At 45.7% G+C, this 40,482-nt stretch carries 35 protein-coding genes and 1 tRNA gene; 26 read left to right on the top strand and 10 right to left on the bottom strand.

All coding sequences use genetic code 11. From position 1 onward, the window contains the following. Nucleotides 1-267: 267 nt before the first annotated feature. From HMPREF1492_RS00175 to HMPREF1492_RS00165, 3 genes are read right to left on the bottom strand one after another with little or no spacing between them, the layout of a single operon-like run. Complete coding sequence (locus HMPREF1492_RS00175) at nucleotides 268-1,638, bottom strand: sensor histidine kinase (protein WP_035434764.1); 1,371 nt, start codon at nucleotides 1,636-1,638, stop codon at nucleotides 268-270. Beyond that, nucleotides 1,619-2,323 carry a response regulator transcription factor gene (locus HMPREF1492_RS00170; protein WP_035434763.1) on the bottom strand — a complete coding sequence of 235 codons (705 nt, stop codon included), beginning with the start codon at nucleotides 2,321-2,323 and terminating at the stop codon, nucleotides 1,619-1,621. The genes HMPREF1492_RS00175 and HMPREF1492_RS00170 overlap by 20 nt, the downstream gene beginning before the upstream one ends. 53 nt (nucleotides 2,324-2,376) lie before the next feature. Next, a complete protein-coding gene (locus HMPREF1492_RS00165) occupies nucleotides 2,377-2,919 on the bottom strand; it encodes a DUF4342 domain-containing protein (protein ID WP_035434755.1) in 543 nt (180 codons plus the stop codon). A gap of 322 nt (nucleotides 2,920-3,241) precedes the next feature. Here HMPREF1492_RS00165 and HMPREF1492_RS00160 point away from each other — a divergent pair, with 322 nt between their 5' ends. Together HMPREF1492_RS00160 and HMPREF1492_RS00155 are read left to right on the top strand one after the other, a co-directional pair. Beyond that, nucleotides 3,242-5,041: an ABC transporter ATP-binding protein gene (locus HMPREF1492_RS00160; RefSeq protein ID WP_035434771.1), complete on the top strand. Its 1,800-nt coding sequence runs from the start codon at nucleotides 3,242-3,244 to the stop codon at nucleotides 5,039-5,041. A 14-nt stretch (nucleotides 5,042-5,055) separates the two neighbouring features. Continuing rightward, on the top strand, nucleotides 5,056-6,789 hold the full coding sequence (locus HMPREF1492_RS00155; RefSeq protein WP_035434754.1) for an ABC transporter ATP-binding protein: 1,734 nt from the start codon (nucleotides 5,056-5,058) through the stop codon (nucleotides 6,787-6,789). Between the two features lie 90 nt (nucleotides 6,790-6,879). Here HMPREF1492_RS00155 and pyk read toward each other — a convergent pair whose 3' ends face one another. Both pyk and HMPREF1492_RS00145 read right to left on the bottom strand, forming a co-directional pair. Continuing rightward, complete coding sequence (gene pyk, locus HMPREF1492_RS00150) at nucleotides 6,880-8,322, bottom strand: pyruvate kinase (protein ID WP_035432415.1); 1,443 nt, start codon at nucleotides 8,320-8,322, stop codon at nucleotides 6,880-6,882. A gap of 79 nt (nucleotides 8,323-8,401) precedes the next feature. After that, nucleotides 8,402-9,406: a 2-hydroxyacid dehydrogenase gene (locus HMPREF1492_RS00145; RefSeq protein ID WP_035432414.1), complete on the bottom strand. Its 1,005-nt coding sequence runs from the start codon at nucleotides 9,404-9,406 to the stop codon at nucleotides 8,402-8,404. A 276-nt stretch (nucleotides 9,407-9,682) separates the two neighbouring features. Between HMPREF1492_RS00145 and HMPREF1492_RS00140 the strand changes: the two genes are divergently transcribed. The 17 genes from HMPREF1492_RS00140 (at nucleotide 9,683) to HMPREF1492_RS00065 (ending at nucleotide 26,553) form a co-directional block, all read left to right on the top strand. Further along, nucleotides 9,683-12,367: a cation-translocating P-type ATPase gene (locus HMPREF1492_RS00140; protein ID WP_035434752.1), complete on the top strand. Its 2,685-nt coding sequence runs from the start codon at nucleotides 9,683-9,685 to the stop codon at nucleotides 12,365-12,367. Nucleotides 12,368-12,382: 15 nt separating this feature from the next. After that, a complete protein-coding gene (gene rsgA, locus HMPREF1492_RS00135) occupies nucleotides 12,383-13,567 on the top strand; it encodes a ribosome small subunit-dependent GTPase A (protein WP_035434751.1) in 1,185 nt (394 codons plus the stop codon). 404 nt (nucleotides 13,568-13,971) lie between these two features. Continuing rightward, nucleotides 13,972-14,799, top strand: coding sequence for a Flp pilus assembly protein CpaB (cpaB, locus tag HMPREF1492_RS00130; RefSeq protein ID WP_051479302.1), 828 nt, complete (start codon nucleotides 13,972-13,974; stop codon nucleotides 14,797-14,799). Then, nucleotides 14,799-16,097: a CpaE/TadZ family protein gene (locus HMPREF1492_RS00125; protein ID WP_035434750.1), complete on the top strand. Its 1,299-nt coding sequence runs from the start codon at nucleotides 14,799-14,801 to the stop codon at nucleotides 16,095-16,097. Before cpaB ends, HMPREF1492_RS00125 begins: the two co-directional genes overlap by 1 nt. Then, nucleotides 16,097-17,449 (top strand): TadA family conjugal transfer-associated ATPase, encoded by a 1,353-nt coding sequence (locus HMPREF1492_RS00120; RefSeq protein WP_035434749.1) that lies wholly within the window; start codon nucleotides 16,097-16,099, stop codon nucleotides 17,447-17,449. The genes HMPREF1492_RS00125 and HMPREF1492_RS00120 overlap by 1 nt, the downstream gene beginning before the upstream one ends. Beyond that, nucleotides 17,404-18,339 carry a type II secretion system F family protein gene (locus HMPREF1492_RS00115; protein ID WP_232215500.1) on the top strand — a complete coding sequence of 312 codons (936 nt, stop codon included), beginning with the start codon at nucleotides 17,404-17,406 and terminating at the stop codon, nucleotides 18,337-18,339. Before HMPREF1492_RS00120 ends, HMPREF1492_RS00115 begins: the two co-directional genes overlap by 46 nt. Then, on the top strand, nucleotides 18,339-18,950 hold the full coding sequence (locus HMPREF1492_RS00110; RefSeq protein WP_051479301.1) for a type II secretion system F family protein: 612 nt from the start codon (nucleotides 18,339-18,341) through the stop codon (nucleotides 18,948-18,950). The genes HMPREF1492_RS00115 and HMPREF1492_RS00110 overlap by 1 nt, the downstream gene beginning before the upstream one ends. A 15-nt stretch (nucleotides 18,951-18,965) precedes the next feature. After that, nucleotides 18,966-19,154, top strand: a complete 189-nt coding sequence (locus HMPREF1492_RS00105; protein WP_035434748.1) for a Flp family type IVb pilin — start codon at nucleotides 18,966-18,968, stop codon at nucleotides 19,152-19,154. Then, nucleotides 19,151-19,615: a hypothetical protein gene (locus HMPREF1492_RS00100; protein ID WP_035427884.1), complete on the top strand. Its 465-nt coding sequence runs from the start codon at nucleotides 19,151-19,153 to the stop codon at nucleotides 19,613-19,615. Before HMPREF1492_RS00105 ends, HMPREF1492_RS00100 begins: the two co-directional genes overlap by 4 nt. A 180-nt stretch (nucleotides 19,616-19,795) precedes the next feature. Then, nucleotides 19,796-20,266: a TadE/TadG family type IV pilus assembly protein gene (locus tag HMPREF1492_RS00095; RefSeq protein ID WP_035432409.1), complete on the top strand. Its 471-nt coding sequence runs from the start codon at nucleotides 19,796-19,798 to the stop codon at nucleotides 20,264-20,266. Continuing rightward, entirely contained in the window at nucleotides 20,235-22,292 is a 2,058-nt protein-coding gene (locus tag HMPREF1492_RS00090) for a hypothetical protein (RefSeq protein ID WP_035434747.1), read from the top strand. The genes HMPREF1492_RS00095 and HMPREF1492_RS00090 overlap by 32 nt, the downstream gene beginning before the upstream one ends. Next, on the top strand, nucleotides 22,289-22,747 hold the full coding sequence (locus tag HMPREF1492_RS00085; protein WP_051479300.1) for a hypothetical protein: 459 nt from the start codon (nucleotides 22,289-22,291) through the stop codon (nucleotides 22,745-22,747). The genes HMPREF1492_RS00090 and HMPREF1492_RS00085 overlap by 4 nt, the downstream gene beginning before the upstream one ends. 357 nt (nucleotides 22,748-23,104) lie before the next feature. Beyond that, nucleotides 23,105-23,395, top strand: a complete 291-nt coding sequence (locus HMPREF1492_RS00080; RefSeq protein WP_286127905.1) for a YgiT-type zinc finger protein — start codon at nucleotides 23,105-23,107, stop codon at nucleotides 23,393-23,395. 54 nt (nucleotides 23,396-23,449) lie between these two features. Beyond that, on the top strand, nucleotides 23,450-25,432 hold the full coding sequence (locus HMPREF1492_RS00075) for a DUF2207 domain-containing protein (protein ID WP_035434744.1): 1,983 nt from the start codon (nucleotides 23,450-23,452) through the stop codon (nucleotides 25,430-25,432). Between the two features lie 141 nt (nucleotides 25,433-25,573). Beyond that, the gene (locus HMPREF1492_RS00070; protein WP_035427876.1) at nucleotides 25,574-25,801 is read left to right on the top strand and encodes a helix-turn-helix domain-containing protein; all 228 of its coding nucleotides are present in this window, start codon (nucleotides 25,574-25,576) and stop codon (nucleotides 25,799-25,801) included. A 217-nt stretch (nucleotides 25,802-26,018) separates the two neighbouring features. After that, entirely contained in the window at nucleotides 26,019-26,174 is a 156-nt protein-coding gene (locus HMPREF1492_RS07465) for a hypothetical protein (RefSeq protein WP_156924060.1), read from the top strand. A gap of 49 nt (nucleotides 26,175-26,223) precedes the next feature. Further along, nucleotides 26,224-26,553, top strand: coding sequence for a hypothetical protein (locus HMPREF1492_RS00065; protein WP_035434742.1), 330 nt, complete (start codon nucleotides 26,224-26,226; stop codon nucleotides 26,551-26,553). Nucleotides 26,554-26,758: 205 nt separating this feature from the next. Here HMPREF1492_RS00065 and HMPREF1492_RS00060 read toward each other — a convergent pair. Then, nucleotides 26,759-26,834 (bottom strand) — tRNA-Phe (locus HMPREF1492_RS00060). A gap of 61 nt (nucleotides 26,835-26,895) precedes the next feature. Further along, complete coding sequence (locus HMPREF1492_RS00055; RefSeq protein WP_035434740.1) at nucleotides 26,896-27,165, bottom strand: RDAC family protein; 270 nt, start codon at nucleotides 27,163-27,165, stop codon at nucleotides 26,896-26,898. 129 nt (nucleotides 27,166-27,294) lie between these two features. Here HMPREF1492_RS00055 and HMPREF1492_RS00050 point away from each other — a divergent pair, with 129 nt between their 5' ends. From HMPREF1492_RS00050 to HMPREF1492_RS00030, 5 genes are all read left to right on the top strand, one after another. Continuing rightward, on the top strand, nucleotides 27,295-29,118 hold the full coding sequence (locus HMPREF1492_RS00050) for a subtype A tannase (protein ID WP_035434737.1): 1,824 nt from the start codon (nucleotides 27,295-27,297) through the stop codon (nucleotides 29,116-29,118). A gap of 15 nt (nucleotides 29,119-29,133) precedes the next feature. Further along, nucleotides 29,134-29,838: a peptidylprolyl isomerase gene (locus HMPREF1492_RS00045; RefSeq protein ID WP_035434735.1), complete on the top strand. Its 705-nt coding sequence runs from the start codon at nucleotides 29,134-29,136 to the stop codon at nucleotides 29,836-29,838. A gap of 121 nt (nucleotides 29,839-29,959) precedes the next feature. Beyond that, on the top strand, nucleotides 29,960-30,460 hold the full coding sequence (locus tag HMPREF1492_RS00040) for a hypothetical protein (protein ID WP_035434733.1): 501 nt from the start codon (nucleotides 29,960-29,962) through the stop codon (nucleotides 30,458-30,460). Nucleotides 30,461-30,497: 37 nt separating this feature from the next. After that, nucleotides 30,498-30,785 (top strand): ACT domain-containing protein, encoded by a 288-nt coding sequence (locus HMPREF1492_RS00035; RefSeq protein WP_035434730.1) that lies wholly within the window; start codon nucleotides 30,498-30,500, stop codon nucleotides 30,783-30,785. A 12-nt stretch (nucleotides 30,786-30,797) separates the two neighbouring features. Continuing rightward, nucleotides 30,798-31,700, top strand: coding sequence for an HAD family hydrolase (locus HMPREF1492_RS00030; protein ID WP_051479299.1), 903 nt, complete (start codon nucleotides 30,798-30,800; stop codon nucleotides 31,698-31,700). Between the two features lie 136 nt (nucleotides 31,701-31,836). On the opposite strand, the gene HMPREF1492_RS00025 is transcribed toward HMPREF1492_RS00030, so the two are convergent. Both HMPREF1492_RS00025 and rlmKL read right to left on the bottom strand, forming a co-directional pair. Further along, complete coding sequence (locus HMPREF1492_RS00025; protein ID WP_035434728.1) at nucleotides 31,837-34,119, bottom strand: KUP/HAK/KT family potassium transporter; 2,283 nt, start codon at nucleotides 34,117-34,119, stop codon at nucleotides 31,837-31,839. Nucleotides 34,120-34,235: 116 nt separating this feature from the next. Continuing rightward, nucleotides 34,236-36,524: a bifunctional 23S rRNA (guanine(2069)-N(7))-methyltransferase RlmK/23S rRNA (guanine(2445)-N(2))-methyltransferase RlmL gene (gene rlmKL / locus HMPREF1492_RS00020; RefSeq protein WP_035434725.1), complete on the bottom strand. Its 2,289-nt coding sequence runs from the start codon at nucleotides 36,522-36,524 to the stop codon at nucleotides 34,236-34,238. Between the two features lie 311 nt (nucleotides 36,525-36,835). Here rlmKL and HMPREF1492_RS00015 point away from each other — a divergent pair, with 311 nt between their 5' ends. After that, the gene (locus HMPREF1492_RS00015) at nucleotides 36,836-38,557 is read left to right on the top strand and encodes a phospho-sugar mutase (RefSeq protein WP_035434723.1); all 1,722 of its coding nucleotides are present in this window, start codon (nucleotides 36,836-36,838) and stop codon (nucleotides 38,555-38,557) included. Nucleotides 38,558-38,647: 90 nt separating this feature from the next. On the opposite strand, the gene HMPREF1492_RS00010 is transcribed toward HMPREF1492_RS00015, so the two are convergent. Next, on the bottom strand, nucleotides 38,648-39,697 hold the full coding sequence (locus tag HMPREF1492_RS00010; protein WP_035434722.1) for a papain-like cysteine protease family protein: 1,050 nt from the start codon (nucleotides 39,695-39,697) through the stop codon (nucleotides 38,648-38,650). A 222-nt stretch (nucleotides 39,698-39,919) separates the two neighbouring features. Between HMPREF1492_RS00010 and HMPREF1492_RS00005 the strand changes: the two genes are divergently transcribed. Further along, nucleotides 39,920-40,360: an arginine repressor gene (locus HMPREF1492_RS00005; RefSeq protein WP_084054933.1), complete on the top strand. Its 441-nt coding sequence runs from the start codon at nucleotides 39,920-39,922 to the stop codon at nucleotides 40,358-40,360. Nucleotides 40,361-40,482 lie beyond the last annotated feature (122 nt).

Raw genomic sequence — 40,482 nt, 5'->3', positions numbered from 1 at the left:
TAGATGAAGTTTATGCATAGAGATGCATATCAGGCAGTGCGACCGCCTAGCTGCCTAGCTATCTTGATTAGGAACATGTCGATTCTTCGGCAAAACCTACCAAAGCTGCGCTATTTTGTGCGCCAGGCCTAAAAGCCGACGCTAACACGCTGCAGAATCATAATTACCCGTATATGAACTACCTCCCATTTCTTATGTCCAAGAAATGGGAGGTAGTTCACGACTGGCGAGAAGGACCTTTTACTTGTAGACGCTCTTTTGAGTTCACTATGACATCTCTCGAGGTAAAACGATGGTAAAACGTGTGCCTACACCTTCGCGTGAAAGTACCTCAATAGAGCCGTCATGATTATCGACAATCCATTTAGCAATGGATAAGCCAAGTCCAGAACCCTCGTTGCTTTCAATACGAGCGTTGTCGGCTCTCCAGAATCTCTCAAAAATATGAGCGGCTGCTGTCTCGGACATGCCCATACCTTCATCTTCGATTGAAACTTGAACGGTTTTCTCGTCATACGCGACATTAAAAGAAATGGTGGTCTGAGCAGCAGAATATCGAGCAGCATTTTGCACGATGATACGGATAGACTGCTTAATCATTGCGGTATCAGCAAGCACCTGATAGCAATCGTCTGTTTGTGTACTCTGATCAAATTTCAGCACATACTGATGATCTGGATCAATCATCTCCGACTCTTCACAGACCTCAGAAGTTATCCGTGCAAGATTGAGCTTAGTCTTTGTGAGGGTATTTCTTCCTGCGTCTCCGCGTGCTAAGAAGAGGAGCTGCTCAACAAGGTCATGCATGTGTTCGCTCTCGGATTTGAGTGCAGCGATAGACTCATCTAGTACAGCCTCGTCCGTCTTACCCCAGCGATCCAGCATGTCAGTATAACCTCGGATAACAGCTATAGGCGTTCGAAGCTCGTGGCTGGCATCGTTGACAAAGCGCATCTGTTGCAATTTTGCTTCTTGCATACGTTGAAGCAATTTATTCAAGGCAATCTCAATACTTGCCAGGTCTTGGTCACCTGTTTGAATCTTTGGAGCGTTGATATTGGCTTCTTCAATTGCCTGTTCAAGACTCCTTATTTTCTCGCTTTTGACCAAGATGTCATTTGTTGTAGCTTCGGTAGAAAGAACATCACTATTTACCAGTTGGTCGGCTTTAAGTGCAAGTGTATTGAGGGGCTGAAGAGCTCTTCTGACACGGCGCATATCACCGAAGAATGACAACAGATCAATGATTTCCCAGATAAGAATTGCAATATACATGGGCCAGAAACGAGCTAAGTCTACGCCTAAATCAAATATTTTGGCGCCAAAAGTAGGGCCATGAACAATGTATTTTAGGCTTGAGAGTCCGTGTAAGAAAGTGAATCCAGTAAGAGAAATAGAGTGAGACTCAGTAGGGAAAAATCCTAGGTAAAAAGTACCTTGTGGAACATGCTGGTTATACGTATAAATAAAAATCAGAGCAATATTTACCAGTAAAAAGAGATTAAAGCCGACGTAATTCATCATCTTACGCCACCAAAATCCCCAGGTAATTACTCCAGCTGTCGACGAATCAGAGGGAGTAAAGAAAGGCTTTTTATGCTCTTGTATGGTGGACTGGTTATGCTTCTCTGATGACATATCCGACTCCACGAACAGTAGTAATTAGCTTGATGTTATAGCGGTCGTCAATTTTTGCACGTAGATGGGCAATATGTACATCCACGTTATTAGTTTCTCCGGCAAACTCATAACCCAAGGCTTCAGAAGCAATACGCTCACGGCTCATAACAACACCAGCGTGTTCCATGAGCGTACGGAGGACTTCAAATTCCTTAGTAGTAAGTTCGATTGAATCGTTCTTGACACAGACTTCTCTACGATCAACATCAAGCGAGACATCTTTAATTGTAAAGGTGCTTGTAGCAGCTGTTTGAGGAATTGTCGGGGAGTTTAAACTGTCTGTCTCATGATGCTTAAGGGCCACTCGAATGCGGGCGAGAAGCTCCTCTATCGCAAAAGGTTTGGTGAGGTAGTCGTCTGCCCCCGCATCCAGACCAGCCACTTTATCCATAACCGAATCACGAGCGGTAAGCATGATAGTTGGCGTGTTTTTCTCGCGACGAATCCTTCTAAGAACTTCTAGACCGTTCAGCTGGGGGAGAAGTACATCAAGCAAGATAAGGTCGTAGTCATTTGACAGTGCTTTTTCAGCTCCGGTTCTTCCGTCAAGAGCTTTGTCTACTTCATAGCCCTCATGTTTAAGCTCGAGTTCTATAAAGCGCGCAATTTTTTCTTCATCTTCAACGATAAGAACCTTAATCATTTTCTCGCCTAAATATCGAAGTTTTCTATTTTAGGTTTGGAACCAATTGCATTTTATTTTTTGTCGATAACATCTTTTTTGATGGAACCCGCTGCATCTGCAGCCTTATCCATTGCCTCATTTACATCAACAACAATAGGATAAGCTCCCTGGATGTGATAGCGCATTTCAAAGAACAGACCAATGATGAGCAGCCAGAATGTAGCACCCCAGAGGAATAGACCAACAATCGGAATAATTACTGGCATGGCCATGAATTGCTCGCCACGACGAGTAACAATAAATTTTGCTTCTACACTCTTATGGAAGAGTTCCTTGCACTTTTCCCAAAGAGAAGACATATTCTCTGAGAAATCAGACTTCTTGCTTGATTCTTGGTAGGCAATTTGAGCTGCTTCCATTTCTGGAGAAACGTCTGACTGTGCAGCTGGCTCAGTAGTATAGTTTGCAGTCTGCTTAGTGGACTTGCCCTGCTTCTCGAGCCAAATAATTGCATCAAGAACATTATCATCACAAGCGTCAAGTGCTGCCTTTGCGTCCTCGTAGCTTACGCCGCACTTCTCGCGAATTACCTCAACCTTTTCTAGCTTTTCCATGATCAGCTTCCTTTCGAGATGTTAAAGACGCCTCTCGTCTTCGTGATACATGGTCTCTTATAAAGATTAACCAATTATTGAGGTTAGATTAAGCTTTCATAAGTATTTTAATGGGATTGTTTACACGCCTCAATTACAGGCAGCGCGCTTACCACTTACCGATTACTTATAAAACTAGCTTGTTTTAGCTATTCAGCAGTGTGAAACTATTAAATAGTTATATATAGCTAACTTATGGCAGTTGAAGACTTGCTTTCTCTGTCAAAGCCAGCCTGAATAACAGACACTACATTGTGAGTTTGTGGCAGGAGGCGGTGTGGGTATGGCAAATCGTCAGAACCAAAGTGTTCAAGCTACTGAGCCCAACCAAAATACAAAACAGGATCCTCAGCAATCTGAAGTAAATCCTGTTGCAGTATTGCTCGAGTGGTCAGACAGAAAAAGTATGTACGCGCTTTCTGTCATCCTTGCTATTATTGGCGTTTTGGGAGGAATGGTTCCCTACGTTGCCGCAGGCAACATGGTGGTTGGTATCTTTAATGGAATTCAAGAATGGCCGTTTTACCTGTATTGGGGACTTATAGCAGGTCTCAGCTACTTGATAAAGATTATCTTCCACCACCTTTCAACTATCGTTTCTCATAAGGCAACGTTTGCAACAATTGCAAACATGCGCACCCGAGTGGCAAAGAAGCTAACAACTATCCCCATGGGATATGTGCTTGATACTCCTTCGGGCTCTCTCAAACGCCTGTTAGTCGAGAAGATCGATAGTATTGAAACCACCCTTGCCCATGCAGTTCCTGAACTTACTTCAAACCTTACAGCTGCTTTTGCGGTTTTTGTGTACCTCGTTGTTTTAGACTGGCGTCTTGCTCTTGCTGCATTGCTGACCATAATTGTGGGACTTGCTTGTTTATCAGGCATGATGAAGGACTATGAGTATTGGTATCAGAATACTATCGTAACTGGTAAAGAGATGAATAATGCCTCTGTTGAGTACGTTTCAGGAATTGAGGTAATTAAGGCTTTTGGACAGTCCGCAAGTTCTTATGATAAGTTCTCAAAGGCTGTTTATGCCTCTGCCCATGCTTTTATTGATTGGATGAGTCACTGCCAAATCTGGCAGGATGCCATGCTGTCAATTGCTCCTGCAACGTTAGTAACGGTATTACCCCTTGGATGCTTGTTTGTGCTTCAGGGAACTCTTTCTCCTTCTACTTTTGTTATGTGTGCCGTGCTTTCTTTAGGTATTTTTCAGCCGCTCTTTGAAGCGATGAGCTTTATGGATTCCCTTGCACAGGTAGGTTCTGTTGTCAAAGAAATCTCTGAGGTATTGAACTACCCAGATCAGGTTAGAGCCGAGGTCCCTTGTACGCTTGAGGGCACTGAAATTAAACTGAGTGATGTTCGTTTCTCGTACGGAAGCAATGAAGTAATCCATGGGATTACTTTAGATATTGAGCCAGGACAAGTTACGGCACTTGTTGGACCAAGTGGATCAGGTAAGTCTACTGTTGCACGGCTTATCGCAGGTTTCTGGGATCCAAATGGAGGGTCTGTTTCTATTGGAGGACAAGATATTCGCTCCTGCGCTCCATCTCAACTCGCGGACCTTGTAGCTTACGTTGATCAAGATAGTTACCTTTTTGATGAGACCATTATGGAAAACATCAGGATGGGCAAAAAAGACGCTACTGATGAAGAGGTAATTGCTTGCGCAAAAGCTTCTGGCTGCCATAACTTTATCCAATCGCTTCCTCATGGCTATCAAACGGTTGTAGGAGGCTCGGGAGGTCACCTTTCTGGTGGCGAGCGTCAGCGCGTGGCAATTGCTCGAGCTATGCTCAAAAATGCGCCTATTATCATGCTCGACGAAGCAACAGCCTACGCGGATCCAGAATCAGAAGCAGAGGTTGAATCTGCAGTTGCAAAGCTGGTGGCTGGTAAAACGCTGGTGGTTATCGCGCACCGCCTTTCTACTGTACAAAATGCCGACAAAATTGTTGTTGTTAATGATGGCTCCATTGAAGCTGAGGGTACTCACGAGCAGCTTATGGAGACATGTCCGCTCTATGCAACCATGTATCGCGCTCATATTGGCGCACTTGATGAGGCTTAAGGAGGGGAGTAGCAATGTTATCTGTCTTAAAAATGTACTTTCAGTTTGGAAGTTCTTATCGCCAGAAACTCCATAAGGGCCTGTTCTTTACCGTTCTTGGCTGTCTCTTTGAAGGCGTACAAATAACGGCGCTTTGGATTGTTTTTACTGCTCTTACTACGGATACACTCTCAACTCAGACGATATTTTCTGCGCTGGGAGTTATGCTTCTAAGCATTATAGGAGCGTTCATTTGCGCTCATTTTAAGAGTGAGAATTTCTGTGATGCTAATTTTAGTATGGCTGGTACCAAGCGCGCGGAAATAGGAGACACACTGCGCCGCCTTCCTATGGGTTATTTTAACGAGAATAGCCTGGGAGAAGTAACAGCTGTTATGACCAATCAACTGGATGTAATGCAAAGTCTTGGTGGCCTACTGTATATGATGGTTGTTGGAGGATTAGCTTTAACCGCAATTATTGTTGCGTTCTTGTTTGTGTTTTGTTGGCAACTAGGACTTATAACTGCGGCTACATTTGTTCTTTTCTGCATTACTATGGAGCTGCTCCAGGCCTACGTGCGCAATGTATCAGATAAGTATGTAGCTGCTAATACCACCTTAATCAGCGCTGTTCTTGAATATGTCCGCGGCATCAGTGTAGTAAGGGCGTTTTCTCTTATTGATGATGCTGAAGGAAAATATGCCAAGGCAGTTGGCGATTGTCGCGTTCAAGCGCTTAACCTCGAGCTTAAGGCTCTTCATTTCTCAGTTTTGCAAATGGTCATCTCCAAGGCTACCAGTATTATCATGTGTCTGGTATCAGTTGGTTTATGGCTCTCTGGAACACTTGATACAGCTGCGTGTTTAACCGTAGTAGTGATGTCATTTATGTTGTTTAGTCGTCTAGAATCTGCTGGTCGTTTCTCAACTATTCTGCGCAATCTTGAAATTGCAATGGAGCAAACAAACGCTATTCTCGCCACCCCCGCAATGGAGGAGGGAGAAGGTCTTGAGAAAACAGCATCCTGCGATATTGAGCTTTCTCATGTTTCGTTTGGCTACGATGACCGGCAAATTCTTGAGGATGTTAGTCTTTCTATTCCCGCAGGAACCTCTTGTGCCATTGTGGGCCCAAGTGGTTCGGGCAAAACAACGCTTGTCCGCCTTATTGAGCGTTTTTGGGATGTAAATGCAGGTCAAGTGACACTTGGTGGACGCGATGTGCGCGACTACAAAGTTGATGCACTCCTGCAAAATTTCTCTACCGTTTTTCAGGGAGTATTCCTTTTTGATGACACCATTGAGAACAACATCAAGTTTGGTAATCCAAGTGCAACTCATGAGCAAGTAGTTGACGCAGCTAAGCGTGCTTGTTGTGAGGAGTTTATTGAGGCATTACCTAATGGCTACGAGACACGTTTAGGTGAAGGCGGTTCAATGCTTTCTGGTGGTGAGCGCCAGCGTCTTTCTATTGCGCGCGCTATCTTAAAAGATGCACCAATCGTGGTACTTGATGAGGCAACAGCTAATGTTGATCCAGAAAACGAGCTTGAACTTCAGCGTGCAATCGCAGAACTCACCAAGTCTAAGACCGTTATTATGATTGCCCATCGCCTCAAGACAGTGCGTAATGCAAATCAGATACTTGTCCTGGATAAGGGCCGTATTGTGCAAAGAGGCACTCACGAGTCACTGATGGCAGAAGGCGGCATCTACGCTGATTTTGTTAACATGCGCGAGAAAACCGTCGGCTGGAAGATTGCCTAACTGCTGGCAAGACGCTAAAAATATCCCACGTAAAAAATATGCACCCAAGCTTGTGCTTGGGTGCATATAACGTTAAAGCTGAAATGCGGTTTACTGAACCTGGCAAATCATAGCAACATTAGTTGAAGTGGTGTAGTCACCAAGACGTGGGCTGGTATGAGGATCGCCAGCAGTCAGAACAACAATGTCACCGGTCTCAACAACACCAACTTCCTTTGCAATGTTCAAAGCGTTGTACATGGTGTTAGAAAGCGTGCCCTGCTCAGAGGTCTTGAATGCATAGACGCCCCAATAGAAGCAAGTGCGACGAACTGCCTCATCGGATGGAGACATTGCATACAGAGGACGCTTTGGACGGAAGTTAGAAACAAGGCGAGCGGTACGGCCGGAGTGTGTTGGGCAGATGATGCACTTTGCGTCAACACGGATTGCCATATCAACTGCAGCAAAGCCAGTAGCGCCATTGACATTCTTAAGGCCCTCACGCTGGTGATAAACATCCTTGACTGGCAGGTACTTCTCGGTCTCCTTGCAGATGGAAGCCATAGTCTTTACTGCCTCAACAGGGTACTTACCAGCTGCGGACTCACCAGAAAGCATGACGCAGTCAGTGCCGTCGTAGATTGCGTTAGCAACGTCGGTAACCTCTGCACGGGTTGGGCGAGGGTTACGAATCATAGAATCAAGCATCTGAGTTGCGGTGATGACAGGCTTGTAGGCATCGTTGCACTTCTTGATGACAGTCTTCTGGATGTGAGGAACCTCAGCTGCAGGAACCTCAACACCAAGGTCACCACGGGCAACCATGATGCCGTTAGAAGCTGCAAGAATCTCGTCAAAGTTCTTTACGCCAAGAGCAGACTCAATCTTAGGGAAAATCTGTACGTTAGGAGTGCCCATCTCACGGCAGATGTTACGAATCTCCTCAACTGCAGCGCCATCACGGATGAAGGAAGCAGCAATTGCGTCAATACCAAGCTCGCAACCAAACATGATGTCTGCGCGGTCCTGCTCAGTAACGGAAGGAAGGCCAATGTTGACGTTAGGAACGTTTACGCCCTTCTTCTCGCCAAGCTCACCGCCGTTGATGATTTTGCAGTGCATGTCGGTGCCCTCAACGTGATCAACCTCAAGACCAATGAGGCCGTCATCAATAAGGATGATGGAGCCCTTCTTGACCTCTTTTGGAAGATTCTTGTAGTCAAGCGAGAAGCGCTGAGCGTTACCAATGACATCATCATCGGTGGTTACAATGACGGACTCACCAGTAGTAAGGGTGACCTTCTTGCCATCCTCGAGAAGACCGGTGCGAACCTCAGGACCCTTTGTATCAAGCATGATAGCAATAGGAATACCAAGCTCATCAGAGATAGAACGAACGCGACCAATCATAGTGCGGTGATACTCATGGCTACCGTGCGAGAAGTTAAAACGTGCGACGTTCATGCCAGCAAGAATGAGCTCACGAAGGACCTCATCACTTTCTGTAGCAGGACCCATAGTACAAACAATCTTGGTCTTTTTGCGAGCCATATCTCTCCTTTTCATAGGAATTGAAATCACATTCAGATATCAATAGTAACCGTTTTTGAAGCGATTGTTTCTCTGGCGCTTAGCAAACCACACTTTTATCAACGTAGTCAGTGCCTTCAGCAAAAGCAGTTGCATTATCAAGCGTAACTTGTGCAATCTGAGAGAGCGCTTCATGTGTAAAGAATGCCTGGTGACTGGTCATAACTACGTTAGGGAAGGAGCAAAGCGTAGAAGTAACTGAGTCGAAGACCTCAGCACCGCGATCCTTATAGACGTTTGGATTTTCTTCTTCATAAACGTCAAGGCCGCAAGCACCAATTTTGCCAGAAAGAATGCCGCGAATAAGAGCCTTGGTGTCAATAAGTCCACCGCGACCAGTATTAACGAGGATGACACCATCTTTCATCTTTCCGATGGTCTTATCGTTAATCATGTGATAGCTCTCATCATTCAAGAAAGCGTGGAGTGAAATAAAGTCCGAACGCTCCCAGAGCTCATCGTAGCTGACATACTCATCAACAACGTGCTCGTCATTGACAAGGCTCATATTTGGATAGAGGTCTGCGCCAAGGACGTGCATGCCAAAGCCTTTGCAGATACGGCAAAGTGCTGCGCCAATACGACCAGTTCCAACAATGCCGGCAGTTTTACCGTGAAGTGTATCGCCAACAAGGCCAACAAGCGAGAAGTTATTCTCGCGAATTCTGATGTAGCCACGGTGAATACGACGGTTAGCAGCAAGCGCAAGACCCATTGCGTGCTCTGCAATTGCCTCAGGGGAGTAAGCAGGTACGCGCGTAACCGTAATACCAAGGTCTTTAGCAGCGTTAACATCGACAGCATCAAAGCCAGCGCAGCGCATAAGTAGAAGCTTAACGTCAAAGCCGGCAAGAATCTCAAGAGTCAGAATTGAAGCATCTGCATTAACAAAAGCACAGACAGCATCATAACCCTTAGCAAAGCCTGCGGTCATAGGCGTAAGGTTTGACTCAATGTAGTCGATTGAAACATCTGGATACTTTGGAAGCTCAAGGTTGAAAGAATCCTTGTCATAACTTTGAGCACCATAAAACAGGATTTTCATAACTGCCTCCTTGCCAAAACTAACGTTTGGCTTATGTTGTTATGTACTGCGCTTATTGTACCCCTTGAATAACAATTATTTGGCACATAACAGGAGTTTTAAGAAATATTTATAAGGTTTGAAAAAAAGAAGAATACGGTAAAATGATAGAGCATTGTAAGGTCCTATGATAGGACGTTGTAAGGTCCTGACACGGCAACCTTGGTGAGCCCTTGCCCCTCTCCTGGGGAATTATGATCGGGCATCAATCTGTCAGGTAGAAACCCAGGAGGAACTTTGAAAGAGTATCTTTCAAGTGCGTCTGATGTTATCAGTGCGCAAAAAACTGATGTTGAAGCTGGATTGTCTGATGTAGAAGCAGCTTCACGTCTTGAGGCTTATGGCCTCAATAAGCTTAAAGAAGCTCCAAAAGAATCAATTATTAAAAGATTCTTTGCGCAGATGGCTGATCCTATGGTCATCATGCTTCTTGTTGCTGCTGCTATTTCTGCTGCTGAAGGTATTTATACCGGAGAAGGCGGAGTTGCAGACGTCGTAATTATTCTGTTTGTTGTTGTTATTAATTCTGTTCTTGGTGTTGTCCAGGAGGGCAAAGCCGAGGAAGCCCTTGCTGCTCTGCAAGAGATGAGCGCAGCTCAGAGCAAGGTTATCAGGGACGGCCGCCTTGAGACGATTGCCTCAACTGAGCTTGTTGTGGGCGATATCATCCTGCTTGAGGCGGGTGACTCTGTCCCAGCTGATTGCCGCATTCTTGAGAGCGCCTCCATGAAGGTGGAGGAGTCTGCGCTCACGGGCGAATCAGTTCCTGTCGAGAAACACGCTGAGACCCTCAGTCTTGCTGAAGACACCGATGACATTCCTTTGGGTGACCGAAAGAATATGTGCTACTCCGGATCTATTGTGGTCTATGGACGCGGTCGTGCAGTTGTTGTTGCAACAGGCATGGACACCGAGATGGGCAAGATTGCAGATGCAATTTCTCAGGCAGAAGAGGGACAGACTCCACTTCAGATTGCGCTTGATAAGCTTTCACATACACTTACCATTCTTGTTGTTGTCATCTCACTGCTTGTTTTTGCAACAGGTTTTATTAAGCACGGTGCCGAGATGCTTGGCAACTTTGACCTTATCCTAAGCACGTTTATGGTTGCAGTTTCTCTTGCAGTAGCTGCAATTCCAGAGGGTCTTGTTGCTGTTGTTACCATCGTTCTTTCTATGGGCGTTACCAGAATGAGCGAGCGCCACGCTATTGTCCGTCGTCTTACTGCAGTTGAGACCCTTGGTTGTACTCAGGTTATCTGCTCTGATAAGACCGGTACTCTGACCCAGAACAAGATGACTGTTGTCCGTCATGAGACAGAAAATCTTGATGCACATGTACGTACCATGGCACTGTGCTGTGACGCTACCTGGGACGATGCGGAGCAGGTTGCAAAGGGTGAGCCAACCGAAGCTGCTCTTGTTGCAGACGCTGCAAAACTTGGATACACCACAAGTGACCTTGCTTCTTCTCGTCCTCGCATTGGCGAGGCGCCCTTTGACTCTGTTCGTAAGATGATGTCTGTTGTGGTGCGTACTCGCTCTGGCAAAGTTGTACAGCACACCAAAGGTGCGCCTGATGAGGTGCTTGCTCGCTGCACCAAGATTATGACAAGTGATGGCATTATTGACCTCACCGATGAGGCCCGCTCTGAGATTTTGGCTCAGAACAAGTCCATGGCTGACCAGGCTCTTCGCGTTATGGCATCTGCTCGTCGTGACTGGGGAACAGAAGCTCCTCAGAGCTATGACCCAGCTAACCTTGAGCATGACATGGTCTTTGTTGGACTCTCTGGCATGATTGACCCAGTTCGTCCTGAGGTTAAGGGTGCTGTTGCAGAGGCTCATGAAGCTGGTATGCGCACCGTTATGATTACAGGTGACCACATTAATACAGCCGTTGCTATTGCGGTTGAGCTGGGCATTATTACCGATCGCTCTCAGGCAATCACCGGCGCACAGCTTGATAAGATTTCTGATGAAGAGTTTGAGCAGCGCATTGAGACAATTGGCGTTTACGCACGTGTTCAGCCTGAGCACAAGGTTCGCATTGTTGATACCTGGCGCAAGAAGGGCATGGTTACGGCCATGACGGGTGACGGCGTTAACGATGCTCCTTCCATTAAACGCGCCGATATTGGTATTGGTATGGGTATTACTGGTACCGATGTCACTAAGGGCGTTGCAGATATGGTTTTGGCAGACGATAACTTTGCCACCATCATTAGTGCATGCGAAGAGGGAAGACGCATCTACGACAACATTCGTAAGTGCATCCAGTTCCTCTTGAGCTCCAACCTTGCAGAGGTTATTTCCGTCTTTATTGCATCCCTGGTTGGCTTTACCATTCTTCAGCCTACCCACCTTCTGTGGATTAACCTGATCACCGACTCTCTGCCAGCTCTTGCTATGGCTACCGAGAAGGCTGAACCAGGCATTATGAAGCGTAAGCCTCGTAATCCTAAGGACGGAATTTTTGCGGGTGGCGTTGGCTTTGACTGCCTTGTTCAGGGCTCTATCATTGCTCTTCTCACTCTTGCCAGCTATTTTATTGGTCACTACTTTGAGTATGGAACCTTTGATATCTCACAGGTTATTACTAACCCAGAGGCTGGCGTTGAGGGTATGACCATGGCATTCTTGACGCTTTCTATGGTTGAGATGTTCCACTCCTTCAACATGCGTTCTCTGCGTGGTTCCATCTTCAAGCTAACCAGCCAAAACATTTGGCTGTGGGGTTCCTTTGTTATGTCTTTGATTCTTACCTTTGTGGTAATTGAGACACCACTTTCTCAGGCATTTGGCTTTGCTGAGATTGGTTTTGAAGAGTACGCCATGGCAATGCTTTTAGCTGCATCTATCATTCCTCTGATGGAGCTTTATAAGGCTGTTATGCGTTCTGTTCAAAAGAACAAGGCATAAGGTAGAGGAGTACTCTTGTCCGCTAAGCGTACAAAAAGTTCCAAAAAACTAGGAGCCGGCAGGACTCAAGGGTCTCTGCCGGCCCTTTCTTCATTGCTGGACGTTCCAGCGTTTGAGCAGCTGACTCCATCGTCGGATCAGACGCAAGCTTATACAGACGTCGTATCTGAGCTTGAAGCTCAAGGGGTTTCTCGCCAGACGATAACCATGGCCTGCGTGGTCCGCTTGGATAGGGGATTTCCTGCGGTTGTGTCAGAGCAGGGAGTGTTTCGCGCCGAGTTTGCTGCGCGCGTGACCAAGGGCCAGAACTCCACGGTAGCCGTTGGTGACTGGGTATGTGCTCGCATTCCGGACTCGCACGATATGGGCATCATCGAGGCCATTCTGCCACGAGAGACCGATATTGCTCGCTGGAAGGGCGGAGCTCGTGGCCAAAAGCAGACCTTGGCCGCAAACGTTGACCTGGTGCTTGTGGTACAGGCCTTAGACGGCGAAGCTGTCTCGGTTGATCGCATTGTGCGCTCGGCGGTTATCTCTAAAGACTGCGGTGCAGCCTGTGCTGTGGTGCTTACTAAGTCAGATGTAGCGGGTCCGGAGCTTTTGGCTCAAGAGATTTCTTCTATCACCGCAGCTCTTGGCTCTACGGTGAAGATTGTTGCAACAGCTTCAAAGCTTGAGGGCGAGAAAACCGATGCACTTGCAGATCTTGCTCAGACTGCCCAAAAGTTTGGGGCTGCGTGGGGAATTGATGCTGTTCGTAGCCTTGTTCCTTACGGCTCCGTGGCCATTGTGCTTGGCGAATCAGGGGCTGGTAAATCAACGCTTCTGAATGCGCTTTTGGGACATGAGGCACTTGAAACGGGAGAAGTCCGCGAATCTGATAAGGCTGGCCGTCATACAACAGTTGCTCGTCGCATGGTAGCGCTTCCTGATGCTGGCGTTATTGTGGATGAACCTGGCCTCAGAAGTCTGCCTATTGTGGGTCATGAGAGGGGATTGCAGAAGATATTCCCGCATATCTCTGAAGCTGCTCAGACGTGTAAGTTTAGGGATTGCACCCATACGCATGAGCCTGGATGTAGTGTTCAGGATGCTCTGCACGAGGGCAAGATTACAGAGCCGCAGTTAAAAGCATATTTGTCTTTGGCAAAAGAAATGCGAGAAAGTCAGCAATCGCTCGACCCTGATGTTGTGCTTTAAGCTTTAACGGCGTAAATCCTCAAAACACCCTGGCTTGTCTAGGGTGTTTTTCGCTAAACTAGCAGGAAATATGCTATATTGAGACCAACGGGGTTGGTCCTGCCTAGCTAATTAGGGGGGTCAATCCTCGTTTTATATGTCAGGGAGACCACTTAGAAAATCATTTAGTAAAACTGTCAAAAATGTAGCGGCTATGACGTTCTAAAAATTTTTATATATCAAGTTAGATAAAAATTTAAATTACCTATTTTTTATGTCACCGCAGCAGCCAGCGAACTTATTACTTTGCGTCAGATTCTCGTCAGCTACCTGACATATTTGTGCAGGTAAATCTTTTGTTTTTGCTCTTTCTTTCTCAACTCGAGCGCACAATCGATATATCGCAAATGGAGGGAGGACAAACAGTGACTAAGAAAACAAGAATTTTAATTTCTGTGTTAAGCGCACTTTTGGCCAGTTTTTGTTTCTTTGCATACGTGCAAAGTGTTCGCGCTGAAGCGGAGAAGTCACGAGCAGAGGCAATACAAAAATACGGCGGTGAGCTTACTTCAATTTTGGTGGCCACTAAACAAATAGAACCCGGAGAAACCCTTTCATCTTCTAACACTCAGTTAAAAAGCTGGATTTCTGATCTGATTCCGGAGGGTGCAATTACTAATCCGGAAAGTGTGATGGGTCGAACGGTTTCATCTGTTATTGGAGTTGGCATGCCTGTTGTTTCTCTTCACTTACGATCTGTTGCCTCTCAGATATCTATTCCAGAAAATCTTGTTGGTCTTACTATTTCCCATGGCGAGAAGTACGGACTTGCTGAGAGGCTCAGCGCTGGTACAAAGCTTGCAGCGTATGAGGTCACCGATTCTCTCATTACCTGCATTGCTTCGGACATTGCGGTCTTGTCAGATGACACCGAAGGCACTCTTTACACTTCTTCTTCCGTAACGCTTGGATTGACTCCTGAACAGGTTCCTGCTGTGCTTTCTGCATACGCTCGAGGAACACTTCGATTTACTCTTCCTGGGTCAAAGATTAACGCTCAGGATTTAGTAAATAGCAACTCCTTCGTTGAGCAAGAAGACTCAAAGGATCTTTCTGACAAGTCAGATCAAGCAAGCTCATCGCCTGCAAGTGAAGGCGTGCAGCCAGAGAACAGTGCTGCTTCAACAGCCGACCAAAACAGCGACAGTGCATCACAAGCAGATTCGTCTACTAGCCCAGGAGGTGAAGCGTGATGTTAGAAAAGTGGATCTCATATGTAGGTCTTGATGCACGCGTTGAGATTGGCGCCATTCTTACTTACTTGGGAATTAGCAATAGGTGTGAATTTGCCGATTCAGCAGCATCTCTTAGATCAATTGTCGCCTGTTCAACTCCTCAAGATTATTCGGTCTTAATTGGTAACACAGGCTCCGATGTTTCAGATATAAATCTAGCGGCTGCAATTGTTAAAGACGGAAATGCTCGCTGTGTGGTGTTGGTAAGGTCAGGTGCATCTGGATCACTTCGTTCAAGAGCAGCTAAAGCAGGAGTTGACTTAGTTATTGACCCTATGGAATTAGGGGATCTGGTAAAGGTTGGAAGAGGATATCAATCGTATGGGGCTGACAGGCTTTCTCAGCCTTTACCAGAAGCTTCAGATTATGTTGCCAGTATCCAAGAGTTAAATACCTATCTACAATCCCTCATTCCTCTTGATAAGACTTTAAAAGCTCCAATCCTTACGTTCACTTCAGGAAGAGGAGGAGTGGGAAAGACCACGCTTGTTTCTTCAATGGCACTGCTTGCTTCTTCTTGGGGTTTAAAAGTTGCATTAATTGATCTTGACCTGTCTTATGGAAATGCGTTTGAAAAGCTTGGAATTAGGCAGCCAAAAGACTTCTCTGACCTTATCGCTGATGTTCCTTCAGAAAAGGAGAACCTTCTAGAAAAGGCAACTTGTATCAATAAAAATTTGTATCTTTATGGCCCTTGTGTAAAACCTGAAATGGCAGAGTTGTTATTTCCTTGTGTAAGTAATTTTCTTCAAGCTGTTTCTGGTTTGGTTGATTTGGTACTTGTGGATACTACTACCGCTTCAACAGATTGCTACGCTCAAGCGGCCCAATGTGCAGATAGGCTGGTAATTGTCTCCGAGAACCCTCTTACGTGCATTAATTCTTTAGCAAAAGTAAGTGGACTTGCAGTGCGTCTTGGAGTGGCAAGAACTCGCATTATCCGACTTGAAAACAAAGCAAATCCAAAGGTTAAACAGGACTTTTCTGTTGGAAAGGCAGAAATTGGTCTTGAAGCAGCAAAGATGTTTAGGATTTTTGAAGGCGGACCAGGGTTTCAGGAGCTTATTCAGCAAGGAAAGCTTTCTGTGTTGTTACAAGAGGAAACTTCATTTGCGCAGTCGGTTTCTTTTGTACTTGCACATTTCCTTAACGAGCTGGGCATTCTTCCACAGCTGCGAGAGGCTCAGATTGCCCTGCAAGTAGCTCCTGAGAAAAAGCCATTTAGCTTATTCAATAGGAGGAAGGAGGTGGGTTAATGCTTGTCTTTGAACGCGTTGCTAAGCAAATTGAGGCGCAAGATGAGAATGACTCACTACTCCAAAAAGAAGTATTTCAGAAGGCTAGAAAGAAGTTAAAAGAAAAACTTGTTTCTCGATTAGGGCTTTCCACGGTTTCTTCTCTTATAACAGGCAGTGATATCGATCGCGTAAGAGACGAACTAAGAGTTACTTGTGAGGCAATTGTTAATGAAGAGAAGGACGAGCTCTTTAGTTCAGTTGACTATGAGGAAACAATTGAACAGGTCATAAATGAGGTGTGCGGTCTTGGTCCAATTCAGCCATTACTGAATGATAAAGATGTTACTGAAATTATGATTAACGGCTGCAACAATTTGTTTTACGAGAAAAACGGCGAGCTATTTGAATCAAAAACAGTCTTTGACTCTGAAGAGCAGATTTTGATTGTTATGGATCGCATTTTGTCTCCATTAGGAAGAAGGCTGGATAGGGTAAGTCCTATTGTTGACGCTCGACTTGAGAATGGGGACCGTGTTAATGCAGTTGCAAGTCCTGTTGCAGTGAATGGTACTTCAGTAACTATTCGAAGATTCACTGGAAAAATTACTTCTTTGGACCGGCTAGTGGAAATGAAATCGCTGCCTCAATGGCTTGCAAGATTTTTGTCTTGGGCTGTGAAGTGCAGACAGGGAATCGCGGTTGTTGGAGGAACAGGATCCGGTAAGACTACGCTTTTAAATGCACTTTCATGTGAAATTTCAAAGTCAGAAAGAATTGTCACTATTGAGGATTCAGCGGAGCTTAAGTTCGATTCGCATCCAAATGTTGTCAGGCTAGAGGCTCGGCCCGCCTCAATAGAAGGAACAGGAGAAATAACCATTAGATCATTGGTGAGAAACGCGCTCCGAATGAGGCCAGATCGCATTGTAGTAGGAGAGGTAAGAGGGGAGGAGTGCATTGATATGCTGCAGGCTATGAATACAGGTCACGACGGTTCTTTAACTACATTGCATGCCGGAACCGCTCAAGAGGCAATATTGCGCCTAGTGTTGATGGCTCGTTTTGGAATGGACTTACCTGCAGAAATCATAGAAAAGCAGATTGCCACTGCACTTGATCTGATAGTTATGTCTCAAAGATTTCCTGATGGAAAACGATATGTGACCAGCGTTTCAGAAATCTCCTTGTCTTCGTCAGGATCAATTGAAGTGCAAGAGGTGGTGTCGTTTGACGCGCAGAAAAGAAGTTGGCTTTTTGTAAAAGTTCCTTCTTTTATCAATCGTGCAATACAAGAAGGAATACTCAATAAAAAGGAGGTTACTTCATGGATGTCTTTACTTCCTCAATCACAGGAGGTGTTTTTGGAGTAATTATTTATTTTCTTGTATGCAACGGTGAGGAAAAAACTGTTTCTCAAATAAATGCACGAGTAACAGGTTATGTAGTTCAGTTTTTTCAATTTGCACGCAATAGCACTTTTGTCCAGCGCTTGCTCAAATGGGAACCTTTTTCTTATACATCAATGCAGCTACGTAATCGTTTTCTTTACAAATATGGGATTACCTTAGTCACTGATGCTTTCGTACTGTTTTTTATTAGTGGCATAGCTGGATCCATCTTGCTTGGTGTTCTATTTGAGTCTGCAATAGGTACGCTTTGCGGTGTTTTCTCGTTATTTCTCGTTCCTTATTTTCTATATGAACATGCCAAGCATCAATCTGCTTTAGAAATCGCCCATATGATGCCTTCGATTTTTAGAACAATCGCCGTTGCTCTTGGATCAGGTCTCACACTTTCACAATCTATTGAATATGTCAGTAAACACACAGAAGGTGTCGTATCAGAAAATTTTTATATTGCTGACATGCAAATCAAGTGCGGTTTTCCTATCGAAGAAGCTATTGAGGACTTGGCAGAAAGGTTGGATGCTCCAGGTGTTAATTTGCTGGCTAGCGCCTTAGTAATTTCACATAGAACAGGGTCTCCGCTTAAGAGTCTTTTACAGAAAACTGCCGAGTTAGTTGAATTACAAGAGAAGAATCAAAGGCTCATAGCAACAAAGACTGCTCAAGTTAGATTATCTGCTCGAATTGTATGTCTTCTCCCAGTTGTTTTATTGATTGTCTTGTCGCTTCTATCGCCGGACTTTCAAAAGGGTTTATTTACGCCATCGGGCGTTATATGCACATCAATTGCAATGGTCATGGATTGCGTTGCTCTTTTGATTATTCGAAGCATTATGAAAGGAGTAATGAAGTGATGGATTTACTATGCTCCGTATTATTTGCAACATGCATAGGTATTCTCGCCCTAGTTGTTCCCGTCAATTTGAATCATTTTGATGTCCATAGCTATTATCAGCAAATTATAAGAGGCATAAAAAGTCACAAGAGAATGAGCCTCCGGGCAAAGTCTGAGTTTACAAGAAAATCATGCCTACGTGAGATGCCAGAAATGATTGACATTTTGATTCTTGGGCTGTCATCAGGGCTATCTTTTGATTCAGCGCTTGATCTGTATTGTTTGCGAGAATCTGGAGAATTATCGAGAGAGCTTTCAAATGCTCATATGACTTGGAAGCTTGGTGCTACTACTCGCGAAGAAGCACTCAATCAGATGGCGGCAAAAGTAGGAGTTCCATCGCTTAAAAGCTTTGCGACTGTTGTGAATGAAGCGCTTACTTTTGGAACTCCTCTTGCAGAAATATTAGATAGACAAGCTTCAGTTCTTCGCGATGAGCAGCGTTCGCTGTTAGAAACGGAAATTGAAAAGATCCCAATTAAAATGCTCATCCCTCTAGGAACGCTGATTGTTCCAGCAATGTTACTTGCAATTTTAGGTCCCTTGCTTGGGCCTGCATTTTCTTCTTAGGAGAAAGGAAAGACGATGATGTATTTATATCAATTTTTTAGGTATCTTCGAGACTTAAAAGAGGATGAATCCGGACAGGGAACTACAGAGTATGCAATTTTAGTTGGCGTACTTGTAGTTATTGCGATTGTCGCAATCATTGCTTTTAAAGGTAAAATTTCTGAGCTTTGGGAAGCAATTACATCGGGAATTAATTCTCTATGAGCAGAAAGAGCACTGCTGCTTATTCTGTGTTCATTATTGTCACTGTATGTTTACTATTTGCTGCACTTCTCGTATTACCAAGAAAACAGGACCATTCATCAAATACGAGCTCAGACTATGTGCAGACTCATGAAAATAGAGACGACAAAAAAGCCAATGAACAGCCAATCTCATATGCAGCAGCAGAAGATTTGTTTAAACAGAATTCCGTGCAAAGAGATAGTAAAGAAACTATTCAAAACGAAGCCCAGAGTATTTTAGAGGGCTATCAGCAAAGAGCTGATTGTGTGCTTGTTTATTCCGGATATTTAGACATAGCCGGCAATGTATGGGGCTGTTTAGTTAATGGTGGAAATTGGTCAGAACTTGTGACTGTTTCTGATCAAGGAGAGATAAGGAGGGTCTCAACATGTCACATATCCACTCAAGATGCGAAGAATCTATTAGAGCAATCAAACTAGGTGTTAAGAATACACAAGGACAAGCAACGCTTGAATATGCTCTAGTTTTATTTTCGTGCTTAATTGTCATTACGTCTCTTGGTGTGATATATCACTTTGTGCAAAATGGAGCAGTTGTTCAACTGGCTACTCAAGCTGCTTCACATACTATGCATGACTCTCTTTTAGATTTAGCCAAAGATGTTCTCTCGTTTTAAACAGAATGCTGGTCAAGCGTCAGTAGAAGCTGCGCTGTTATTTCCCGTTATTCTGATGATTATTGCATTGCTTGTAGAACCTGTTTGCATTCTCTATACAAAGACAGTTATGGATGGAGCCTGTGCAGAAGGATTAAGAGTAGCAACAACGTCTTCTGACACTGAGTTAATAGAGTCCTATATCAAACGCAGACTTAAGGCTATACCAGAGATACCTCTATTTCATAAGGGTGGAGATGAGGACTGGAATATCTCTATTGATAAAAAAGAAAACGATGTCTTGATTGAAATTACGGGTCATGTGGCAGCGATGCCGCCAATAGGCTGGTGTTTATTCCTTGCAGGTCAGACGGATAACCAAGGGATTGTCTTGCATTCAAGTTTATCTGCTAGTACGTATCCAGATTGGATTGAGGGTTCTTATGCGGATTGGATTGCCTTTTGGAAAGGATAAACATAAGAAAATAAAGCTTGGACTTTCCATGTTTATAGACGATAAAGGCGGTATTACGTCAATCGCTTTTGCAAGTGCGATTTTAGTATGTCTAGCGCTTGTATTCGCACTGGTATCGGTCGCTTGGGTTTCATCGAGAGCATACAAAACTCAGTCAATAGCAGATGCGGCTTCTATGGCAGGAGAAAATGTCGTAGCTAAATACACAACTATTGCGCAGGTAATTGATGCAAGCATTTTGAGTCTTGGGTTATCAGGATTGTTATGTGTTGGAGCCGGATTGGTTGCTTCATGTGTTCCAGGTTTAGCTTCAGCGGGTTCTAAATTGTGTGATGCAGGTTTTAAGACACTTGAAGCGCGTAAAAAATTTGCTACTTCAGCTTGTGAAGGCTTAGAGGAAACTGAAAAAATGCTTCCAGTTTTTGCAGCAATGGCGGCGAGCTCTTGTATACAAAAGAACTCTACTGATGCGGGTAACTTCGTGGGATCAGCTCTTTTATTTCCCGCTCAGTCACAATCTGATTTTGGACATTTAAATAGCGACGTTTCGTCAGATGAATTAAAAGAACAGAGCGAGCTATTACAGCAGATAGCAAAAGAAATTGAAGAGTTACAAAGTAAAGCAGAGACATCTAAAAAGAGGGCGTGGGAGGCAGACTGCGGTGGAGGTCCGTATTCTATGCGTGAAAGAGCAGAGCATCTCGCTGGTCTTTCTGGGGATATAAATCCATCTATCCCGTCGCCAACTTCTTGGACGTTCGGTATCGCTTTAAAGCGAGCTAGAGCATATTACAGAGCTCGATATGATCAAGAAATTGTCAATGGAAGCACTGCAGAAGAATTACGTGATTCTGCTATACGAAAAGCGTTTTACAACTTTGCGTTTACGGAACTTTCTAAAGGATTTTATAAAGAAACAGCTGATGGTGAGGTCGATATGAATTTACCTCGATTGCCACATAACTTAGAGGAGACAAAGAAAACAGACCTGTATCTAAAGCCTATTTGGCCTTGCACCTATGAAAATGGCGAGAAAACCATTCATGCTCATAGGTCTTGTCCAGGAGCAACAGGAGAAAACGCGGGATTTGCATCGCTACAAGATTTAGATTCTGGAGCGGTTCATGAGTGTCAACATTGTCATTTTACGAGCAGCGATGTGGGAAGAGTGGCTTCTGCTTCGACAAATATTGATAACGGGTTTGAGTATTACTGGAAAATCGTAGTCGAAGAGTCTGAAGTTTATGAATCATCACGTCAGCAAATAAAAGATTTGCGAAAAAAGTTGTCTGAAGCTGCAGATAAATCAACTGGAATATTTCAAAAAGCACTTGATGCCCTAAAGGTTGCTAGGCCCAGATTATGTCCTCCAGGAGCTTGGGGATGTATTTCATTTGTGAGAAGAGGAGGTTCATCTCCAGAATTTCAAGGAAGTTTAGGAACACTTGAGCAGTCAGTTTTTCTCCCAGAAGGATATGCAATATCCGGAGCAACGCTTGCTCCAGACAGCTCTTCTACAAACAACGTTCTTTCAAGCTTTTTTGATCAGGTTGAAAGGAGGGGAGGGTTTATTGGACAGACCATAGATAAGGTAATGAGCTTGTGGGGATCTCTTTTAATCTCATATGGGGATGGTGTAACTTCTTGGTCTTCTAAGCTGTCGGAATTTCTTGATAACGTTGACGGAATAACAGGTGGAAGTGTCGGCTCCAAATTACAGAGTGCTTTGAAACAAATAGTTATTGACGCTGGATTAGAGCCAAGTGATTTAAGACAAATGAAGCCTGTTCTTGTTAATACAGAAAGTGTTTTGAAACAAGCTGGCTTTGAGAAAGAATCAACGATTCGTGAACTAGTTCAGAAAATACCTAATACATCAGATCCAATTGCTTTAGCTCGTTCACTTGGTGCGTTTTCTCTCCAGTATTTGCCTGACAAAATCACAATTGCAAAGCTGACCATTCCTGTCATTGATATTGAGATTCCTTTAGAAATTGATGTTAAGAAAGTTTTTGGTGGCATATGAGAAAAATGAAATTTCTTTGTTGCCAAAAAGGGCAAATGTTTGTTGAGACTGCATTGGTACTTCCGGTTGTATTAGTGGTTGCTCTAATTGCAATCAATTTATTTAAGTTTGCAGATATGTGCTCAAAGTTTGATCGTGTTGCGGCAGATCAAATCATTGCTCATGGAATTTCTTCCAGTCATTCCACGGATGGAGGAACGCTAGAAAACTTAACTCAGAAAATAAAAACTGCTCTTAAATGTGATGACAATTGCGACATTGTCGTCTCCATGGAGGGAGAAAAGGAGGGGATTGGGAATATGGTCTCTGTTTTTCCTAAATATCAAGCAACTCTAAAGTACAGACCTTGGCCACATACTGTGCGTCTCCCCTTAGTGTCATTAGAGTCTCCTCTGTACCTCACCCATACAACTTCAATTGTTGTTAGTCCCTATAAGTCGGGAGTTGTGATTTGAAAATGAATGTACAGGTTTCGATAGAAGAAGTCCCTAATTCAGAGCAAATTTTTGAATTGTTACAAGGAGGCTTCGAAAAGTTCGTCGGTCTTTTGGGTACCGAGATAACAGCTCCTCCAGTCTTACTTCTAAGGTGCTCTTCAGTTCATACTTTTGGAATGACGTATCCGATTGATATCGCATTTGCAGACGATCACGGAGAAATTTTAAAAATTCGGAGACGAGTACATCCTAAACAAATTCATAGCTGCGCGGGTGCTTATTGCACATTTGAAAGACCATCAGTTGATGATTTCCCATGGTTTGAGGTTGGTCAGAAAGTGCTCATTCAAGAAATAAGTACTGAAGAAAGCAACGTTGAAAGAAGGAGTCGCTATGGCTATAGAAAACTACTCCGTAAAAATTTGCCCCAGATGCGGAGAAAAGCTGTTTCAGGACATGAGAATTTGTTACGGGTGCCTTCTAGACTTCAGCGGTCCAAGCTCACTTGTATGCAATCTCGAAGTATCAAGAAATAAAAGAATTGCCAACCTTCCCTTTATAGAAACTGATGAGTATTTGCTTTCTGAGGAAGTAGGAGAGGAGTGGGATAAAGGCCTGCCACCTGCTTTGTTTGAACTGGATAACTCATATTCACCAGCAGATTAAACAGTACGTGGTATCCTTTAAGAAGAGTTGCGAAAGTAACATAAAGGAGTTTCCATGTATAAAGTCTCGCTTCGCTCTTCTAAAAAGAGCCAGTTTGTAAAGATTGCGCTTTGCATAATGCTTTTGGCTGTTGCGTTTTTAATTACGCCTGCAAGAGCATTTGCGCGCGACCTTTCAATAGATACGGTAAATATTGATGCGACGGTTCAAAAAGACGGAACGTTGCATGTCGTAGAAACTCGTACGTTCTATTTCAATGGTAGTTTTCATGGTGTCTATTGGAATCTTCCAGTTGGAAAGAATAAATACAATGGACAGAACGTTGAAGTAAACATTACTTCAGTTAAGGTTCAGGATAGGCAAGGAACTCGTCAGATTTATAGTAAAGACTCTAGTGGAAATAATTCCAGCTCAGATGAGTATTATGTTCCAACTCAATCAAACAACATGTTGAACTTAAAGATTTATTCAGCGCATGATGATGAGTCAGCACATATCACTATCGAGTATGACATTACTAATGTTGTAACAAACTGGTCGGATACCGCGGAGTTGTACTGGAAGTTTGTATCTGATGGCTGGGATTCTGAGTCTCGAAATGTCACTGCTACTATTCATCTTCCTGTCCCATCAGGACAGTCTATAGTTGCCGGAGATACTGTTCGCGCCTGGGGACATGGTCCACTAGATGCAAATGTTGAAATTACCAACAATGCAGTTGTCTACAAAGTTCCTGGTGTAGGAACTGATGAATTTGCGGAAGCTCGTATTACATTCCCAAGCGATTGGGTTTCTGGGCTAGCTCCTATTCAGCAGAATAAACTGAGCAGCATCTTGTCTGAGGAACAAGCGTGGGCGGATGAAGCAAATCACAAGCGTGATGTTGCAAAAACTCAGGTAGCTCTTATTCTTTATGCGCCATTAGTACTTGCAGCTATCACCGTTGTAGCAGCAATCTTGCTGCGTATTCAATACAAAAAGGTAATGGCTCCTCAGTTTAATGACCTTTACTACAGAGATGTTCCATCTAATGATCACCCGGCAGTTCTTTCTATGCTTTACAACGGTGAGCTGATTAAGGGAGACGCTCTGACAGCAACCCTTATGCACCTTTCGGATTCAAAGTACATTAGCTTGAATAAGACGGTTAGTACAAACTTCCTTGGTATGGAGAAGTCTGATTACTGTCTTACAAAGGTTCAAGACCTTTCAGAAAGCCAGCAGCCTTTCTACCCTGGCAGTTCACTGTCAAATAAGATTGATATCATGGCAATGAGGTTAATCTTTGATAAGGCCGGAGAATCTGGAGCGGTAAACACCACTGTTACTATGAAGCAAATTGGCAAATATGCTTCATCACATCCAGAAGATTTTAATAAGGCATATGAGTCTTGGGAGAGCCCCATCAAGCTTAGCTATGCTGCTAAGTATGGAACAAATAAGATTCCATTCCACGGTAAGGGAATTCTTGGTGCTCTGATTGCTGTTGATGTTCTTGTTGCAGCTGCTGCATTCTTCATGGGTGTTATGGCTGATGTTTCATTTGCCAATCTACTACTACATCTGTTCATTCTTGTCATTGCCGGTCTTGTTGCACTTGTAAACATTGGCTCGTTTGATTTGATGAACAGAGAGGGTGTTGAGACGCTTGCTAAGACTCGTGCGCTAAGAAAGTGGCTTACTGAGTTCACCAATCTACATGAAGCAATCCCTACTGACGTCATTCTTTGGAATAGGCTTCTGGTTATGGCAGTTGCGCTTGGTGTTGCGGATAAGGTTATCGAGCAGCTGAAAGTTGCAATGCCAGAGATGCTCAAAGATCCTCAGTTTATGCCTGTTTATAGCTGGTATTACTATGGAAATGGCATGCGAACCAATGCAATTGAGAGCGTAACCAAGAGTGTTACAGCTGCTCATTCTGTCTCCACGGCAGCGCTCGCTTCTTCTAATTCAAGTTCTGGCGGCGGTTTTGGTGGCGGCTTCTCCGGAGGCGGCGGTGGCGGCTTCGGCGGCGGAGGCGGCGGTGGTGGCTTCTAATGCCATAAGCGCTTCAATAAACATCACAAGAAGCTACGTTTAAAGGTTTTAATTCTCCCCGTGAACTTGTCGGGGAGAATTTCTTTTTTAAGAAAATATGCGATTTTGGCATATTTGAGTTGATAGTTTTACGCTGCATTTATGGAGCAGATATCTAACAGATTAGTGGGCCAGTGTCTTCGCGATTTGCGAAAGAAGCAACGTCTTACTCAAGAGGCGGTTGCTGAGCACCTTGCTGGAGATCAAGCATTCATATCAAAGGTTGAATCAGGCGAGCGTGGCGTTAAACTCGGAGAAGTTTTTTCTTTTGCCGAAGCCTTAGGTATAGAAGCTTCCGAACTTATCGAAGCGTTGCGTACGTATCGATAGCTTTAGTTCATGTTTAACATAAGAGACCTTGTGTAGGATGTGCTTCTTAAAAGAGGCACATCTTTTAAGAACTGCCTCCCATTTCTTGGACATAAGAAATGGGAGGCAGTTCAATCCCTAATGATTGGGAATATAAACCAAGGATGTGACATAGAGGTAGATTTGATAGATGGCAATAACATTCATTTACTAGACAACGATATTAAGGGAGCCAACTATGAAAAAACTAGAGTATTCTAAGCCCACATTTGAGTACATCAATAGGATTGAATCGAGCAATTCTAGAGATGTTCAAGCTGATGTTGTCTATGACGTGAATTATGCGATTGGTCAAAATATTCTGTTGGCTGTAACCGCAATTGCAGGTTTTTAGGTTATCGTAATTCCAGGAGTGAATCCAAACTTTGAAGGGTTGAATATACATGGGTGCTAATATTTACAGAAGCATAGCGATAGGTATTATTAGCCTTTGCTTTTTGTACATTGGCTATGTGCTGATAAAAACTAAAAATCCCTTCCTAGTACATAGGTATAATATTATTTTGATTCCCTTAAAATACAGGAAAGAGTTTACAAAAAGAGCAGGTATTGGTATATGTATTATGGCAGCGGTAACGCTTATCTATTCCGTGTTGATTATGCTGTTTTCTGATTCCTTTTTGTTGCAGATTATCACACTCTCATTCGCGTTTATTGGCGCATTATATATAGTTGGAAGTATGGTTTATTTTATTATGCATGGACAGCAATAGGCTTTTATCAATAGAAGTTGGGTTGCAATGGTAATACTCACGCTTGAATTCTCATTGCTAGTGCAACACTTTTATCGTTTTTATACAGAAGTAACCGTTTATATATCCACTAGCACAAACGCTCACTCGTAAGACACTCGTAAGACACAAGCCTCAGATAACAAAAAAGGTTGACACCAAGATGGTATCAACCTGAGCGTTAAAATGGTGGCGGGGAAGGGAATCGAACCCCTGACACGGGGATTTTCAGTCCCCTGCTCTACCAACTGAGCTACCCAGCCATTGGTGCTTCGAAAAGCTTATTTACTATAACAGACTGAAGCGCTTCGTCAAGCGGGCAATTTATACAATCCAGAAATTTTTTCCGCCAGTGAGGTCAAATTCAACGGTCATACCCTTTATTGCAAAAAATGCCTCAATTTGCTCCTTTGTTTTCTCGAGCTCTTGACCGTCGATTTTCTCGCGCTCATCGGTTTTCTCGCCAGAGGGGAGTTCTATCCAGAGGGTTTGCTTACCACATGTGTCACGCAGGTGGATTTTGCTTAAAAGGCCCTGCTGAGCAAGCCTTTCATTGAGATGAATGAGGTCAAAGAAGTTGACAACTTTTGGCATGCTAACTCGTTTCTCTAAACGCTTGCTCTTAAGCATACACGTTTGCAAATTGGTACAATAGATTGTCTAGCTTGAATTAGGTCAGCGGTCGTTGCTGCCTCCACTGAATAAACTATTCGAGGGGAAATTATGGCCTTTACGAGAAAAGAATTCTTGTCCCTTTCTGCTTTGGGAGCTGCAGGTACTTTGGCTGCATGTACTCCACAGGCAAGGACGTCTGAGGATACGAATCAGCCTGCATCTAACGTGGACCTTGAAGAGTTCAAGTCACTTAAGCTGGACATGACCCAGTGGAGTTATGACGAGGATAACGACTGCTACTATCAGCTGGGCATTCAGTACTGCACTAAGCCTGCAAGCAAGTCGGTGAATACCCTCTCGGTCTTTGTACCTGGAAAGTATCTCTCGGGAAAGAAGAATGGCTCTACGTACGAGTGCGAAGTGAGCGAGAAGGCCGTTGTAGGCAGCTTCACCGCACGTACCGCGCCAATTGTCATGCCTATTAACACGGCAACGCTCGCCCCTCAGAGCGCCCCTACAAGTTACTCATACGAAGGCCTTGCACCGTACCTTGAGGCTGGCTTTGTGTACGTATACGCAGGTTTCCGCGGCAGAAGCGCCGGCTACGATTCAACCACAGGCTCGGACGAGCTTTACGCAGGCGGATCTCCTTGGCCAGCAGTAGACTTCAAGGCAGCTATCAGGTATTTGCGCTACAACAACGAGCTGCTCCCATGCAATACATCAAAGATTTTTGTGTTTGGCTTTGCAGCTGGCGGCGGCCTTAGTGCGGTGCTGGGAACCTCAGGCGATTCTCCGCTCTATACGCCATATCTTAAGGCTGTTGGCGCTGCTACGCATAGCGAGAAGGGCGAGCAGCTGTCAGACTCTATTTACGGCAGCGCTTCATGGTGTCCTGCAACTTCATACGACCTCGCAGACGCAGCGTATGAGTGGTCGGCCGGTCAGTATGCAGATGCAACAGATTCTCGTGCTGAGGGTGTATGGACCCAACCTCTCTCGCAAGATCTTGCTGGTGCATATGCCTCATTTGTCAACAACATGGATCTTCTCGACAGCAATGACAGTAAGGTCAGTCTTGATGAGACTAACTCTGGCGTCTATACCGCTGGATCATATGCAGACCTTCTTATCAACGAGCTCAAGACCTCTGCAAATAACTTTGTCAGAGACAACGCGTTCCCATATACCTCTACGCCTCAGCGACTGGAAGAGCCTACGTTCCCAGGTGATCCAAATCTCGCGACGGTTCGTGGTACAGATAATGCAGCTCCTGCTACTCAGCAGGTTCAATCTACTATCTACGATACTGCTGAGCACTATTTTGGCTCTCTGAACTCAGAATCTATTTGGGTTGTATATAACCTTCGTCGTCAGAGCGTTGAGCTTGAGAACTTGAGGGGTTTCTCGCGAGCCTTAAGAGGCGCGTCGCTTCCAGTTGGAGCTTTTGATGCTCCTGATAGAAGCACCCGCGCTAATCAGCTTTTTGGTGTTGGAGAGCAAAGTACACTGCATTTTGATGAGCAGACTGCTGACCTCATTAAAAAGAACCTTGATACGTACATGAAGCTTGCCGATTGGAAGTCCAGCTACGCTAATGATTGGACCTCTGATCTGAATAAGGCTGATACGCTGGAGAATGACATTCCAACTCGTGTTGATATGTTCAATCCACTGTACTTTACCAGCGCATCTTACAAAGGCTATCAGACAGCATCGGTTGCTCCTTATTGGCGTATTAATGAGGGCGCTCAGAATACTGATACTTCAATTTGCACCTCGTTCAATTTGGGCCTGTCTCTAAAGCATTTCTCGGGCGTGAGCAGTGTTGATTACACGCTTGTTTGGGATAAGGGCCACGTTCTTGCCGAGAGAACAGGCAATGCAACTGCCAACTTGGTTTCTTGGATTGTTTCGTGTGCGTCTGCTTAAAGAGGAGGGCATAGCGTGTTTCAAACAAAGAATCGCCGACTGTATGGTGTTATAGTCATCGTTGTGCTTGCGGTAGGAGCAATATTCTTCTCTCTTATGAGGGGTGCTGATAAGTCTCAGTCACAAGCAAGCTCGCAATCCCAACAGACGCAACAGACGCAGTCTCAGAGCTCACAAAACAAGGGCTACATTGATTCTGTAGCAGCGGATGACCCATATGCAAAGGGCATTCACCATGTTCGTATTGTGGTGAAGGATTACGGCACTATCGAGGCAACTCTTAACGCAAACGTTGCTCCTATTACGGTTTCCAATTTTGCTCATCTTGCCGAGTCAGGCTTCTATAATGGCCTTACGTTCCATCGCATTATTGATGGCTTCATGATTCAAGGTGGAGATCCTAAGGGCAATGGCTCGGGTGGATCCGAGAATAAAATCAAGGGCGAGTTCACCAAAAACGGTGTCGAGAATAACATCTCGCATACACGTGGAACTATTTCCATGGCACGCGCCCAAGATCCAAACTCTGCAAGCTCACAGTTCTTTATCATGCAGGCAGACAACTCAACTCTGAATGGAAATTACGCTGCATTTGGCACGGTAACAAGTGGAATGGACGTTGTCGATGCAATTTGTAAAGGCGTAACCCCAACCGATTCAAATGGAACTATCCCTGCTTCAGAGCAGCCAGTCATTGAGTCCATCACAATGATTGATTAGATTCCTTATATAAAATATTGTTATGTTATTGAATGACCTGCGACAAGTTATAAAGTTGCAGGTCATTGGCTTAAAATACGCTTCTCATGGTATACTATTGTTATCCGAGAGGAGTGGTGTTATGCGAGCTGTTGGCGAGTTTTGCGTTCACCCAGGTCAGGGCGTATGTCTTGTTGAAAATGTAGTTTCGGAGCCTACTCCGGCCTACGTTTTGTCTCCTATTGGGCAAAAACACCCTGTTCAGATTGTATTTCCTCTTAATCAAGAGTTCAGGCTTCGTGATCTTATGACGCACGACGAGGCCATGAATCTTGTTGATACCTATCCTCAAATTGAGCTTATTACGTTCCATATTCATAATGCGTCGCTTGAGGAATCTCATTTTAGACACGCTATTAGAGAAGGTTCTTGTAAAGACTCCTTTAGCATTGCTAAAACATTTAGAGCTCGTATTGATAAGGCGCGTTCGCTCAACAAGAAACCACCTGTTTCTCACGAGAGAATTTTTAAGATGGCCAGTAATCGCGGTCTTTACGAGCTTATTACGGCACTTAATTGCACCGTTGACGAGATTCAAAAGGTTTTTAGTTCACGCTATGGCGTAGAAATTGGAAAAGCGTAGCTTATAATTAACCCATCCGTTCAAGAGATGGGAAATTATGGCTTCAGAAACATCCGCTAATCGCGCTGTTGTTACTGTTTTGGGCAGCGATGCTCCTGGAATTGTTGCGGCAATTTCAACCACTTTAGCCGAGTCCAACGCTAATATTCTGGATATCGCTCAAACCATTTTGTCTGGTATTTTTACTATGACCATGCTTGTTGAACTTCAGGATGCTGAGTCTTTCTTGAGCCTCAAAGAGCGTCTTGATGCCGTCTCAGAAAAGCTTGGTGTACAAGTAAATATGCAGCGTGAAGAGGTCTTCACGTTTATGTATCGTCCATAAAGAGGTAGTGTTTTGTCAGAGCTTTCAACTGAAGAACTCATTGCTCAAAAACAGTCTTGGCTCACTCAAGATGTATCAAATCTGAAAGTAGACATTGTCTTTTCCGATATGGATGAGACATTTTTGCATACTGATAAATCTCTTGACGATAACAACATGGCAATGCTGGACCGCCTGGCTGAGCTAGGCATCCCGTTCGTGCCTTGTTCCGGACGCGCGTTTAACGTGCTGCCAAAAGAGGTTGTGAACCATCCTGCTTCTAAGTACGTGGTATCCTGCGATGGCGCCATCATTAGAGATCTTTCTACCCAGACGGTACTGCACGAGTCCACGGTGACAAAAGAGCAAGCTCTTGAGTTGTATCAAAAGCTTAAGGACTATCCTGTGACTTTTGATATTTTTGCAGACGGTGGTGTTTATCTGGAGCGCTCAAGACACAATCTGATTACTCAGCTTGGTATCCCCGCAGATCACGCAGCATTTATGCAGCGTTCTCGCACACCCTTTGATCAAAGCGTTGAGGAGTTTATTGAAGGCGTTACTACCATTGAGCGACTTGGTTCCTATTGGTCTGTTGCGGAAGGCGAGAAGTACCAAGCACTTGTAGCAGATGCTGTAGCTTCAGTAAAGGGACTCAGTGGCACAGCTTCCATGAGTATGGGAATGGAAATCTTGGCCGACGGCACTTCAAAGGGTGCTGCACTTAAGTGGCTCTGCAATCATCTTGGCATTTCAACGGATAATGCTGCAGCTTTTGGCGATTCGCTTAATGATGTCGCCATGCTTTCTACGGCGGGAATGGGTACGGCAGTTGCCAACGCTCGTCGTGAAGATTTTGAGGCAGCAACCTATATCACTTTGACTAACGATGAGGCGGGTTTCTCGCGATTCTTAACGTGGGCACTGGGGGAGTAAGCACTTGGCGCTGGAAACGTAACGTTTCAGAGTTTTCGCTTTAAAGTTTTGCTTGAGACATATTGTTTAAAGGAAAAGCCGGCAGATACAATCTGTCGGCTTTTGTTATGAGAAGTAAAACTACTACGCGCTAGGCCTAGTGATTGGAGTCTTGTTGCTCCTCAAAGACATCTTCATCAGCCTCTTCTTCGTCAAGTTTAAGAGGACGGAAGCTAGCGGTATCGCCACCAACGTAGTCTGCAACAGTAGCTGCGTTTTCAACGCGCTCCTTGTGCAGCGCTTCTGCAAAGATATCTTCGTCTTCCTCAATCTCTGCAATACGCTCTTTCATAGGAGCCTCAACAAGTGGCATAGAACCCGTCTGAGCTGCGTCATCAAGCGTGATACGAGTAAGCTTCTGCCCGCGCTTAACCTTGGAGAACAGAGGAACGTATTCAAAGACAATGTTGGAGTTCTCAAGACCATACCAGCGAGCAGGAGATCCGCAGATGCGACGAATAAAGTACTTGAGCTCAAGGCAGCGAGCGTCAAAACCGTTGATGTCAGTCTCTGGAGCTAGTACCTTACGCAGCAGACAGAATCTAAAGTCACCAATTTCGGAGTGCTCCTTGTAAATGGAATACTTGTGATTCTGTGGAGCAAGCTGATTGTTCTTAATCAGGTCACCAACAATCTGATACAGATAGGTGTTAATACGCTGGTTTACCCTAAAGCCAAGACGCAGGGTAATCTTGAACAGGAAGTCTGTACCAAAGTCATTGACGATAAACTCACGGGTATTTGGATCGTCTGTCAGCGAGATGTTAATGAAGTAGTAAGCCTTAGCACGCTTTGGACGCTTATCCAAGATGGAATAGAGGATGTCTCGATCCAGCTTGTCAAATGAAGAGTCATTGGTCAAGAAGACCAGGTTATCAGCGAGGGTTGTATAGTCTGCATCGTGGCTCAAGCTACGGAGCTGGTCAATGTATTTATCTACGGGGAGATAAACGCTCTGCGTCCTCTCAACAGCGGTACCGCGACGCCAGACAAACATGACAACAAAGATTGCGGTAGCCATAAGAACGGTAAAGTAGCCGCCGTGGAAGAACTTGGTAAGGCTTGAGAAGAAGAACATAGCCTCGATAGCACCAAAGAAAAGAATGAATGGAATGGCCGCCCATAGGCGCTTTCTGATAACGGCCAGGTAGGTGTAGAGCAAGATTGAGGTCATGAGCATGGTAACGGTAATTGCAAGACCGTACGCTGCTTCCATGTGCTCAGAGCTCTGGAAGAGAAGTACAACGCCAATGCAACCAACCCACATGATGTTGTTTACAAGTGGAATGTAAATCTGGCCCTTAGTTGTGGAGGGGTAGTTGATCTTGATATGAGGCATAAGGTCAAGCTTAATAGCCTCAGAGACAATGGAGTAAGAGCCGGTAATCAGTGCCTGAGAGGCAATAATTGCAGCAAGCGCAGAGAGAATAACGGCAAATGGTCTAAGCTGACCAGGAAGCATTTCAAAGAAAGGATTGAGGTCTTTGATAGTATTTAGCACGGTGTTATTGTGGTTGGTAATGAGCCATGCGCCTTGTCCAAGATAGTTCAGAATCAAGCAGACCTTAACAAAAGGCCAGCTTACGTAAATGTTGCTCTTGCCAACGTGGCCCATGTCAGAATAAAGTGCTTCTGCACCAGTGGTACAAAGGAAGACACTACCTAAAACCATGAGACCAGCTGCATTGAGCTTGCCATCAAAGAGAAACAGAATGCCGCGGACTGGGTTAAGAGCTCGAACAACGCTAATGTCAGCAAACATGTTCATAACACCCATGGCACCCAAGAACAAGAACCAAAGCGTCATGACAGGGCCAAAGGCCTTACCAATGGTAGAAGTACCTGCCTTCTGTAAGGCAAAGAGGGTGCAGAGGATGATGATGGTAATCATGACAACAATGTGCTGATTATCACCAATGATAGCATGAGCTGCAGGAATAGTACGCAAACCCTCAATAGCGGTGGTTACTGTAACAGCTGGGGTCAAAATACCGTCAGCAAGAAGAGCTGCGCCACCAATCATGGCAGGAATAATCAGCCATTTGGCGCACTTTTTAACCAAACTGTAGAGCGCAAAGATTCCGCCCTCATTGTGGTTGTCTGCCTTCATTGCAACCATGACGTATTTAACGGTTGTAATGAGTGTCAGCGTCCAGATAATGAGGGACAGAGCACCCAAAACAACATCGGTGCTCATGGTAAGAAGACCACCGTTACCAGCAATAATTGCCTTCATGGTGTACATTGGAGAAGTGCCAATGTCACCGTAGACGATGCCAAGGGTAACAAGTACCATGCCGGCACTTAGAGGAATGCCAGTTGATTTCTTGGCTTTATTCTTAGAGAAAAGCGCATGAAATGCAGCTTTACTTGTATTCATCTATTAATCCTCTCAACAGATGATTAGTACAGTTCGTCATCATATGTTAGTCCATATACCTAGTTATAACTAGACGAATGTACAAACGTACTTATTTTGCCTGCAAGCGGAAAAATTTACTCATTTTCCCGCGGTTTTCTCGAGATTTTATATGCATGGTGAATCTTCTGATTTCTTGAGAAGTCCTCCGGAATAGTTTCACTTGTTATGTCTTCAATGTCGACGCCAGCTCGCTGGATTTTCTCGACATCTGGCTTAAAGGTACGTAGGTTGCACGAGAAAATGGCAACGCCACCGCGAGTCAGAAGGCGAGAAATGCCAATGATAAGCTCAGCGTGATCTCTCTGGACATCAAACGAGCTCTGCCTCATGCGCGATGAGTTGGAGAAGGTGGGGACGTCGCAGAAGATGACGTTCCAGCGGTTTTTGGTGTGACGCATCTCGGTAATCCAAGACAGGACGTCTGCCTGGACAAACTCGTGCTCCTCTCCGTCAAAACCGTTGCGCTTCATGTTGCGCTTGGCCCACTCAAGCGAAGGCTTGGAGAGGTCAACGGTTGTGGAGTGAAGCGCGCCACCATCTGCTGCGTAGCAGGTAGCGGTACCTGTGTAGGCAAAGAGGTTGAGGAAGCTCTTAGCTGCGCCGGCACTCTTCATGAGCTCGCGAATCTCTGCGCGCGTATCGCGGTGGTCTAGGAAGATTCCACAGTCCAGTCTGGATGCAAAGTTGACCTCAAAGAGTAGGCCGCCCTCATCGATGAGCAGCATTTCTTTTCTGGAGTTGTCTGCAGCGCTGCCCTCGTCAGAGTACTGAGAGCCACCCTTTGCACGCGTTCTTGTTCGTAGATTTACGTTTGAGCTGGGTACGCTTAGAATGCGAGGAGCCAGAGCTAGGACGTCTAGGAGGCGACGCTTTGCAAGGTCTGGATCAATCTCTTTAGATGCAGCGTACTCAGAGATTTGCATCCAGGTAGTTGGCTTTATGGCGCCTTTGTAGATGTCAATGCTGACGGCATAATCGGGCAGGTCAGCGTCGTATACGCGGTAGCACGAGACGTCGTTTTTACGAGCCCACTTAGCGCGTTGCTTGGCCACCTTAGCAAGGCGTGCGGCAAATTGATCTGATGCAGGAACCAGCACGCTTACCGGCTGGTTGTTAACCATGACAGTGGGACCTGCAGGAACCGAGGTTGACTCAGAGTTGCTTGCTGGTGCAGTGGCATCAGCTTCGCCGCCACCTGCTTTCTCTGCGATCGCGGCAGGGTAGCAGCGCATGGTGGCAATGGAGTTGCCCACGTAGACAGAAAGTGTCTGCGATGGAGTTGCTCTGAGTACCGTATCAGTATTTGTATCGCTGGTAAGAAGCGTGCTTGCCTGTCCCGCAAAAAGTCCAAGCGTGGAGTAAGCAGAGCCCTGAAGTGTAGGCTCTTCTTTGGTCCATGAGAGATCTGCAACAATGCCCGTGAAGTGCTCTGCATGTTTTAGCAGCTCAGAAGCTGCCAAGAACTGCACGTCAGCCTTGAGACCGCCTGCACGAAGCGTATAAAGCACAGCCTCCTTGGCCTTTGGGCGAGGGTCTGCTGCATAGAGTGTGACCTGGCGCTCTTGGCCCTTCTCGGCACGTTCATCGGCCTCGGCAAGCAAATCCTGCCAGGCATCGTCGTCGTGGCCAGCCCAACCCGTCATGCCCCAGCGAGCGCGCAGAATGCCCGGCGCCACGTCCAGCGCCATGCCCGCTGCCTCCTGCGCAAGCGCACCTGCTCCCGGGAACAGCAGCGCCGGCAGCGGTGCGTCTGGCGAGAAACCCGATGCACTCGCAGCAGTTTGCGCCTGCAGGTACAGAAGGGCAGCGGCGTAGTCTAGCCTGAGCGGCGCAAACTCACGTGCCGGCCCTCGACCGCCAGTCAGACTGCGCTTAAAGAGCGCCTCACCAGCAAGGTCAATGCCAACTGTGGCACGGTTGCGTGATACGCGCACGACAATAGTTACGTCAGGCGCAAGCGTGTTGACCATAGGACGGCTTCCGCGCTTTGCTGCAAGCCTATCTACAATAGCGTCTTTTGTTCTGACAGCAATGAAGTTGGTGTTTCTGAGCTGGTCATTTGTGCCGTGAGCACTGACTGCAATGGTGGCATGCGGACCAATATGGTCTTCCCAAGCAATGTGGGAGAGGTCTTCGTAGAGAGCGTCTGAGGTTGCAGCACCAACGCGATCAAGCACCAAAATGACGCGAGACGTAAGGCGAGACCATAAACAGACGCGGTAAGCATCGGCAAGTGGGCCGTAAAACGCAACCTGTCCGCCAAGAGGGCGCACCTTTTTGATGCGCAGGCCGTCAAGCTCCTGTGCAAGAAGCTTCTCAAAGCCTTTTGGACACGTTGCAAAAAACTCAAGTTCTTGAGACATCGGGACACCTTTCGCCCGTAGGAATTGAATACATACTAGTGCAACATTTTCCCATGTTTTTCTCGCCAAATGGTTGGGGAAAAGAAAATACATCAAGAACCCGTGGGTGCTCGGCCGCGCGCGTTCCCTTGAGTCGTCCCTCGGTCGTGCGTGGCTGTGAGCAGCGCGTCTGCAGCCCGCACCAACCTCCACTCACCGAAGAGCGGAAGTTCATACATAATGTCCCAAATCATCTGTTATTTTTCGCTTAAAATACGCGTAGTATCTTTTATTAAGAAATACAGAGAGCTGTTTGAGGTTTGGGAGTCATTATGGATGCAAAAGTTATGGAAGCATTTGAGTCCTGGCGTGCAAACGTCACCGAAGAAGACCTGGTAGAAGAGCTCGGTGAGCTTGCTAAACCAGAAGCAGAAGATAAGCTCTACGACGCATTTTATCGTTCGCTTGCTTTTGGTACTGCTGGTTTGCGCGGCACCATTGGCGTGGGCACTAATCGCATGAACGTCTACGTTGTTGCTCAGGCAACCCAGGGACTTGCGGATTATCTCAACGCTCACTACCAGAATCCTACCGTGGCTCTTGCAAGGGATTCTCGCCTTAAGGGCGAGGACTTCCAGAAGGTTGCAGCCGGTGTTTTGGCAGCTAATGGAATCCGTGTATATGTCTACCCACGTATTGAGCCTGTTCCAACGCTCTCATTTGCCGTCCGCTACCTCAAGACTTCCGCAGGTATCGTGCTTACTGCAAGCCACAACCCTGCGCCTTACAACGGCTATAAGGTATACAACGATAACGGTGGTCAGATAACTGACGAGGCTGCAGCAGAGATTTCTGCAAATATCGCACGCGTCAATCCTTTTGACGTCAAGCCTATGGACTTTGAAGAGGGCTTGGAGAAGGGCCTGATTGTCTGGACGCCAGAAGAGGTTCTGGACAACTTTATTGAGGCTATCAAGCGCGTTTCTATTCCAGGATTTAAGGCTGCCGACGGCTACAAGGTTGTGTATACGCCGCTCAATGGTACAGGCATGGAGTGCGTCACGCGCATTCTTAAAGAGATTGGCGTCAATGACGTTGATGTTGTCCCAGAGCAGGCAGAGCCAGACGGAAACTTCCCAACCTGCTCCTATCCAAATCCAGAGTTCCGTGAGGCGCTTGAGCTGGGCCTCAAGCTTGCCGATAAGGTAAAGCCAAACCTTTTGGTTGCAACTGACCCTGACGCCGATCGTATGGGTACCGCAATCCCACACAACGGCGATTACGTGCTGCTTTCCGGCAACGAGATGGGCGTCCTGCTTATGGACTGGCTTCTTACCATGGCAGAAGAGCGTGGCGAGAAACCCCAGGATAAGGTAGCTGTTTCCACCATCGTATCTTCTGCTATGCCCGACGTCTTGGCACGTGCCCGCGGCTTTGAGATGCGTCGTGTCCTCACAGGCTTCAAGTACATTGGCGACCAAATTGACCAGCTCAAGGATGCCGGCGAGGAGGACCGCTTCCTCATGGGCTTTGAGGAGTCCTACGGCTACCTTGTTGGAACACATGCTCGCGATAAGGATGCTATTGTTGCCACCATGCTCTGCGTTGAGATGGCTTCTTGGTACGCAGCTCGTAACATGGACCTCTACGAGGCAATGGATGCCCTGTATCAGCGCTATGGCTACTACCTCAATGGCGTTGTTAACGCTGCTTACCCAGGTGCCGAGGGCGCTGCAAAGATGGCTCAGATTATGAGCAGCCTGCGTAAGAATCCACTGGAAATGGTGGGCAACTACAAGGTTGTTGGCGTAACAGACTATGCTGAGTGCGCAGAAATGCCTCGCGTCTCGGGCCTGCAGAAAGAGGCTCCTCAGACACTGCCAGCTTCCAATGTCATTGAGTACAGGCTTGAGGGCGACAACAAGGTTATCTTCCGTCCATCGGGCACTGAGCCTAAGGTCAAGGCCTATCTCTTTGCCAACGGCAAAACTCGCGAGGAGGCCGAGGCACGCATCGCCGAGCTTAGCGAGGCTGCACAGAAGGTTCTTTCATAGTTCGCCTTTACCTCTAAAACGTTTTTCCGCGCAATTCTTTGGCGAGAAACCCGTCCAGCCCAGCATTCACTTTTTGTGGATGCTGGGTTTTTACTCGGCAGCCTTTACCGTCACGGTGTACAGGGCATTTGCAGCGCCGGCAATAGTTTCTGCCGCCCATGGACGTGCGCTTACCTCAGGGGACAGAGGGTCGTGGACATTTACGGTGCCGTCATCGTTCTTGCTGGTTACCAAAATCCAGTGATCGCCATCAGAGCTCAGCTTATTGCCCTTAACCTCAACAAGCAGGAAGGTTTCAGCATCTAGAAGCGTGGTGATATTGTCGGCAGAAATGTTATAGCTATCAGCGGTAAGACCAAGGTTAGCTAAATTCTTCTCGAGAAATGATCTGTTCATTCCAGAGTCGGTGTCCGTTGCTTTAGCTGTTTCTACAGCGCCCGCAATATCTGCTGGAGTCCAGTTGTTCTTTCCGGTAAGACCCATGTATGCCATAGAGAGTGCAGTGGGACCAGAGCCCTTGGTGGCAATTACAGAGCCGGCATACGAGACGCCGCCCCACCTGGAGTCCCAGGTATAAAGCTGAGGAGCTGTGCCTTTGGTGATTGAATCGTCGTAGGTTTTAGCTTTGCCGTCAGAATTGGGATAGTTTGCAACAAAATCAATAGCTTCAGGGTGGGCAAGTGCCAGCTCAATGAGGCTTTTATCGCTGTATTTATCAGCGTGTTCTGCAATCCAGGCAAGGTTTTTGTTCTGATCTAGCTTGGCTGCCAGGGCTTTAGTCAGCTCCTCTGAAGTTCCCACAGCAACGCGAGAATCAACGGAGTTGGCCTCTACCTCTGGAGTAGATTCTTTAGCGCAACCGCGCACGCAGCTCGACACAATAAAGACCAGTAAAAGTGCCGCAATAACTGCTAGACCAATGACAATATAGGTTCTCGTACGAGAATCAATGCGATGTAGTAGAGACTGTCTCTTAAAGAGAACTGCCTGCGAACCAAGGGTATTTCTCTTGCGACGTCTTGCCTGCCTATCAGAAATACCGCCATCACGAGGAGGACGGCCATTTTGTGGGGGACGACGACGCATTGCAGGATCTCCGTGGGAGCCTTGTCTTCTATCAGGTGAATCATTCAGGGGCATGGTGGCCTCCAAGCCGTAAAAATAGTTTCACTCATGATGAATCATACGGCGAGAAGTGTATAAATACTTTTAGAAAACGGTGAATGCAATATTCCGACCGACGAGCGGGTTATTTGCACCGTTTAGCGGTTTGGCATGCGCATAAGGGTTGATTAAGTATATTCTTTTATTCACTATCATTTGTTTTCAAAGTTAGCGAGTCGTATAAGGAAAGAAGGCGTCGTGAAGCATAGAAATGCTCGACAGGACGTGATTCGTGAGCTTGTTCGCAGCGAGTCCATCCGCACACAGCGCGATCTTGTTGACATGCTCAAAAATCGTGGCTTTGCCTGTACTCAAGCAACCGTTTCTCGTGATACTGCAGAAATGGATTTGCAAAAGCTTCCTGAGGGCGCCTATGTGCTTTCTGAAGATATGCATTTGCAGAAAATGCTCTCTGAGTTTGTGGTTGGGGCTACGGCAGCAGAGAATCTTATTGTGATTCGATGTCATCCGGGCACTGCATCAGCCGTTGCGTTTGCCCTTGACGATGTTGAGCTTGACCACGTTGTTGGCACCGTTGCCGGCGACGATACCGTTTTGATGATTGTGGATAAGACTGAGCACGCTGCAGACGTGGTGCGCATCATTACGCAGCTTGGCAATGTAGAGAGCGTTCTATAAAACACAAATCTTTTGGCGAGAAACCCGTCAAAAGCACACCTCATTCAAAAAGAAAAAGGAGCCTGCTTATGTACCGACCCCCAAAAGTTAGACCAAAATCTAACGATTAGGAGGTCGGTATT

Source organism: Atopobium sp. BS2, from assembly GCF_000565075.1.
GTDB lineage: Bacteria > Actinomycetota > Coriobacteriia > Coriobacteriales > Atopobiaceae > Lancefieldella.
Note: the sequence above shows the minus strand (reverse complement) of the source record. Positions and strands in the feature narration are given on the sequence as shown.

Coding starts and splice junctions, on each gene's coding strand:
- HMPREF1492_RS00175 (WP_035434764.1), bottom strand. CDS start 1,638: ATGTCATCAGAGAAGCATAACCAGTCCACCATACAAGAGCATAAAAAG.
- HMPREF1492_RS00170 (WP_035434763.1), bottom strand. CDS start 2,323: ATGATTAAGGTTCTTATCGTTGAAGATGAAGAAAAAATTGCGCGCTTT.
- HMPREF1492_RS00165 (WP_035434755.1), bottom strand. CDS start 2,919: ATGGAAAAGCTAGAAAAGGTTGAGGTAATTCGCGAGAAGTGCGGCGTA.
- HMPREF1492_RS00160 (WP_035434771.1), top strand. CDS start 3,242: ATGGCAAATCGTCAGAACCAAAGTGTTCAAGCTACTGAGCCCAACCAA.
- HMPREF1492_RS00155 (WP_035434754.1), top strand. CDS start 5,056: ATGTTATCTGTCTTAAAAATGTACTTTCAGTTTGGAAGTTCTTATCGC.
- pyk (WP_035432415.1), bottom strand. CDS start 8,322: ATGGCTCGCAAAAAGACCAAGATTGTTTGTACTATGGGTCCTGCTACA.
- HMPREF1492_RS00145 (WP_035432414.1), bottom strand. CDS start 9,406: ATGAAAATCCTGTTTTATGGTGCTCAAAGTTATGACAAGGATTCTTTC.
- HMPREF1492_RS00125 (WP_035434750.1), top strand. CDS start 14,799: ATGTTAGAAAAGTGGATCTCATATGTAGGTCTTGATGCACGCGTTGAG.
- HMPREF1492_RS00120 (WP_035434749.1), top strand. CDS start 16,097: ATGCTTGTCTTTGAACGCGTTGCTAAGCAAATTGAGGCGCAAGATGAG.
- HMPREF1492_RS00115 (WP_232215500.1), top strand. CDS start 17,404: ATGGATGTCTTTACTTCCTCAATCACAGGAGGTGTTTTTGGAGTAATT.
- HMPREF1492_RS00110 (WP_051479301.1), top strand. CDS start 18,339: ATGGATTTACTATGCTCCGTATTATTTGCAACATGCATAGGTATTCTC.
- HMPREF1492_RS00105 (WP_035434748.1), top strand. CDS start 18,966: ATGATGTATTTATATCAATTTTTTAGGTATCTTCGAGACTTAAAAGAG.
- HMPREF1492_RS00100 (WP_035427884.1), top strand. CDS start 19,151: ATGAGCAGAAAGAGCACTGCTGCTTATTCTGTGTTCATTATTGTCACT.
- HMPREF1492_RS00095 (WP_035432409.1), top strand. CDS start 19,796: ATGTTCTCTCGTTTTAAACAGAATGCTGGTCAAGCGTCAGTAGAAGCT.
- HMPREF1492_RS00090 (WP_035434747.1), top strand. CDS start 20,235: ATGCGGATTGGATTGCCTTTTGGAAAGGATAAACATAAGAAAATAAAG.
- HMPREF1492_RS00085 (WP_051479300.1), top strand. CDS start 22,289: ATGAGAAAAATGAAATTTCTTTGTTGCCAAAAAGGGCAAATGTTTGTT.
- HMPREF1492_RS00075 (WP_035434744.1), top strand. CDS start 23,450: ATGTATAAAGTCTCGCTTCGCTCTTCTAAAAAGAGCCAGTTTGTAAAG.
- HMPREF1492_RS00070 (WP_035427876.1), top strand. CDS start 25,574: ATGGAGCAGATATCTAACAGATTAGTGGGCCAGTGTCTTCGCGATTTG.
- HMPREF1492_RS07465 (WP_156924060.1), top strand. CDS start 26,019: ATGAAAAAACTAGAGTATTCTAAGCCCACATTTGAGTACATCAATAGG.
- HMPREF1492_RS00065 (WP_035434742.1), top strand. CDS start 26,224: ATGGGTGCTAATATTTACAGAAGCATAGCGATAGGTATTATTAGCCTT.
- HMPREF1492_RS00055 (WP_035434740.1), bottom strand. CDS start 27,165: ATGCCAAAAGTTGTCAACTTCTTTGACCTCATTCATCTCAATGAAAGG.
- HMPREF1492_RS00050 (WP_035434737.1), top strand. CDS start 27,295: ATGGCCTTTACGAGAAAAGAATTCTTGTCCCTTTCTGCTTTGGGAGCT.
- HMPREF1492_RS00040 (WP_035434733.1), top strand. CDS start 29,960: ATGCGAGCTGTTGGCGAGTTTTGCGTTCACCCAGGTCAGGGCGTATGT.
- HMPREF1492_RS00035 (WP_035434730.1), top strand. CDS start 30,498: ATGGCTTCAGAAACATCCGCTAATCGCGCTGTTGTTACTGTTTTGGGC.
- HMPREF1492_RS00025 (WP_035434728.1), bottom strand. CDS start 34,119: ATGAATACAAGTAAAGCTGCATTTCATGCGCTTTTCTCTAAGAATAAA.
- rlmKL (WP_035434725.1), bottom strand. CDS start 36,524: ATGTCTCAAGAACTTGAGTTTTTTGCAACGTGTCCAAAAGGCTTTGAG.
- HMPREF1492_RS00015 (WP_035434723.1), top strand. CDS start 36,836: ATGGATGCAAAAGTTATGGAAGCATTTGAGTCCTGGCGTGCAAACGTC.
- HMPREF1492_RS00010 (WP_035434722.1), bottom strand. CDS start 39,697: ATGCCCCTGAATGATTCACCTGATAGAAGACAAGGCTCCCACGGAGAT.